This window comes from Aureimonas sp. AU12 (assembly GCF_001463705.1).
Taxonomy (GTDB): domain Bacteria; phylum Pseudomonadota; class Alphaproteobacteria; order Rhizobiales; family Rhizobiaceae; genus Aureimonas.
On the sequence record NZ_BBWH01000047.1, the window covers coordinates 1 to 55,257 of the forward strand.

Genomic DNA, 55,257 nt, shown 5'->3' on the forward strand with positions numbered 1-55,257 from the left:
TGACTACCAGGTCGGCACCCGCGTTCGCGCCCGCCTCAACTTCGACGCCCGCGAAGAGACCGAGCTCGGCACCCTGCGCGCCTTCGCCCGTCTGCAGGCCACCAACACCGCCGGTGCCAACAACGGCGTCGGCATCGACCAGGCCTACATCCAGCTCGGCGGCCTGCTCATGGGTTACCGCGACACGCTGTGGTCGTCGGGTATCGGCGGTCTGGAAGACGGCCTGCTCACCGACACGGACCTCGTGGTCGGCGACATCAACACCAACCAGGTCTCCTACACCTTCGCAGCCGGCGGCTTCTCGGCCACGATCGGCGCCGAAGATGACGGCACCGGCGACGTCGTTCCGGACGTCCACGCCAAGCTCGTCTATTCGGGCGCCTGGGGCGGTGCTTACATCTCCGGCGTCTACGACGAGACCTACAACCTGGAAGATCTCGACTCGGTCACGCTGAACGGCGTTGCGATCAACCTGGTCGGCCCGTACCCGACCCGTCTCCAGGACGGCAACAACGACGCCTTCGCTCTGAAGGGCGGCGTTCTCCTGAAGGACCTGATCGCTCCTGAGTCGCAGCTGAAGATCGAAGGTCACTACGCCTTCGACCCGACGATCTACGCCGGCATCACCGGTATCGACTCGGTTTCGTCGATCTCGGCTTCGCAGTTCACGACCGCTGGCGTTCCGATCACCCTCGAGTGGGCCGCTGGTGCGGGTTACGCTCAGGCGTTCGGCAAGCTCGGCCTCGCCATTGCCGGCCAGTACGGTGAGACCTTCGACGTCTCGCTGTTCAACACCCGCAACGGTCTGACGATCGTCGACAACGGCGAGTACTACGCCGGTGTCCTGAACGTCGGCTACCAGATCACGAACAACTTCGCCACGCTCGGCGAAGTCTCGTACAAGAACGTTGATTTCGGCGGCCCGGTCGGCGAGACCGATCAGGTCTCCGGCTTCCTGCGCTTCCAGCGCGACTTCTAATCGGATCTCCGATCGGAAACGGAAAGGGCCCGGCGCAAGCCGGGCCTTTTCTGCGTTTGAGCATCGGTTTTTAGCGCTTGGCGCTGAATGACGATCGCTCCCAGAAGTCGAAGTCGGGAGGCGAGAGGAAATCCGCGTCCGAGATCATCCGTCCCCTGGCCTCGCCGGGTCCAGCCATTCGAACCCGGGTCTCATTCCCGCAGCATTTCCGGTCGAAAGCGGATTCGCTTCGTCGTCGGACGATGCGGACAAGACTAAGATCGGAGCATGTCCTGCGAACCGATCGTCGCGGGGGGGCACCCCCCGTTGTGATTGTCTGCAGGCTCTCATAGCGCTCCCGGACCAATCCCGCTTCGGATGGTTCGGAGCCGTCAATGTCGGCCAGACGGCCGTGATCTCCGCTGATCCCCGGCCATGCTCACGCCGCCTGAAGGCGTCGGGGTTCCAATGCTCCAGCACGGATGTCGCCGCCTCTAAGCTGAATCGCATTCTTGGCTGGAACACGTCGACGCGATGCGACGTGCCACGCGCAAAACCTCGCTTGCCCGCAGCCCATCGTTTTCGCACGACTGGCTCAGGCTCTGAAGCGCAGACCTTTCCAGGCTTGGGCGGACGCCCGTTGGCGGACGGCCGCGACCGACAGCCTCTGCGACTCCGGCCGGCACTGCGGGCCTTGCCTCTCCCGACGCGCCGTCCAACGCGCCAGGGGCCATCCATCCTCGAAGATGGGTCGGCCGCGCGTTGGGCGATGATCGCCCCGCCATTTCGAAGCGCGCAAGCGATCGTCACCTGTGCGCGCAGGTCCGGATGCGGCGCCGTCGCGCGGTCGGTCCTTGCCCGATTTAAGTGAGCCGGGTTCTCCAGAAGAGCGCGTGCGGTTCGCTCGGCGACGTGCGCTGCGGCCCCGGCCGGTTTGGAAACGACGAAGGCGAGGAGCGCCTTTGCGTCCTCGCCTTCTCATTTCCAGTCTTGTCGTGCAGTCCGCGCTCGGCGTCGGCCCGTCGATGCCCGGCCCCGCGGCGGTGCGTCAGCCGCGACGGCCCTGCGTCACGTCGCGTTCGATGTCGAAGCCAGCGCCGAGGCGCATCTTGTAGACCTGATAATTCTCCATCACCCGCTGCACGTAGTTGCGCGTCTCGGTGAAGGGGATCATCTCGATCCAGTCGACGACCTCGTCCACGGACTTGCCGCGCGGGTCGCCGAAGCGCTGGATCCACTCGCGGGCGCGGCGCGGGCCGGCATTGTAAGCCGCGAAGGTGAGGACGTAGGAGCCGTTGAAGTTGTCGATCTGCTGGCCGAGATATTGCGAGCCGAGGAGCGCGTTGTACGAGACGTCGTTCAGGAGGCGCGTCTCGGAGTAGGCGAGGCCCGCGCTCTTGGCGAGACCCTTGGCCGTCGCCGGCATCACCTGCAGCAGGCCGAGCGCGCCGACCGGCGACTTGGCTTTCGGGTTGAAGGCGCTTTCCTGGCGCGCGATGGCGTAGGCCAGCGCCTTGCCGGAGGCCGAGATGTTGGCGTCTGCGGGAATGACGCCGACCGGGAAGGCGAGGGCGGGCGCATCGACGCCTCGCGAATAGGCGGTCTTGCCGACGGTCAGCGCGAGGCTGTGGTCACCGCGCTTTTCGGCCATCGATGAGAGAACCGCCAGCTCGCCCGGGCTGTCGACGTCCTCGGCCAGCGCCTTGTAGAGAAGGTCGGCGCGGAAGTTCGAGCCGATGTCTTCGAGGCGCCGGATGGCGCGCACGGCTTCGCGCCGCTCGAAGCGGTCGCGCTCGGCGGCCGAGGGCTTCGGGTAGGCGATCGCGCCGGGGGTGCGGCCGAGCTTGGCGTTGGCGAGCTGGCCGTAGAAGGTCGCAGAGTGCCGGGCGGCGCGGCCGTAATAGTCCTTGGCGCTGCCCGGGCCGCCGGCCTCGGCGGCGCGGCCGAGCCAGTAATAGGCGCGCGACTGCGACAGCGGCCGGTTCGAGATTTGCGCGATGCGGGCGAAGTGCTTCGAGGCGGTGCCAGCGTCTCCGAGATAGCGCAGCGCGTACCAGCCGGCATGGAACTCGGCCTCGACCGATTCGGTCACGCCCTCGGCCGAATGGTTGGCGACGAGGCGGTAGGCGTCCTTTCGGTCGCCCTGCTCGAGCAGCATGCGCGAGACGATGCGGCGCTCGTTCCACCACGCGTCGGGATCGACGAGCGAGGCGCGGTCGCGCGGCACGCGCTCGATCAGCGCGGCGGCTTCGCGCGCCTTCTCCTGCTTGCGCAGGGTCTCGACGACCGTGAAGACATAGCTCGGGTCGGTCTTGAAGGCAGCGGGAACCTGGTTGAGGATCTTGTCGGCATTGGGCGCGCCGGAGATCTGCGCGGCGCGCGCCTTGAACAGCGGTTCGGCGCCGGCCAGCTTGGCGACGCGCGAGGCGTCGTTCACGCGGTCGGCATAGAGCAGCATGTCCATGCGCGCCTTGTGGTCGGCGCGGGTCAGGAGTGTGCCGAACGAGGCGAGCATCTCGCTCTCGGTCGACTTGTCGAACTTGTCGTTACGCCAGGACTTGACGATGAGCGCCTTGGCCTTGCCGGCCTGCCCGAGTTCGAGGAAGGCGCGCGCCAGCGCCATCGAGCCTTCCGGCGTCTTCGGCGCGTCGGAGGCGAAGGCGCCGACGACGTCCGAGGCGCGCAGACGGTCGCGGTAGAGCGCACGTTCGAGATTGGCGCGTACCGTGCCCATGCCCGGCCAGTCACGCAGTTCCATCGCGGTGTGGGCGATCTCGGCGGCGGGCACATCGCTCGTGCCGCGCAGTGCGATGGCCCAGGAGAGGATGTGCCGGTCGAGCGAACCGGGCGTCATGCCCTCGCGGATCGCGAGCGCACGCGGCACGTCGCGATAGGTCGCGTCGAGCCCGTCCTTCAGCCCGCCGCGCACCGGCGAGACGTTGGAGACGCGCGCGCCCATCGCGGCGATCGACGAGGTGAAGGCCGCCGCATCCGGCGCCGGCGCTGCGCTGGATGCGGGCGCGGCGGGTGCCGGGCGCAGCAGCGGATTGGCGGATGGGGCCGGCGTGCCGAAGCGGTCGGTGTCGGGCTCGGCCTTCTGCCGACCGAGACCCAGCGTCGGCATCTTGAAGCTCGGCATGGGAATGCGGTCGAGGAAGGATTCGGCGCCGGCCGTGCTCGCAGCCAGGGCGGACAGGAGCGCCGGCACGATCAGGATCCGGGCGCGCGTCGACTGTCTCATGAAACCTCCTGCAGCATCGTCGTCACCGGCGCGTGGAAACGGCCGCGCATGGTCACCAAAGGTCTCACGAACACGATGAAGATCCGGTAAAGCCACCCGCCGTCAGCGGGATCACGGTCGCTTGTTTCGGCTTCTGCGCTTCATTATGGTGCGCCGTCCGCATGGGGGCAAAGCGGCTCTTCGCCGCCCTGCTTCCTTGGACGACACGGGGAATGCCACGCCAAGCCGCGCTTTTTGTGGCGCCGGCCGGCCGCCGCTGCCCCTCCATTTTCAGTCGCCGGGAGTGACGACATGCAGTTCAAGGGCTCGCTCACGGCTCTGATTACCCCCTTTGCGGCCGATGGCAGCCTGGACGAGGCCGCCTTCGGCGAATTCGTCGAGTGGCAGATCGGGGAGGGCACGCAAGGGCTGGTTCCCGTGGGCACCACGGGCGAGAGCCCGACGCTGACGCATGCCGAGCACAAGCGCGCGGTGGAGATCTGCATCGAGGTCGCGGCCGGGCGCGTGCCGGTCATGGCGGGTGCGGGCTCCAACAACACGGCCGAGGCGGTGGATCTCGCACGCTTCGCGCAGAGCGCCGGCGCAGACGGCGCGCTCGTCGTGACGCCCTACTACAACAAGCCGACGCAGCGCGGCCTTTACGAACACTATGCCGCCGTCGCACGCGCCACCACGATCCCGATCTTCATCTACAACATTCCGCCGCGCTCGGTGATCGACATGAGCGTCGAGACGATGGCGCGGCTGCATGCGGACTTCCCGACCATCGTCGGGGTGAAGGACGCGACCGCCAAGCTCGACCGCGTCTCCGACCAGCGCCATGCCTGCGGCCAGGACTTCATTCAGCTCTCGGGCGAGGACGCCACCGCGCTCGGCTTCAACGCCCAGGGCGGACACGGCTGCATCTCGGTCACCGCCAACGTCGCGCCGCGCCTCTGCGCCGAGTTTCAGGCCGCGAGCCTCGGCCACCAGATGCCCCTCGCGCTGGAGCTTCAGGACCGGCTTTTCCCGCTGCACAAGGCGATCTTCATCGAGCCGGGCCTTTGCGGCGTGAAGTATGCGCTGTCGCGCCTCGGCCGGGGCCACAACCGGATGCGCTCGCCGCTCGTGCCGATCGAGGCTTCCACCGAGCAGCAGATCGACGCCGCGCTGCGCCATGCCGGCCTCCTGAATTGATCCGGCGGGGCTTGCGCCCACATACAGACGATGAGTTTCGCGAGGGGGCGCCGGTCGGCGTCCCTTCGCATGAAGGGCGACCGCAATGACCAAAGCTCCGCACACGAAGTCGAACGTCGTCGCCGACAATCGCAAGGCGCGGTTCCACTACGAGATCATCGACACGCTGGAGACTGGGCTCGTGCTGACGGGCACCGAGGTCAAGGCGCTGCGGCTCGGCCGCGCGACGATCGCCGAATCCTACGCCACCGAGGAGGGCGGCGAGATCTGGCTGATCAATTCCTACGTGCCGGAATATCTGCAGGCCAACCGTTTCAACCACGAGCCCAAGCGCCGCCGCAAGCTGCTCGTCCATGCCGCGCAGCGCAACCGTCTGGCCGGCGCCGTCCAGCGCGACGGCATGACCCTCATTCCGCTGAAGATCTACTTCAACGAGCAGGGCCGCGCGAAGCTCGAACTGGCGGTCGCCAAGGGCAAGAACGCTCCGGACAAGCGCGAGACGCTGAAGGAGCGCGACTGGAACCGGCAGAAGCAGCGCGTCATGAAGGAGGGCGGGCGCGACTGACCCACCGCCGCTCTCGCAAGCTTGACCGACCGTAGCAGCACTCGCAGTCCGCAAGCCGTCGAGGATTTCGCGCCATCGACGATCGCTGCGTAGACGGGCGCGCGCCGGACTGCGATGGGTCCACCGGCCGCCTTCGGGCTCGACCCGTCGGGCGCCAACGGCTCCGATGGACTCTTGCGCTTTGATCGAAGCGGCGTGACGATGGCCCAAAAGCCGGGAGGACACGCCGTGACGGATCTGACCATCTTGCCCGAGGGTCTCGAAGCCCCCTTCGACGACGGGGCGGCGAGCCATCTTCTGGGCCGCACCCTGCCGAGGGTCGCGCTGCCGGCGACGAGCGGCCCGCCCGTGGATCTCGGTCAGCTGCGGGGAACGGTGGTCCTCTACGCCTATCCGATGACGGGGCGCCCCGGCGCGCCGCTGCCGGGCGGCTGGAACGAGATTCCCGGCGCTCGCGGCTGCACCCCGCAGGCCTGCGGCTTCCGCGATCAATTCGCCGAGTTGAAGGCGCTCGGCGTCGCCCATGTCTTCGGCCTCTCGACGCAGACCACCGGCTACCAGCGCGAAGCCGCCGAGCGGCTGCACCTGCCGTTCCCGCTTCTGTCGGATGCCGGGCTCGACGTGCAGGACATGCTAGACCTGCCGACCTTCGAGGTGGACGGCGATCTCCTTCTCAAGCGGCTCACGATGATCGTGCGGGACGGCGAGATCGTCGCGCTGTTCTATCCCGTGTTCCCGCCCGACCGGAATGCAGCCGACGTCGCCGACTGGCTGCGCCGGCACCCGGAGGACGGTGCCGCCCATCACTGAGAGGGAGCGGCGCGCGATCGATCCGTGCATCCACATGTCGCGCGTCACGGTATCATTGGCTCAAGGAGCCACGCCGCCGCTGATGCCATCGGCATCTCCGGCCGGACAAGAAGAGCGCCGGCGCGAGGGGGCTGCACGCCTGCCATTGCCCTTGTCATTCGCCCCGGATGGCGAACAAGAACTGCAGGCTATCCTCGATCTGTCGCCCTTCGAGGCGAATTCGGTCCCTTCAATCGAACGGCGACTGCCGTGCAGGACGTAGATCTCGTCACCATCCTGTAACGGATTTCTTCACCCGATCGAAGCGTTGGCGAACGGGCTGACCGGCTCCAGGCCGGCAAGCGAACGGTCCAGTCCCGCTACCAAGCGCTACCAAGCTCTACCGAGCGCGGATGGAAGCGGACGCTACGCGTTACGGCGTCTCGCGCGATCAGTTGTCCCAGCCGTCGTCGTCCCAGCGCCGGTCGTCGCGGCGATCGTATCGGTCATCACGGTCGTACCGACGGCGGTCGTCGCGCCGATCGTAGCTGCGGCGATCGTCGCGCCGGTTGTCGTATCCACGCCGATCGTCGCGTCGATACTCGTCGCCGCGGCGGCGATCGTCGCGGCGCGGCTGGGCGACCACACGGCCGCCATTGCGCTCGATCTGCTGGCACGTGCTGTTGCGCGGGTTCTGCAGGCAGAAGTGGAAGATTTCGGCCGCGCTTTGCGCACGGGCCGGCGCGGCGGGAAGGGCGGCACCCGTGCCGATGACGACGAGTGCCATGACGAACTGCGAGATGCGGCGCATGAGAAGGGATCTTTCGTTGTGGTTCGGCACGCGAGTCGAGCGGAAGAATGGACGAGGGAGCGCACATGTTCCCTTGCCGGCATGCTGCAGTGCGAGACTGGCGGGGCGTTTGTACCCTGCGTCTCACCGACTGAGCATCACCTCCGCAGGCTCATGAGCGTCACTCTGCCCCCCGGTGGCCTGAACCCGACATGAATGCCGGGTCGTCCTGCGTTCAGGCAGGCGGGACGCCGAGGAACTCCGCGACGCCTTCGAAGACGTCGGCGAACATCGCCTCCGTCAGGCGGCCGGTGTTCGTGTTGTAGCGCGAGCAATGGTAGCTCGAGGCGATGCGCAGGCCCGCCACATCATGCGCGCCGTTATGCGAGAAGGGGGCGTCCTTCAGCTTGGCGCCGAGCGCGCGCACGGTCGAGTCATGGGCGATGCGCCCGAGCGTGACGATGGCCGCGAGGTTCGGCAATTGGCGGATCGTCGGCGTCAGGAATTGCCGGCAGGCGTTGATTTCGGCCCCGATCGGCTTGTTTTCGGGCGGCACGCAGCGCACGGCGTTGGTGATCGCCGCCCTCGTCAATTCCAGGCTGTCGTCGGGCCGGGCCTCGAACGTGCCGCGCGCGAAGCCGAAGCGCTTCAGCGTCGCGTAGAGGAGATCGCCGGCATAGTCGCCGGTGAAGGGGCGGCCCGTGCGGTTGGCGCCGCGAACACCGGGCGCAAGGCCCACCACGAGCAGCCGGACCTCGGCCGGACCCGAGCGCGGCAGGAAGGTTTCGACCGGGGCATTGTGCCAACCAGGCTCCCTCTCTCGCCATTCCTCGCGGAAGGCGACGAGGCGCGGGCAGATCGGGCAGTCGCGCGAGGGCGAGGCGCCGGGCAGGGCGATGGGCACGTAAGGGGGCATGGGGGGTCTGCGATCCGGCGTCGGCGCTCAGTCGTCCTCGCTGGGCTCGGGCGTCTCGGCCTCGGCGCGCCGGGCGAGGCGGGCTTCGCGCTCGGCCGGGCTGCGGCCGACTTCGGTCTGCAGCGAGCGCAGGTCGATGAAATGGTCGGCCTGCCGGCGCAGGTCGTCGGCGATCATCGGCGGTTGGGTCGACAGGGTGGAGACGACCGAGACCTTGCGGCCCTTGCGCTGCAGAGCCTCGACGAGCGAGCGGAAGTCGCCGTCGCCGGAGAAGAGCACGAAATGATCCACCGTCTCGGCCAGTTCCATGGCGTCGATGGCGAGCTCGATGTCCATGTTGCCCTTGATCTTGCGGCGGCCCATCGAGTCCGTGAACTCCTTGGCCGCCTTCGTCACGACGCTGTAGCCGTTGTAGTCCAGCCAGTCGATCAGCGGCCGGATCGAGGAGTATTCCTGGTCCTCGACCATCGCCGTGTAATAATAGGCGCGCAGCAGGTAGCCGCGCTTCTGGAAGGCGGTGAGCAGCTTCTTGTAGTCGATGTCGAAGCCGAGCGCCCGCGACGTCGCATAGAGGTTGGCGCCGTCGATGAAGAGGGCGATCTTTTCTCTGGAATCGAACATCGAACGCTTTCGCTGCTGAAATCGGATTGCGCCGCAAACGGGGCCGGCGCGCGCAGAATGGCCGAGGCCCATCGGACTGGCGCGAAGGATAGCGGCCGACCCGCTCGATGCCAACGAAAAGGCACAAGCCCGGCCACCGTTCACACTTAAACGGGCGCTTGCCCCTTGTGCGGAAATTGTCAAGGGGTTAGACGGGCGGTTCAGCTCTTTGAATCATATCCCGAGGAGACAGGCATGGCCCGCGTCACCGTAGAAGATTGCGTCGACAAGGTCGAGAACCGCTTCGAGCTGGTGCTGCTCGCCAGCCACCGCGCTCGGCAGATCGCGCAGGGCCAGCAGATCACCGTGGATCGCGACAACGACAAGAACCCCGTCGTGGCTCTGCGCGAGATCGCCGACGAGACGCTTTCGCCCGACGACCTGAAGGAAGACCTCATCCACTCGCTGCAGAAGCATGTCGAGGTGGACGAGCCCGAGCCGCAGGCCCCCGCGTCCGGCACGCTCTCCGATGCGCCGGCGCCCGGTTCGGTGATCGTGGCCTCCGAGGACGGCGACGACAACATCGCCTTCGACCGCATGTCGGAAGACGAGCTGCTCTCGGGCATCGAGGGCCTGATCCCGCCGGAGAAGAACGACGATTTCTGACCGATCGGGTCGTTTAGACCCTTTCTCGTCTGCCGCATCGCAACCTATATTGAAGGGGCGTCCCGCCGAGCCGGGGCGCCCCTTTTCACATGTCCGATCCCGGCACCCTGGAGAGCATGACAGGCCATGATGCGGCAGTATGAACTCGTCGAGCGCGTGGCGGCCTACAAGCCGAACCTCGATGAAGCGCTGCTCAATCGCGCCTATGTCTATGCCATGCAGAAGCATGGCTCGCAGAAGCGGGTGAACGGCGATCCCTACTTCTCGCATCCGCTCGAAGTCGCGGCCATCCTGACGAACCTGCATCTCGACGAGGCGACGATCGCCGTCGCGCTGCTGCACGACACGATCGAGGACACCGACGCCACCCGCAAGGAGATCGATCAGGTCTTCGGCCACAAGATCGGCACGCTCGTCGAGGGCCTGACGAAGCTGAAGCGCCTCGACCTCGTATCGAAGAAGGCCGAGCAGGCCGAGAACCTGCGCAAGCTGCTGCTCGCCATCGCCGACGATATCCGCGTGCTTCTCGTCAAGCTTGCCGACCGCCTCCACAACATGCGCACGCTTCATCACATGAAGCCCGAGAAGCGCTCGCGCATCGCGCAGGAGACGATGGACATCTATGCCCCGCTCGCCGGGCGCATGGGCATGCAGGACATGCGCGAGGAACTCGAGAACCTCGCCTTCAAGCACATCAACCCGGAGGCGCACGAGACCGTCACCGCGCGCCTCGCCGAACTCCTCGAAAAGCACGCCGACACGATCGCCAAGATCGAGGAGACGCTGGCCGAGCGGCTGAAGGAACAGGGCATCGTCGCCGTCGTCTCCGGCCGCCAGAAGAAGCCCTATTCGGTGTTCTCGAAGATGCAGCGCAAGGCGCTGTCGCTGGAACAGCTCTCCGACATCTTCGGCTTCCGCGTCATCGTCGACGACGAGGAGGATTGCTACCGCACGCTCGGCATCGTCCACCGCACCTGGCCGCTCGTGCCCGGCCGGTTCAAGGATTACATCTCGATCCCCAAGCAGAACGACTACCGCTCGATCCACACCACGATCGTCGGTCCCTCGCGCCAGCGCGTCGAGCTGCAGATCCGAACCCATGCGATGCATCACATCGCCGAATACGGCATCGCCGCGCACGAACTCTACAAGGACGGCGAGCACGCGCTCTCCACCGAAAGCTCGGCCTATGCCTGGCTGCGCCGCACCATCGAGATGCTGGCCGAGGGCGATCAGCCCGAGGAGTTCCTCGAGAACACCAAGCTGGAGCTTTTCCAGGACCAGGTCTTCTGCTTCACGCCGAAGGGCCGGTTGATCGCCATGCCGCGCGGCGCGACGCCGATCGACTTCGCCTATGCCGTCCACACCGATGTCGGCGACACCTGCGTCGGCTGCAAGATCGACGGGCGGATCATGCCGGTGGTCACAGAGCTGACGAACGGCGACGAGGTCGAGATCATCCGCTCGAAGGCCGCGACGCCCCCGCCGGCCTGGGAGGGCGTCGTCGTCACCGGCAAGGCACGCTCGGCCATTCGCCGCGCCGCGCGCCTCGCCATCCGCAAGCAATATTGCGGGCTCGGCCAGCAGATCCTGGAGCGCACCTTCACCCGCGCCGGCAAGACCTTCGCTCGCGAGGGACTGAAGCCCTACCTCTCGAAGGTCGGCTTCCGCGACGTCGAGGACGCGCTGGCGGCCGTGGGGCGCGGCGAGCTGCCGTCGTCCGACGTGTTCCGCGCCGTGCATCCCGACTACCAGGATACGCGAGCCTCCAAGCCGACGATGAAGCCGGAGGAAGAGGGCTGGTTCAACCTGCGCACCGCAGCCGGGCTGATCTTCAAGATGCCGGGCCTCGGCAAGCTGCGCGGCGGCGAAGCGCCGACGCCGATCCCCATTCGCGGCGCGGGCGACGACACCGCCGTCCAGTTCGGGCCGGACGGCGCGGTGCCGGGAGACCGGATCGTCGGTATCCTCGAGCCGGGCAAGGGCATCACCATCTACCCGATCCAGTCGCCGGCGCTCACCGCCTTCGACGACGAGCCGGACCGCTGGATCGACGTGCGATGGGATCTCGACGCCGAGCTGACGACGCGCTTTCCGGCGCGAATCCGCATCTCCGCCCTCAACGAGCCCGGCACGCTCGCCGAGATCGCCGAGACGATCGCGCTCAACGACGCCAATATCCACAACCTTTCGATGGTCGCCACCGCCCCGGACGTCACGGTGATGATGGTGGATCTGGAGGTCTGGGATCTCCAGCACCTCACGCGCACCCTCAATCAGTTGCGCGGCAAGGCTTGCGTCACCGACGTCGTTCGTGTGAACGGCTGAGCCCCGAAGCCCACCCTTGCGCGAAAGGCCGCCGGGACATGAACACGGACGACGTCATCGAGATCTTCCGCAAGGCCGGGGCCTATCTCGAGGGGCACTTCATCCTGACCTCCGGCCTGCGCAGCCCGATCTTCCTGCAGAAGGCCCGCGTCTTCATGCATCCGGGTTATACCGAGGAACTCTGCAAGGCGCTGGCCGAGCGCCTTCGCGCCGCGGTGGACGGACCGATCGACTACATCGTCGGCCCCGCGGTCGGTGGCCTGATCCCGGCCTACGAGACCTCGCGCCATCTCGGCGCCCCGTCGATCTATGTCGAGCGCGAGAACGGCGTCTTTCGCCTGCGCCGCTTCGAGATACCCAAGGGTGCCCGCGTCGTCATCGTCGAGGACATCGTGACCACCGGCCTGTCGATCCGCGAGACGATCGTCTGTTTGAAGGAGCTGGGGGCCGAGGTCGTCGCCGCCGGCTGCATCGTCGATCGCTCGGCGGGCAAGGTGGATGTCGGCGTGCCGCTGGTGGCGCTCGCCTCCTACGAGGTGCCGACCTACTCGCCGGACGATCTGCCGCCCGAACTCGCCGCAATTGCGCCCATCAAGCCCGGTAGCCGGTCGCTCTAGGGCACGCCGTCTACTTTTCCCGGCGATGCCCGATGAACGTTGCGGATGCATCGCCCGGTGCTCCGCGCCGCCTCTCGGCGGGTTCGTCTCGAAGTCTTGCCCACCGGCCCCGCCCAGAGGATCACGGACGCTCATGCTCTTCCGGCGTCGCCAGCCCGAGACCCGCCTCCAGCGCCTGCGCGCGACGCTCTGGCCGCGCCGCTCCTGGCGCCGTTCGCTGCGTTACATGCAGAAGCGCGTCCTGCGGCTGCGGGCGACGCCGCATGCCATCGCGGCGGGTGTCGCGGCCGGTGTCTTCGCCACGTTCACGCCCTTTCTCGGCTTCCACTTCCTGCTCGCCTTCGCGCTGGCCTATGTCATGTCCGGCAATCTCGCTGCGGCGGCGCTCGGCTGCCTCCTCGGCAACCCGCTGACCTATCCGCTGATCTGGGCCTCGACCTACGAGACCGGCCGCTACCTCACGGCGGCCGAACTCCCCGACGGGCACGCGCCCGAGGGCCTGGGGCAGGCGTTGTCGCACATGAACATCGCCGCGATCTGGAAGCCCTATCTGGAGCCGATGCTGGTCGGCTCGCTGCCGCTCGGGCTCGGCTTCGCGGCTCTCGCCTATGTCGCCGTGTTCTTCGCCGCGCGTTCGTTCCAGGCCGCCAAGCATCGCCGCACCGAGGCGGGTCGCCAGCTTCGCAGCGAGCGCATGGCGCTCGGCTCCACCCTCAACGGTGCGCCATGATCGTCGGCATCGGCAGCGACCTCATCGACATCCGCCGCATCGAGAAGACGCTCGAACGCCACGGCAGCCGCTTCACGACGCGCGTCTTCACCGATATCGAGCAGGCGAAGTCCGACCGGCGGGCGCAGCGCGCCGCCTCCTACGCCAAGCGCTTCGCGGCCAAGGAAGCCTGCGCCAAGGCGCTCGGTACCGGCCTGTCGCAAGGGGTCTTCTGGCGCGACATGGGCGTCGTCAACCTGCCCGGCGGCAAGCCCACGATGCGGCTGACCAACGGCGCGGCCGCGCGCCTCGCCGCGCTGCTGCCGGCTGGGCATCGCGGCGTCGTTCACCTGACGATCACCGACGATTTCCCGCTGGCGCAGGCCTTCGTCATCATCGAGGCGCTGCCGGAGAGTTAGCCCCTTAAAGATTCCCTGACGATTGCCGAACCGCGCGGCAGACAGTACACAGCCGGCTGCGGCGTGCCGCGTCGGGAATGGAAGGATTTCGCATGGTCGATCGGACCGTTGGCAAGAAGAAGGAAGGCTGGGGCGAGACCGTCAAGGTCGTCGTTCAGGCGCTTCTTCTGGCGCTCGTCATCCGCACCGTCCTGTTCCAGCCCTTCTCGATCCCGTCGGGCTCGATGATGCCGACGCTGCTGATCGGCGACTATCTCTTCGTGTCGAAGTGGTCCTACGGTTTCTCGAAATACTCGCTGCCCTTCTCGCCCGACCTGTTCGAGGGCCGCATTCTCGGCTCCGATCCCGAGCGCGGCGACGTGGTGGTGTTCCGCAAGCCGAATGAGACGCAGACCGACTACATCAAGCGCCTCATCGGCCTGCCGGGCGATCGCATCCAGATGCAGGGCGGTGTGCTCTTCATCAACGGGCAGGCGGTTCCGAAGGTGGCGGACGGCAGCTTCGTCACCGAGGGCGGCGCCGAAATCCCGCAGTTCCGCGAGACCCTGCCGAACGGCGTCACCTACGACACGCTTGACGCCGATCCCGAGTCGGTGGGCGACAACACCCGCGAGTTCGTCGTGCCGCCCGGCCACTATTTCATGATGGGCGACAATCGCGACAACTCGCTCGATAGCCGCTTCGACGTCGGCTACGTGCCGTTCGAGAACTTCGTCGGCAAGGCGCAGGTCATCTTCTTCTCCATGGAGAACGACGCCTCGCCGCTGGAAGTCTGGCAGTGGCCGTCGAGCCTGCGCCCCGGTCGCATCCTGACATGGCTCGGGTGAGGGGATCGGGCGCAGCGCTCGATCGTCTCGAAGCCCGAATCGGCATCCGCTTCGCCGACCGCTCGCGGCTCGAACGCGCGATGACACATTCGAGCCTCAAGAATTCCGGCTCGAAATCCTCTTACGAGCGGCTCGAGTTCCTCGGCGACCGGGTGCTCGGGCTCGCCATCGCGCAGAAGCTCTTCGAGCTCTACCCGACCGCCGACGAGGGCGACCTGTCGCTGCGGCTGAATTCGCTCGTCAGCGCTGAGGCCTGCGCCGAGATTGCCGACGAGATCGGCCTCACCGAATTCATCCGCCACGGCGCCGACCTGCAGCGCTCGGTGGCGGGGCGCAACCGCAACATCCGCGCTGACGTCGTGGAAGCGCTGATCGCCGCCATCTATCTCGATCACGGATTCGAGCCCGCCCGCGCCTTCATCCTGAAGCACTGGGGTGCCCGGCTCGATGGCGCCGTCCATGCCCGGCGCGATCCCAAGACCGAGCTGCAGGAATGGTCGCACAAGCGCACCGGAATGCCGCCCGTCTACGAACTGGTGGAGCGCTCCGGCCCGGACCACGAGCCGGTCTTCACCGTGCGCGCCACCGTGCGCGAGGTGGAGCCCGCGACCGGGCGAGGACGCTCCAAGCGCATCGCCGAGCAGGATGCCGCGGAGACGATCCTTCTGCGCGAAGGCGTGTGGGACGGCGTGCCCACCGGTTGAGCCTGGACGCCGGCCGATACGCCCCCCGCGCAAACCATTGGCCTTCGCAAACCATTCGCCTTCTTTGGGGTTTGGCCGCATAATCCGATTTTCCCCATCATCGTCCGGCGCTCCCGCCGGCGCCCGAGCGAGACCCGATTTGACCGACGACACCACCATCGACACCGGACCCGAGACCGCGACCGAGACCCCCGAACTCGCCCCCACGCGCTCGGGCTTCGTGGCGATGCTCGGCGCGCCCAACGCCGGCAAGTCGACGCTCGTCAACCAGCTCGTCGGCACCAAGGTCTCGATCGTCACCCATAAGGTCCAGACGACGCGCGCGCTCGTGCGCGGCATCGCCATCAAGGACCGCACGCAGATCGTCTTCGTCGACACGCCCGGCGTCTTCAACCCCAAGCGCCGGCTCGACCGCGCCATGGTCAAGACCGCCTGGGGCGGCGCCAAGGATGCCGACATCATCCTGCCCATCGTCGATGCCGACCGCGGCATCAACGACGAGGTGCTGGCGATCATGGAGCGCTTGAAGGACGTCAAGCATCCTAAGGTGCTGCTTCTCAACAAGGTCGACCAGATGCGGCGCGACCGCCTCCTGGCGATGACGCAGGAGATCTCGACGAAGGGCGACTTCGAGCGGATCTTCATGATCTCGGCGCTGAAGGGCTCGGGCTGCGACGACCTGATGGCCTTCCTCGCCCAGCGCCTGCCGGAAGGGCCCTGGTACTATCCGGAGGACCAGATCTCCGACCTGCCGCTGCGCCAGCTCGCGGCCGAGATCACCCGCGAGAAGCTGTTCCTGCGCCTCCACCAGGAGATCCCCTACGCCTCGACGGTCGAGACCGAGCGCTGGGAAAACCGGCCGGACGGCTCCGTGCGCATCGAGCAGACCATCTATGTCGAGCGCGACTCGCAGAAGGCCATCGTGCTCGGCCACAAGGGCGAGACGGTGAAGGCAATCGGGCAGGCCGCGCGCAAGGAGATCACCGAAGCCGCCGAGCAGACCGTGCATCTCTTCCTCTTCGTGAAGGTGCGCGAGAACTGGGGCAACGACCCCGAGCGCTACCGCGAGATGGGCCTCGACTTCACGGCCTGATCGCTCGCGACACGACGTTCGGCCACGGGCATCGAGAGCCGTGCCGCCCTATCTGTTGAAAACCGGCGGCGGCATGGCGAGACGATATGGAATGGCGGGAAGAGGGCATCGTCCTCGGCGTGAGGCGCCAGGGCGAGACGAGCGCGGTGGTGGAGATCATGACGCGCGAGCGCGGTCGCCATCTCGGCCTCGTGCGCGGCGGACGCTCGCGCAAGCTCCAGCCGGTGCTGCAGCCCGGCAATCAGGTCGAGGCCAACTGGCGTGCGCGGCTCGACGAGCACTTAGGCTTCATGACGGTCGAGCCGCTGGAACTGCGCGCCGCCCGATTGATGGAATCGGCCATCGGCCTGCACGGCATCCAGCTTCTCGCCGCCCATATCCGCCTGCTTCCCGAGCGCGATGCCCATCCCCGCCTCTACGACGCCATCCAGACCATCGTTGACCATCTCGCCGATCCGATCGCGGCCGGCGTGATGATCCTGCGCTTCGAGGTGGCGCTGCTGGAGGAACTCGGCTTCGGGCTCGATCTGGAGACTTGCGCGGCGACCGGCACGCGCGACGACCTCGTCTACGTCTCCCCGAAATCAGGCCGCGCCGTCAGCCGCGCGGCCGGCGAGCCGTGGAAGGACCGGCTCCTGCCCCTGCCGGGCTTCCTCTCGCAGGACGCCACGCGCCCCGACGCCGCCCATCTCGAAGCGGGCTTCCGCATGACCGGCTTCTTCCTCGCCCGCCACGTCTGGGAACCCCGCGCCATCGAGGCCCCGGCCTCGCGCAGCGGCGCGCTGGGGATCATCGCGCGGTCGGTGCGGGAGTGACTGTGGAGGAGTAGGGCGTTTTGGCGATCCGACGCCTGCCCGCCGTCATTTCACCCAACCCGGCCAGCCCTCACAGCGTCAATGGCAGCACGAAGGGCGTGCCCGAAAACGCATCGGCGCCGCGGCCGATCGAGCGGATGGCGACGACCATGCGTCCGCCGCGTCCGAGCTTTTCGTCGGCCAGTTCCACGAGGAGTGCGTTCGGCGTCGCGGAAGGCGCGCGGCGGCGGAGCTCTTCGGCCAGTGCCTGTTCGTCCAGATCGGGATTGATGGCGATGGCGAGGATGTAGGCGGCGGCGGTGGAGCGGCTGATCCCGGCCCAGCAATGGACGGCGAGCGGCGCCGCGCGGTCCCAGCGGTGGCCGAATTCCAGCAGGCGGTCGAGGTGCACGAGGCCGGGATGGGTCAGGCCCTCCACCGGCACGGTGATGTCGTTCATGCCGAGGAAGAGGTGGCGATCGGGGGCGATCGAGGCCGGACGCTCAACGAGCGTGTCGGCGTTGATCAGCGTCACGACGCCCGCCGCCCCGTGTTCGAGGACGGTGGCGGGCATGTCGGCAAGGGACGAGACGACGATGTAGCTCATGGCTGCGGCTTTCCGGGCGCGGGATGGGACGGGTGGACGAGGCGGTCGAGCGCGTGGAAGCGATCGAGATAGGCGGCGCCGACGCTGGATGCCGGCTGCGGCGCGAAGCGGCTGTCGTCGACGGCCGTGGTGCCCGGCTTGCCGAAGAGGCTGGCGGCTTCGGCAGCGGTGAACCCGGCGAGGAGCTTGGCCTCGAAATAGGCGGAGACGCGGTCGGCGGACTTGATCAGCTTGGCGACCGCCGCCGGCAACTCGGCAGGCAGGCCGAATCGGCTGTGGATCGCGCTTTGAAGGCGCTTCTCGATGCTCTTGTAGTCGCCGCCGAGAACGCTCTTGAACGGCGAGATCATGTCGCCGATCACGTATTCCGGCCCGTCATGCAGCAGCGCGGCGAGGCGCCAGCGCGGATCGGGTTCGCTCGCGGCGACGATCTCCTCGACGATCAGCGAATGCTGCGCGACGGAGAAGGCATGGTCGCCGAGCGTCTGCCCGTTCCAGCGCGCGACGCGCGCAAGGCCATGCGCGATGTCGGCGATCTCGACGTCGAAGGGCGAGGGATCGAGAAGATCGAGCCTGCGGCCCGACAGCATGCGCTGCCAGACGCGGGGGCTCTTGGCCGCGCGAGAGACGGAGGAGGGGGCGGCGGCTCGGCTCATGCGTCGTCCGCAGCGCCCGCTGGCACGGCTTCGGGCAGCGTGTAACCCGCCCAGGACGGCACTTCCGCCTCGACCGCGACCCCGTCGACACTGAGGGCGAGGTCGGCACGCAGGGCGTCGGCCAGCTTGTCGATCCGAACCATCCCCATGCCGAGCGCGCCGGCGGCCGAGAGTACGGTGCCGATCGTCCGGCCGCCGGCCTCCAGATTGGCGCCGGGCGTCAGGTGGCCCTCGGCGCGCAGCACCATCAGGCGCCGGCGTGCGGTGCCGCGATGCTGCATGCGCGAGACCACCTCCTGCCCGACATAGCAGCCTTTCCGGAAGGACACGCCGCCGTTCTGGTCGAGGAGGACATCGTGCGGAAACACGTCGGAGGCCGGAAAGTCGCGCTCCGCCTCGGCGACGGCATGAGCAAGGCGCAGCGCCTCGAAGCCGGCGACATCGTCGCCTGCGCTGTCCGCTGCCGCGCCGTAGAGCCGCCAGACCGGCACGGGAAAGCGCTTGTCGACCAGAGAGTCGTCCGGCGCCTCGGTCACGTCCCAGACGGCGGCGACGGCTTCATCGGACGGCGTCAGCGTCACCTTGGCGCGGAGCCGATAGAGGGTCAGGCGCTTCGTCAGATCGCCGCGCGCCCCGGCGGCGACGTCGAGGCGAAGCCCTTCGGGCGTCCGGCTGACGAGGAAGTCGAAGAGGATCTTGCCCTGCGGCGTCAGCAGCGCCGCCGGGCGCACCTCGCCTGTCGCCAGCGTGTCGAGATCGGCGGTGACGAGGTTCTGCAGGAACGGTTCGGCGTCCGGGCCGGCGACGAGAAGCACGGCACGGTCGCAAAGGCGGGCGGAGGACATCGGCGGATCATCCCATCCGTGGCCGCTCGTCTCGAAACGGGGTTCGAAACCGTCGGCCACTCGTCTAGAAGCTGGGTCCGTATCTGCGGATTTCAGCCACGAGAAGCAAGGACAAGGCGATGACGGGCGGTTTCGAGACGGTGCTTCGCGGCGGGACGGTGGTGAACCAGGACGGCGAGGGCGTCCGCGACATCGGCCTTCGCGAAGGGCGTATCGCCGCAATCGGCACGATTGCCGCCGGTGCCGGCGGCGAGGAGATCGACTGCACGGGGCTGTACATCCTGCCGGGCGTCATCGACAGCCAGGTGCATTTTCGCGAGCCCGGGCCGACGCACAAGGAAGACCTCGAATCGGGTTCCCGCGCGGCGGTGCTCGGCGGCGTCACCTGCGTCTTCGAAATGCCCAACACCGACCCGCTGACCACCGACGAGGCGGCGCTCGCCGACAAGGTGCGGCGCGGCCACCACCGGATGCATTGCGACTTCGCCTTCTGGGTCGGCGGCACCCGCGAGAACGCCGCCGACGTCGCCGAGTTGGAGCGCCTGCCGGGCGCGGCCGGCATCAAGGTCTTCATGGGGTCTTCCACCGGATCGCTGCTCGTCGAGGACGACGACGGCGTGCGCGAGATCCTGAAGCGTACCCGCCGGCGCGCGGCCTTCCACTCGGAGGATGAGTTCCGCCTGCGCGAGCGCATGGGGCTGCGGGTCGAGGGCGACCCCGCCTCGCATCCCGTATGGCGCGACGAGATCGCGGCGCTGCAATGCACGCAGCGGCTGGTCGGCATCGCCGAGGACACGGGCGCGCGGATCCACGTGCTGCATATCTCGACGGCCGAGGAGATCCTGTTCCTCGCCGGGCACAAGGCCAACGCCACCTGCGAGGCGACGCCGCACCACCTGACGCTTTCGGCCGACGATTACGCTCGCCTCGGCACCAAGCTGCAGATGAACCCGCCGGTGCGCGACGGCCGCCACCGCGACGGCATCTGGCACGGAATCGCGCAGGGGATCGTCGACGTGCTCGGCTCCGATCACGCGCCCCATACGCTGGAGGAAAAGGCCAGGCCCTATCCGGCCTCGCCCTCGGGCATGACCGGCGTGCAGACGCTGGTGCCTGTCATGCTCGACCACGTGGCGAAGGGGCGCCTGTCGCTGCAGCGCTTCGTCGATCTCACCTCCGCCGGTCCGCAGCGCATCTTCGGCCTGTCGCAGAAGGGGCGAATCGCAGTCGGCTACGACGCGGACTTCACGGTGGTGGATCTCAAGCGCCGCGAGACGATCCGCGACGCCTGGATCGGCTCGAAGTCGCAGTGGACCCCGCATGACGGGCGCGAGGTCACGGGCTGGCCGGTCGGCACGATCGTGCGCGGGCGGCGCGCGATGTGGGAGGGCGAGATCGTCGCGGCGGCGACCGGCGAGGCGGCCCGCTTCGTGGAAACGCTGGCGCCCCGCGGGTGAGGCTTGGCTGAATGGGAACGGCGCGCGCTTGAGGCGTCTCGCGACAGCGCCGCCGCTTCTTTGGCACTCCAGCCAAGTTGGTCGGAGCATGAGGAGCGCGTCACGCCGGTGGCGAGTGCCCTCGTTCTTCGATCCGCTTGAGGATCGGGGCTTCTGCAAACCTCGCGATCGGCTCGCCGAAGATGCCACCCTGCGATGCACGATCTTGGTGTCGATGCGGATGCGGTTGATGCTTCGGGGGCGGAGATTGCACGCGAGCGCCCTGCCGGGGCCGGCATGCAGCATCTCGATGTGCCGATACCATGCGCCTGGCCGAGCGTTGCCGCTCAGTCGCCGGCGACGAAGAACTCGAAGCGGCCCTCAGGTGAGATGCCGACGCGGTAGAAGTCGTAGGAGCCGTTGCCGAGCATGCGCTGGTAGTCGCCGGCGGTCACGAGCTCGAACAGCTCGACGAGCTGCGGCTTGGTCAGCTTCTCGAGGTTGACCTGCGTGAAGTAGGGCCAGACGAAGATCTCGTTGTCGCCACTCTGATCGAGATGGACGTGGCCGGCTTCGAGCGTCTCGAGAAGGATCGCCAGGATCTCGACGCCGTCGCCATCGCCCGAGGCGCCCTTCAGCGTCTCGATCGGGTCCTCGTCAGTCTGGATGAGCGACAATGCCGTGGCGTTCGCGCCGGTCTCGATATAGGGGCGCAGCTTCTCGACATCGCCGCTCTTGGCGATCTCGATTAGCTTGCGGCGCAGATCCCGCACCGGCTGCGGTAGCTTGTCCTCGCCATAGGCGATGTCGGCGGGGGCGACGTCGGGCGCGGGCGCCTCGCCGGTCACCGCCGGCGCATCCGGGTCGGGCACGATCTCGACACCCTCGGAATCGGCGTCGGGATCGAGCGGTGCCACCGGCGCAACCGGCGGCGCCGGGGTGGTAGGGGCCTGCGTCCCCGTAACCGGGGCGGGCGCGGCCGGAACGGTTGCCGCCGGTGCGGTCGGAGCTGCGGGCGGCGGCGTCATGGGAGGCTGCGGCGGTGTGGGCTGGCCCGGCACGGGCGGCAGCGGCACCGAGACGATCCCGTCGCGCACCGGTCCCGCCTCGCCGTTCTCTCCGGTGATCTGCGAGAAAGCGAAGGCCGGCGCCGTCGTCGCGGAGACGAGAAGAAGCGCAGCGAGGGCAGCGAGGGGAGCGGGGAGGCGGTGGGGCCGTCCGGATGTCATCGGGATCCTTGGCGTCGCGGCGACGCGTGTCGTCTACTGAAGGGCGCGGTCGGCCCGGAACTCGCCGTACTCGACGCGCTTGCGCAGCTGGTCGAGGAGATCGAGCACCTCGGTCTCGCCGTAGCGGCGCACCAGCTCGGTGACGGCGGTGCTGATTGCGGTCTCGGCGAGGATCTCGGTCTCGATCCCGTCGGAGATCCCGTCGGCCCAAGCCTCGTTGTGATACTCGATCGCCACCTGCTTCTTCTCGGCGACGATCAGGTCATCGAGGTCTGAGCTCTGCAGATCGATCATGCCGGGACACTCCAATTCATGTTTCCGCGACCGCGCCAGAGCGGTCTCGAAGGCATCGCGCCGGGCCGGTCGGCCACCGCGCATCCTTAACCAATCGTTAATTGCCGTACCTTGCGCTGATCTCCCGTGAAAGAGACGCGCCTTCCCGAAGGTATCTTTCGGCGGCGACCGTCGCAGCCGGGGTACACTTCCTGTAGGTGGATTCGAACGAGCGATAGCCTTGGTTGAAGCTCGCCACGAGAATGCGCCGGTCGGCTTCGCCCGGCGCCTGCGCCTCGAGGATCTCGCCCATCTTCTGGCGCCAGACGTCGCCGTTCGCATCGCCGCAGAGCGTGCGCAGGAAATGGATGGAGCCCAGCACCGTCGCGAGCCGGCCCAGCGGCTTCATATAGGGGGCGTTCGAAGGCACCGGCGCCTCAACCGAGGCGGGCTGTGCGGGCTCCTCCCCCTTGGTCTTGCCGCGTCCCTGCGCACCCGCCGGCGCGATCGCCAGAAGCGAGGCGACCAAGGCCAAGATGGCGAGACTTTGAGGCAAATTGCGGTGAAAACCCATGTCCGAGATTTGCAGTCCGATTAAGGAGATTGCAAGACGATACCGGGAGTTAGGGGGTCTCCTCGCCCGTTAAGGTTAGCGGCGGAAGGGCCGCGTCGGCCTGCGCGGCGGCCCTGTCGCGGCGATCGCGCGCGCTACGCGCGGCGCTGGACGCTAGCGGCCGAGATCGCGTCGGCCAGACCCGTCGTGGTGCGCCCGTCCCGGTCCATCTCCGCAACCTCCGAGACGGGGAAGAATCGTGCGTCGGCCGCGTCGTCGGCTGCGGCGAACGCGGCATCTGCGCCGTGTTCGGCCAGAGCGGCATAGACCGCGATCACGGCATGGGCGCCGGCCGGCGCGTCGATCGCCTCGTGCAGGCGGGCGAATACGAGCGTCTCGGCCTCGACGCCGGTTTCCTCCCGCAGCTCGCGGCGCGCGGCGTCCTCCAGCCTCTCGCCGAACTCGACCCGTCCGCCCGGCAGGCTCCAGAGGTCGGCGAAGGGCGGCTTGCCGCGCAGGACGAGAAGCACCTCGTCGCCCCGGAAGAGGGCGACGGAGACGGCGAGGACGGGGCGGGGCGTGGTCATGGCACGACATCTAAGCGCGTGCCCCCTGCCGGCCAAGGCTTGTGCCTGCCGGCGGTCACGCCCATTCTCACGCCATGTGCGGACGCTTCACCCTCATCGCCACGCCCGAATCCGTCGCCGAGCGCTTTTCGCTGACCGAGATCGATCCGTTTCCGCCGCGCTACAACATCGCGCCGACGCAGCCGATCCTGATCATTCGCAAAGCTGAGCCGGACATGCGCCCGCGCAACGCCTCCGGGCGCTACGGGCAGCTGGCACGCTGGGGCCTCATTCCCGGCTGGGCCAAGGATCCCGCGACGCTGCCGCTGCTCTTCAACGCGCGCTCCGAAACGGCGAACGAGCGCAACTCCTTCAAGGGCGCGATGCGCCATCGCCGCTGCCTCGTGCCGGCGAGTGGCTTCTACGAATGGCGGCGCAACGGAAAGGAGCGCTCCACCCCCTTCTTCCTCAAGCCGCGCGGCGAGGAACCGATCGCCTTCGCCGCCCTTGCCGAGACGTTCCTCGCGCCCGACGGCAGCGAGATCGACACCGCCGCGATCCTGACCACGAGTGCCAATGCGGCGCTCTCGACGATCCACGAGCGCATGCCCGTGGTGGTCGAGCCCCATGATTTCGAGCGCTGGCTCGACAACCGCGAGGTCTCGCCGGCCGAGGTCGCCGACATCCTGCGCCCGGTGTCCGACGCGTTCTTCGAGATCGTTCCGGTTTCGGAGCGCGTCAATGCGGTTGCGAACATGGGGCCGGATGTGCAGAAACCCTTGAACCCCGACGATCCGCCGACGAGCCCGCCGGCCGGGCAGGGGCGCCTCTTCTGACGATTATGAGCGGACCTGCGAGCCCCATGAACATCGACCTTCTCAAGCGCCTCTGCGAGACCCCCGGCGTTCCCGGCCACGAACACCGGGTGCGCGACCTCATTGCCGCCGAGGCGGCGAGCCTCTTTGACCGGGTCGAAACCGACGCGATGGGTTCGCTCGTCTGCACGCGCGATGGCGAGGGCGAGGATCCCGAGCGCATCATGCTCGCCTGCCACATGGACGAGATCGGCTTTCTCGTCAGCCACGTCACCGACAAGGGCTTCATCCACGTCTCGCCCGTCGGCGGCTTCGACCCGCGCAATCTCTTCTCGCGCCGCGTCCTCGTCTGCACCCCGAACGGCGATCTCAAGGGGATCATGAACGCCGAGGGCAAGCCGGTCCACATCGCGTCAGTGGAAGACCGCAAGAAGGTGCCGGAGCCGACCGAGTTCTTCATCGATCTCGGCCTCGGCGCGGCCGCCAAGGAGAAGGTGCGCGTCGGCGACTTCGTGGTCATGGACGAGCCGCTGGTGGAGATGGGCGAGCGCATCGTCTCGAAGGCGCTCGACAACCGCATCGCCTGCTGGCTCGGCCTGGAAGCCGTGCGCAAGCTCGTCGACGACGGGGTGTCGCACAAGTGCCAGCTGACGGTGGCCTTCACGGTGCAGGAGGAGGTCGGCCTTCGCGGCGCCAAGACGGTGGCCTACGCGGTGAAGCCGCATATCGGCATCGGCGTCGATACGACGCTCGCCTGCGACACGCCCGGCGTGCCGGAAAAGGACCGCACCACAGAGCTCGGAGCCGGCGTCGGCCTGCACCTCAAGGACGGCTCCTTTATCGCCGACCGCGACCTGACCGACGAGTTCGAGGCGGTGGCCAAGGCCAACGGCATCCCGTTCCAGCGCACGATCCTGGCGGGCGGCGGGATGGACAGCGCCTCGCTGCAACAGGCGGCGACCGGCGCCAAGGCGATCGGCATCGTGGTGGGCACGCGCTACATTCACACGGTCTGCGAGATGATCGACCGGCGCGATCTGCTGGCGGCGCGCGATCTCCTCGCCGCCTTCGTCGCCGCGCACTGACCCCCCCGGCTGCGCGGACGCGACCATCATGCTCATGGAACCGGCGCTGCGCGGCTTTGCCATCGGCGCCAGCCTCATCGTCGCGATCGGCGCGCAGAACGCGTTCATCCTCGAACGCGGGCTGGTGCGCAGCCACGTCTTTGCGTTGTGCCTCATCTGCGCGGTGTCGGATGCGCTGCTGATCGCCGCCGGCGTCGCGGGGCTCGGCACGATCATCGCCTCCCGCCCGGCGCTCATCCTCGCGGTGACGCTCGGCGGCGCGCTGTTCCTCTACGCCTATGCGGCGATCGCGGCACGCCGCGCGCTGCGGCCGGCCGCGATGGACGTGCGCCACGGCGACCGGGCCATGAGCCTGAAGGCCGCGGCAGCGACCTGCCTCGGCCTCACCTTCCTGAACCCGCATGTCTATCTGGATACGGTTGTGCTGATCGGCAGCCTGTCGGCGCGCTACGGCTTCACCGAGCAACGCATCGCCTACGCGGCGGGCGCAATGACGGCGTCGTTCGCCTGGTTCTTCGCGCTCGGCTACGGCGCGCGGCTGCTGGCGCCGCTCTTCGCCAGACCGGGCGCCTGGCGGATTCTCGACGGGCTGATCGCCTTCGTCATGGCATCTCTGGCGACGAGCCTTCTCGTCACCCTTCTTTGATCGACTTCGCCCGCTCGGGCGAAGCCCTTCCGATGACCCGCGGTCGATAAGGCCGCGCGGGGTCGCTCAGTCGTGGCAGTTGCGGTTGGCCACGGCGATCTGCGGCGCCTTGGCACTGGCCTTGTCCTTGCGGCAGGCCTGGCTGGCGGCGGCGATCGCGGCGATGCCGATCTCGCGGTAGTTGCTGAGGAGATTGCTCTCCCGCTCGCGCTCGCTCTTGGAGCGGAAGGCGACATGGGGCTGGTTCATGATGGCAGGCTCTCTTGGGTCCGGATGACAACAGATGGGCTTCGGATTGCGTCGGATTAGCGGCATCTTGGCCTAAAAGCACGAAATCTATACTTAACAAAACGTTGCAGCCGCCATATGTGACGTGAACGCTACATGCTGCGCTGCCGCAAAGATGAACGAAATATGAACGGCACCCGACTCTCTACTTCCCGGCGGATCCATGGCGAAAGGCGACGCTGACGCCGATGTGACCGGGGTTTGTGAAATCGGTGGTTTGCCTGTAGCAAAACGGCCGCCCGGCCTGTCGGTCGCGGCATCGCTCGAACGTCAAGAGGCTTCGGCCGGAGAATGCGCGTGGACGACGGCTTCCGGGGGCTTTCCCTCACCAACACCCTGACCCGCAGCAAGGCCGAGTTCCGGCCGCGCGACTGGCGCATCGGTGGGGTCGCCGAGGCCGACCGGCGCGTGCGCATGTATGTCTGCGGGCCGACGGTCTACGACTTCGCCCATATCGGCAACGCCCGCCCGGTGATCGTCTTCGACGTCCTGTTCCGGCTGCTGCGCCATCTCTACGGCGAGGCAGTGGTCGTCTATGCCCGCAACATCACCGACGTCGACGACAAGATCAATGCGCGCGCCGTGCGCGACCATCCCGCGCTGCCGCTGAACGAGGCGATCGCCCGCGTCACGCAAGGCACCACCGCGCAGTTCCACAAGGACGTCGCCGCGCTCGGCTGCCTGCCCCCGACGCACGAGCCCCGCGCCACCGCCTTCGTGACGCCGCGTGCCGACGGGCTGCCCGACATGGTGACGATGATCGAGACGCTGATCGCGCGCGGCCACGCCTACCCGGCCGGGGGTGAGGTGCTGTTCGACGTCCATTCCATGCCGGCCTACGGCGCGCTGTCGCATCGCAAGCTCGACGAGCAGCAGGCGGGCGCCCGCGTCGCCGTGGAAGCGCACAAGCGCAACGCCGCCGACTTCGTGCTCTGGAAGCTCTCCTCCGACGAGGAGCCGGGCTGGGACAGCCCCTGGGGCCGGGGACGTCCGGGCTGGCACATCGAGTGCTCCGTCATGTCGGCGGCCTATCTCGGCGAGGTCTTCGACATCCATGGCGGCGGTCTCGACCTGATCTTTCCCCATCACGAGAACGAGATCGCCCAGTCGTGCTGTGCCCATGGCACCGAAGAGATGGCCGAGGTGTGGATGCACAACGGCTTCCTCCAGGTGGAGGGACGCAAGATGTCGAAGTCGGAGGGCAACTTCGTCACCATCGCCGACGTGCTGGAGACCGAGAAGGTCGGCGGCCGCCGCTGGCCGGGCGAGGCCGTGCGCCTGCTGATGATGAAGACGCACTATCGCGAGCCGATCGACTTCACGCTGGCCAAGCTCGAAGAGGCCGTGCGCGAGCTCGACCGATGGGAGCGGCTGGCCCGCGCCGCCGGCACTGTGGAACCGGGCGTGGCGGACGAGGCCTTCCTCGCCGCCCTGTCGGACGATCTCGCCATCTCGGCGGCGATCGCGCGCATTCACCAGCTTTTCGACGCGGGCGACGTGCCGGGCGCGCTGGCAAGCCTTTCGCTTCTCGGCATCCACCCGATCCGCGAGGCCGTGCTCGACGCCGGGCTGGAGGCGCGCATCGCGGAACGGCTTGAGAGGCTGAAGGCCAAGGATTTCGCGGCGGCCGACGCGATCCGCGCGGAGCTGACCGAGCAGGGCATCATGCTCAAGGACGGCAAGGATCCCATCAGCGGCGAGCGCGTGACCACTTGGGAACTGAAGCGTTGAGCGAGGCCCGCCGCACGCCCTATCCGCCGATCCAGCCCTACGAGACCGGCATGCTGGCGGTGGGCGACGGGCACGTCCTCTACTACGAGAGCTGCGGCAACCCGGAGGGCAAGCCCGTCATGTTCCTGCACGGCGGGCCCGGCAGCGGCTGCTCGCCCTCGCATCGGCGGCTGTTCGATCCCGCGCGCTACCGGATCGTGCTCTTCGACCAGCGCGCCTGCGGGCGCTCGACGCCGCTCGGCAGTCTCGACGCCAACACGACGCCCGATCTCGTCGAGGACATGGAGCGCCTGCGCACCCATCTCGGCTTGGGGCCCGTCATGCTGTTCGGCGGCTCCTGGGGCTCGACGCTGGCGCTGGCCTATGCCGAGCGGTTCCCCGAGCATGTCACCGAAATGGTGCTGCGCGGCGTCTTCACCGGGCGGCGGGCCGAACTCGACTGGTACTATCGTGAGGGCGCCAGCCGCCTGTTTCCCGACGAGTGGGAGCGCTTTCTCGCGCCCTTGAGCGAGGCCGAGCGGGCCGATCCGGTGGCGAGCTTCCGGGTGCGCCTGCTCGATCCCGATCGCAGCGTGCGGGCCACGGCCGCGCGTGCCTGGACCGACTGGGAGGCTCGAACCGTCTCGATGCGCACGCTGCACGACGCCGTCGGCGGCTTCGGCGCCAGCGACGCGGCCATCGCCTTCGCGCGGATCGAGAACCACTATTTCGTCCATGATCTCTGGCTCGAGGAAGGCCAGCTCATCCGCGACGCCGGCCGGCTCGCCGGCATTCCCGGCGTCATCGTGCAGGGGCGCTACGACGTCGTGACGCCGCCCGTCACCGCCTGGGATCTGCACAAGGCCTGGCCCGGCTCCGAGCTGCAGATCGTCGAGGATGCCGGCCACGCCTTCTCCGAGCCCGGCACGCTCGACCGGCTCCTGGTGGCGACGGACCGGTTCGCGGGCTAGTCTCCCCACAAGCCTTCGCAGGGGAGATCATCGCCATGAGCCTCGACAATCGACCCGTCTTCACCGGCGGCTGCCAATGCGGCGCCGTCCGGTTTCGCATCGAGGGTGCGCTCGGCCGCGCCTCGATCTGCCATTGCCGCATGTGTCAGAAGGCGTTCGGCGCCTTCTACGCACCGCTCGTCTCGGTGGAGGTGGACCGGCTGCGATGGACCCGGCGAGAGCCCCGCCGCTTCCGCTCCTCGAACCATGTGCTGCGCGGCTTCTGCGAGACCTGCGGCACGCCGCTGACCTACGAGGCCCCGGACGGGCTGGCGCTGGCCATCGGCGCTTTCGACGACCCGAGCACCATCGCGCCGGAGGTTCAGTTCGGCGGTGAGGCGAAGCTCGCCTATGCCGATCATCTCGCCGACCTGCCGATGCGGGAGACGATCGAGGATGGCGCTGAGATCTCCTACCTCGCCGACATCCGCTCCCTCCAGCATCCCGACCACGACACCGATCCGAAAGACCCGACATGACGCTGCGCATCCTTTATCCCCCCATCGAACCCTACGCGTCCGGTCACCTGAGCGTCGGTGGGGGACACGAGGTCTATTGGGAGCGCTGCGGCACGCCGGGCGCCAAGCCGGTGGTGTTCCTCCACGGCGGGCCCGGCGGCGGATGCTCGGCCAAGCACCGCCGGCTGTTCGATCCCGCGCGATACGACATCCTGCTCTTCGACCAGCGCGGCTGCGGACGCTCCACGCCGCATGCCGAACTGAACGACAACACGACGTGGGATCTCGTCGACGACATCGAGCGCCTGCGGGCGATGATCGGCGTCGAACGCTGGCAGGTCTTCGGCGGATCGTGGGGCTCGACGCTGGCGCTGGCCTATGCAGAGGCGCATCCAAGCCGCGTCACCGAACTCGTGCTGCGCGGCATCTTCCTGCTGCGGCGCTTCGAAATCCAGTGGTATTACCAGCACGGCGCCTCGCTGATCTTCGCCGACAAGTGGAAGCGTTTCCTCGCGCCGATCCCCGAAGCCGAGCGCGGCGATCTCGTCGCCGCCTACCGCCGCCGCCTGACCTCTGGCGACCGAGCGGTCCAGATCGAGGCGGCGCGCGCCTGGAGCCAGTGGGAGGGCGAGACGCTGACCCTCTTGCCCGATCCCGATGTGTTCGCGCAGTTCCACAAGGATGAGTTCGCCATCGCCTTCGCGCGCATCGAGAACCATTACTTCGTGCATCACGGCTGGCTGGAAGACGGGCAGCTGTTGCGCGACGCCGACCGGCTGAAGGGTATTCCCGGCGTGATCGTTCAGGGGCGCTACGACATGGCGACGCCGCCGGTCTCGGCCTTCGACCTGCACGAGGCCTGGCCCGAAGCGGAGTTCCACCTGATCGAGGATGCCGGCCATGCCGTCTCCGAGCCCGGTATCCTCGACCGGCTCATCCGCGCCACGGACGCCTTCGCCGATCGGTGATATCTGGACGGGCAGCGGGAGCCATCAACGCCGCTGATGTCTCCCATCAACGAAACTCGGGTGCCGGCGGGAAATCGGGCTGATAGGAACGGATGGCACCCTTAAGAGTGCGGTCTTGCGTCTCTGTCTGGTGAGCGTTCCCATGCCGGCATCCCCCGCCGAACCCCCTCGCGGCTTCGCCTTCGCGATCACGGCCTACCTGATCTGGGGCCTCGTGCTGCCGATCTACATGAAGCTCCTGTCGCCCGTCTCGCCATTGGAGATCGTCGCGCATCGCATCGTCTGGGCGCTGCCGCTGGCGATCGGCGTCCTCGCCGTCGCGGGCTCGCTGCGCGGCATCGGCCAGTATCTGACGCCGCGCATCCTCGGCCTGATGACCCTGTCGGCGGCGCTGATCTCGATCAACTGGGGCACCTATGTCGTCGCCATCATCAGCGGGCACGGGGTGGAGGCGGCGCTCGGCTACTACATCAATCCGCTGGTGAACGTGGCGCTGGCGGCGATCTTCCTTGGCGAGCGCCCGAACCGCCCGCAAGCCGCGGCGATCGCGCTCGCGGCTTGCGGCGTCCTGATCCTCACGGTCAAGACCGGCGGCATCCCGTGGGTCTCGCTGACGCTCGCCTTCTCGTTCGGCACCTACGGGCTCATCCGCAAGACCGTGCCGGTCGGCGCGAGCGAGGGGTTCTTCCTCGAAATCCTCATCCTGTTCCTGCCGGCGCTCGGTCTGGCGCTCTGGGTCGCGGGTCGCGGCGAAAACCATTTCGGCGTCGACCTGCCCGAAACCCTGCTCCTGGTCGGCGCGGGCGTCGTCACGGCGGTGCCGCTGATCCTTTACGCGGCCGGCGCGCGGCTCCTGCGCTACACGACGATGGGTCTTCTCCAGTACATCGCGCCGACCCTGATCGCGCTGACAGCGGTCTTCGTGTTCGGCGAGCCGTTCGGCCTCTGGCAAGGCGTCGCCTTCGCCTTCATCTGGGCCGCGCTCGCCCTCTACACCGGCTCGCTTCTGGCCGCACGCCGGGGTGCGGCGACGGCGTCATGAAAAAGGGCGGCTCGCGCCGCCCTTCTGAATTCTTGCATTCAAAGCGACGAGCCTAAAGCCGCTCGATCAACTCGGCGACGCCCTCGCGCGGCGGGGGCGGGGCGGCGGCCTCGATCGCCGGCAGGATCTCCTCGATCCGGTCCACCACGATCGGGCGCACCTGATGCGCCGTGTGGATGAAACCGGCGTCGCGCATATGGTCGAGCAGGCTGGAGAACGGGTCCCAGAAGCCGCCGATATTGGCGATGGCGATCGGCTTGCGATGCCGGCCGAGCTGGCTCCAGGTCATGATCTCGACCAACTCCTCCAGCGTTCCGATGCCGCCCGGCAGGGCAACGAAGGCGTCGGAGCGCTCGAACATCATGTGCTTGCGCTGGTGCATGTCGTCGGTGACGACGAGCTCGTCGAGCCGCTTCAGCTCGCTCTCGGTGGCCTCCATGTCGATGAGGAAACGCGGGATGATGCCGGTCACCTGACCGCCCGCGGAAATCACGGCGTCGGACACGGCGCCCATGATGCCGCGGGTGCCGCCGCCATAGACGAGGCGGATGCCGGCCCGGCCCATGGCGGTGCCGAGGGTCTCGGCCGCTTGGATGAAGGAGGGATCGCGGCCCGGGGAGGAGCCGCAGTACACGCAAAGGGATCGAATCGAGGTCATGCGTCCAAAGTCGGACGCCGGGCCGCTTCGGTCAAGAAGGCGCGCGCCCTTTATGCTGCAGCGCGTCAGCTTCGCGCATCGATGGCGTCGGCGATCTCGTCGGCCATCTTGAGGGTGCGCACGATGAGCGGCACGCCGAGCGTCAGCAACCCGCGTTCCAGCCCGCGCGCGCGCTGCGCCTCGCGAACCTCGTGCGCCACCGTGCCGAGCGCGGGAATGAAGCGGATCGCCAGCGAGATCGCCAGCCCCACCTTCGCCGGATCGGCCCCGAGCGGCCGCAGCCAGCCAAGGCCGCGCTCCAGCGTCTCGACCAGCGCGCCCGTGCGCGTCGTCGCCGTCAGAAGCGAGGCGAGAAGGATGAGGGCCGCAAAGCGCAGGGTCACGGCGAGCGCGGCAGCCGCGCCGGCGGTCCAAAGCTGGACGAGTGCCAGGATCGCCAGCATCGCCAGAGCCGGGCGCAGCTGGCGCCAGGCCAGCGCGATCGGCAGGCGCGCCAGCGGATAGAGCGCCAGAACCGCACCGAGCGCCGCCAGAAGGGGCAGAGGGCCGCGCACGAAGAAGAGGCCGGTGCCCGCCAGCGCCAGCACCGCCAGCTTGAGGCCGGGCGCGGCGGCGTGAACGCGGCTGTCGCGCGCCACGTAGAGACCGCCGATCATGACGCGAGGGCGCGGTAGTGCGCGATCACCTCGGGCGGAGAGCCGTCGGCGACGACGCGCCCGCCATCGAAGCAGAGCACCCGCTCGAAGCCCGCGAGAAGATCGAGATCGTGGGTCACGAGCACCACCGCGCGGTCGGCCGCCTCTACCGCCTGGATGATGCGGCGGGTGTTGCGAAGGTCGAGAAGCGTCGTCGGCTCGTCGAGCACGAGAAGGTCGGGCTCCGTGACGAGCACACCGGCCAGCGCCACCATCTGCCGCTCGCCGCCGGACAGCTCGTGGACGAGCCGGTCCTCGAACCCGCCGAGCCCATGCCGGTCGAGGATCGCGGCGACGCGCGCGGCGATCTCGGCCTTCGGCACCTTGCGCGCCTTGAGGCCGAAGGCGACGTCCTCACCGACGGTCGGGTAGACGATCTGGTTGTCGGGGTTCTGGAACACGAAGCCGATGCGCCGGCGCACCGCCTTGCCGTCCGCGCTCGTGTCGAGACCTGCGACCCGCACATGGCCCTCGCTCGGCAGCAGCAGGCCGTTGAGGAGCCGTGCAAAGCTCGACTTGCCCGACCCGTTGGCGCCGATCACGCCGATGCGTCGCTCCGGCAGGGCGAGATCGAGGCGATCGAGCACGAGCGCCTCGCCGCGCCGCAGCGAGACGGCTTCGAGTTCGATCATCGCCGGCAGGGCGGTCAGCGGCGCGCGGTGGCCGCGCGGCCGGCGCCGATGAGCGGATAGGCGCGCTTCACCGCGACGATGACGGCGGCGGCAACGCCCGCCTTGATCAGGTCGCCGGGCACGAAGGCCAAGGCCGAGGCTGCGAAGGCCGGCAGGAGCGGAGTGCCCGACATCGCGGCATACCAGGGCACGCCGATGAGATAGATGATGCCGATGCCGCCGAACACGGTGATTGCGAAGGCTGAGACGAAGTTGAGGCGCGTCCAGAAGCGCTCCGTCAGCCAGCCGATCACGACGGCGGCGGCGACCCAGCCATAGATGAAGCCCGACCACGGTCCGACGAAGGGCGCGAGACCACCGCGCCCGCCGGAGAGAAGCGGCAGGCCGATGGCGACGAGCACGAGAAAAAGCAGCATCGCCAGTCCGCCGCGCCGCGCGCCGAGAACGCCGCCCATCAGCATGGGGCCGAGCGACTGCGCGGTGATGGGAATGGCGATCGCCGGGATCATCAGCGGCGGGAAGGCGCCGAGCACCGCCATGAGGGCGGCGAAGAGGGCGATGAGGACGATGTCGCGGGTGCTCATGGGATCTCCGGCGTCGGCGCGGCGCTTTGCGGCTGCGGCATCTCGGCTCATAGTCTGTTCGACCCGGCCGGTCGAGACGTCAGATCGCGGTGCGGATGGCTTCCTCGAGGTAATGGGCGCGCATGCGCTTCGTTAGCTCGCCCGGGCGCCCCGTCCCGATACCCGTCCCGTCGATCGCGACGACCGGCGTCACGAAGGCCCCGGCCGAGGTGATGAAGGCCTCGCGCGCGGTCTTCGCCTCGTCCACGGTGAAGGCGCGCTCCTCGACCCGCAGGCCCGCCTCCGCCGCCGTGCGCAGGACGGCCGCGCGGGTGATGCCGTGCAGGATCGCGTTCGACAGGGAGCGCGTGACGATCGCGTCGTCCTGCGTGACGATATAGGCGTTGTTCGAGGTGCCTTCGGTGACGAAGCCGTCCTCCACCATCCAGGCATCGTCCATGCCCTGGCGCCGCGCCTCCATCTTCGCCATCGACGGATAGAGCAGCTGGATCGTCTTGATGTCGCGGCGTGCCCAGCGCAGGTCCGGCACCGTTGCCACCTTGAGGCCGCGTTCGACCTCGGGCGTCTCGATCGACTTGCGGCTCTGTGTGAAGAGGACGAAGGACGGCGCGGTGTCCTCGGGAGGAAAGGCGAAGTCCCGGTCGGCCTCGCCGCGCGTCACCATCATGTAGACATGGCCGAGATCGATGGCGTTGCGGGCGACGAGTTCGCGATGCAGGTCGAGGATGGCCCCGTCCTCCATCGGCGAGGCCAGACGAAGCTCGGCGAGCGAGCGGCGAAGGCGCGTCAGGTGCGCCGCGAAATCGAGCAGCTTGCCGCCGATCACCGCCGTCACCTCGTAGACCCCGTCGGCGAAGAGGAAGCCCCGGTCGAAGACGGAGACCTTGGCCTCGGCCTCGGGAACGAAGGCGCCGTTGACGTAGACGATGCGGCTCATGGGGGCTCCGACGGGCAGGCAGGTGGTGAGAGGACGGAGGCCGGCGACCTCGCGTGGCCCGCTTCTAGCGGGTTGCGGCGTCGGCCGAAAGCCGCCGCCCGCTCCGCCACGGGCCCCGAAGGAAGGCGCGTTTGCGCGGCAGGGCTGCGGTTCGCGGTTGCCGAGGCCCCGTTTCTCCCGCTAGGTCTGATCCGTCAAAATTTGCCGCGCCCGCCGGGCGGGTCCTGCGGCCGTTGGGGAGGACGTGCGTTCGCATGGGTCATTATCTCGGGCTCGATCTCGGAACCTCGTCGCTCAAGGCGCTGGTGATCGACGAGAACCAGACGCCGCTCGCGACGGCGACGGTTCCCCTGACGGTCGAGCGGCCGCATTTCGGATGGTCCGAGCAGGATCCGGCGTCCTGGCTCACGGCCTGCGATGACGTCGTCGCCAAGCTGCGCGCCGAGCATCCCGGCGTCGTCGAGGCGGTGGTCGGCATCGGCCTTTCCGGCCATATGCACGGCGCGACGATCCTCGGCGCCGACGACGCGGTGCTGCGGCCTTGCATCCTCTGGAACGACACGCGCTCGCACGAGGAGGCCGCCGAACTCGACGACGACGAGGCGCGCGCCATCACCGGCAACATCGTCTTCCCCGGCTTCACGGCGCCCAAGCTCCTCTGGGTCGCCCGTAACGAACCGCAGATCTTCGAAAAGGTGCGCCGCGTCCTCCTGCCGAAGGACTATCTGCGGCTCTGGCTCACCGGCGAATCCGTCTCCGAGATGTCGGATGCGGCCGGCACGTCCTGGCTCGACACCGGCGCGCGCGACTGGTCCGACACGATGCTGGAGCGCACCGGCCTGAGCGTCGAACAGATGCCGCGCCTCGTGGAAGGCACCGAGGTCAGCGGCACGCTGCGGTCCGAGATCGCCGCGCGCTGGGGCTTGGCAGCCGGCGTCGTGGTGGCGGGCGGCGGCGGCGACAACGCGGCCTCGGCCTGCGGCGTCGGCGTGACGCGGCCCGGCACCGGCTTCCTGTCGCTCGGCACGTCCGGCGTGCTCTTCACTGCCAGCGCCGGCTACGATCCGGTGCCCGAGACGGCGCTGCATACGTTCTGCCATGCGATTCCCGGCCTGTGGCACCAGATGGGCGTGACGCTTTCGGCCGCCGGCTCGATCGAATGGCTGTCGCAGGTGCTGAAGGAAAAGCCGGGCGAGCTGACCGCCGCCGCCGGCACGCAGCTGCGCCGTCCCGGCCGCCTCCTGTTCCTGCCCTACCTCTCGGGCGAACGCACCCCGCACAACGATTCGGCGGTGCGCGGCGCCTTCGTCGGACTGGAGGCGGATACGACGCGCGAGGACATGACGCGCGCAGTGATGGAGGGCGTTGCCTTCTCGATCCGCGACTGCCTCGACGCCGCGCCGAACGCCTCCTGGGTGCGCCAGCTCATCGCGGTCGGCGCGGGCTCGCGCTCCGAGCTCTGGCTGAAGATGATGGCGAGCGTGTTGGAGACGCCGGTGGCTTTGCCGGCGGCCGGCGATTTCGGTGCCGCCTTCGGTGCCGCGCGCCTCGGTCTTTGCGCGGCCACCGGTGCCGATCCCGCCAGCGTGATGACCGACCCGCCGGTCTCGGCGCGCTACGAGCCGGAAACCGCGATGCTCGAAGCTTATGCGGAAGCGCACCAGCGCTATCAGGCGCTCTATCCCGCGCTGAAGGAAGCCGCGCGCCGCAAGTAGCGGTCTGCAGCGAGGCGCGACATCGGCGGTGCGGCTGGCGCGTTGCCGATGTCGCTGCAGGGGAACGGGGCACCGGTCTGCCTCGCTCCGAAGCCCATCAGCCAATACGAACACATGGAAAAGCCCCGGTCGATCGCTCGGCCGGGGCTTTTCCATGAGACGTGCCGCGCGACCCGGAGGGCGCGCGGCGAAGAGGATCGAACCTTACTTGGCTTCGGCGGTCAGGTAGTCGTACTTACCGTTCTTCCATTCGTAGATCACGTAGCCCGGCAGGGTCACGTCGCCCTTGGCGTCAAACTTCAGGTCGCCGATCACGGTCGGGATCGACTCGCTGTCGAGTGTCTTGACGACGGCGTCGTACTCGGTCGAGCCGGCCTTCTTGACGGCTTCCGCCCAGGTCTGGATCGCGGCGTACGTGTAGAGGACGTAGCCCTCGGCCGTCTTGCCCTGCTTTTCGAGCTCGGCGACGATCGGCGCGGCCTGCGGGTTCTTGCGCGGGTCCGGCGAGAAGGTCATGAGCGTGCCTTCGCCAGCATCGCCGGTAATTGCCCAGTATTCGTCGGTGACGATCGCGTCGCCCGACATGACCACGGCCGCGAGGCCCTGTTCCTTAGCCTGACGGGCGATGAGGCCGGCTTCCGTCTGGTAGCCGCCGATGTAGATCAGCTTGATGTCGGCCTGCTTCATCTTGGTGATGAGCGAGGAGAAGTCCTTTTCGCCGACCGTATAGGACTCGGCGAGAGCGGGCTTCTTGCCGGCCGCTTCCATGAACTTCACGGTCTGGTCTGCGAGGCCCTTGCCGTAGGCCGACTTGTCATCGAGCACGGCGACGGCGCCGTCCTTGAACTTCTCGGCGATGTAGTTGCCGGCGACTTCGCCCTGCTGGTCGTCACGGCCGCAGACGCGGTAGATGCCGGGGCCGGGGCGCTTGTCGGTGAAGTCCGGGTTCGTCGAGGCCGGGGAGATCTCGATGATGCCTTCTTCCGAGTAGACCTGGCTGGCCGGGATCGAGGAGCCCGAGCAGAAGTGGCCGGCCACGAAGGAGACGCCCTGCGAGGCGAACTGGTTGGCCACGGCCACCGCCTGCTTGGGGTCGCAGGCATCGTCGCCGATGGAAAGCTTGAGCATCTCGCCGTTGACGCCGCCGGCCTTGTTGATGTCGGCCACGGCCTGCTCGGCGCCGATGCGCAGCTGCTCGCCGAAGGAGGCGTTCTGCCCCGTCATCGGGCCGGCGACGCCGATCGTGATGTCGGCGAAGGCCGCGCCCGAGAGCAGGAGATTGAAGGCCACACCGGCCAGAAGCGCTTTTTTCATCTTGGACTTTCCCATTGAACCGAAGCGACGAAGCGACCATCCCGCCTTGACGGGATTCTCTGCTACTTCGAGGCGATTAAAGACAGCTTCCGGCCTCGTGGGAAGGGTGTTCCCCATCAAAGCGCATGTTTTTGCCTGATATTTTCGACATCAGGCTTTGTGCCCAGCATTTGGGCGCAGGAACCCGTATTGCCGGGAGACCTGCTGCGAGCGCGTCGCGAGACGGCCCACCACCGCCACCCCGAACAGGATGACGAAATCGACGAGCCCGTAGTGCAGGGCGGTCGGGAGCGTCGACACCGGCAGGAAGAACGAGCCGTTGAAGAGCGAGAAGTGCAGGAAGCGGATCGCGACGGTGAGGAGCAGGGTGTAGAGCACCATCAGCCCCCAGCCGCTCCAGCCGAGCGCGGTGGCGCGGCCGACGGCATAGGCGAGCGCCCCGCCGATCACCAGCGTGACCACGAGGAACTCGACCCACGAGACTTCCCAGAGAAGGGCCATATCGGGCGTCATCAGTGGTGCCCTCCTTCGAGATAGGCGCTGCGCACTTCCTCGCGCGACAGGAGATCGCGCCCCGTGCCGCTCATCGTGATGCGACCGTTGACCATGACGTAGCCGCGATGGGCGAGACGCAGTGCGTGGAAGGCGTTCTGCTCGACGAGGAAGACCGTCAGGCCCTCCGTGCGGTTGAGCTCGCGGATCACCTCGAAGATCTGCTTCACGATGATCGGCGCGAGGCCGAGCGAGGGCTCGTCGAGGAGCAGAAGCTTCGGCCGGCCCATCAGGGCGCGGGCGATCGCCAGCATCTGCTGCTCGCCGCCCGACAGCGTGCCGCCGCGCTGCGAGGCGCGCTCCTTGAGGCGCGGAAAGAGATCGAAGACGCGGCGAAGATCCTGGTCGAAGTGCTCCTGCCCGACGAGCGTCGTGCCCATCTGCAGGTTTTCGAGGACCGTCATCCGACCGAAGATGCGCCGGCCCTCGGGTGACTGCGCGATCTGGCGCGTCATGATCGAGTGGGTCGGCAGCTGCGCGATGTCCTCGCCGCGGAAGAGGATCTGCCCGGCGCGGGCGCGCGGGTTGCCGCAGATCGTCATCATCAGCGTCGACTTGCCGGCGCCGTTGGCGCCGATCAGCGTGACGATTTCGCCCTCATAGACGTCCATGTCGACGCCCTTGAGCGCCTGGATCTTGCCGTAGAAGGTCTCGACGCCGCGGATCTGGAGCAGCGGCTGGGCGGCGGTGGTGCCGGCGGCCACCGGCGGGTGCGCGGTGACGGTGCTCATGCGGGCGTTCCCCCGTTGGTGGTTGCGGGATCGACATGGGCCTGCGCGATCGCGCCGTCGACGTCGCCTTGATCGAGCTTGGCTTCGACGGCTTCGACCTCCTCGTCGTCGACACCGAGATAGGCGGCGATGACGCGAGGGTCGGACTTCACCTGCGCGGCGTTGCCGTCCGAGATCTTCTTGCCGTAGTCGAGCACGACGATGTGGTCGGAAATCTCCATGACGACGCCCATGTCGTGCTCGATGAGCAGGATCGAGGTGTCGAACTCATCGCGCACCGAGCGCAGCAGCTCGTTCAATTCGGACGATTCACGCGGGTTGAGGCCGGCCGCCGGCTCGTCGAGACAGAGGAGCACGGGGTCGGTGCACATGGCGCGGGCGATCTCCAGACGGCGCTGGTCGCCGTAGGAGAGATCGGCCGCCGGGTCGTCGGCGCGGTCGAGAAGCGCGGTGCGGCGCAGCCAGTCCACCGCGCGGTCCTGCGCGGCTTCCTTGGCGCGGCGATAGCCTGGCAGGCCCAGGAGCCCGCCGATGGTGAAGCCGGACGCCGCCATCAGCTTGTTGTGCTGCGCGACGAGAAGGTTCTCGAACACCGTCATGCCGCCGAAGAGGCGGATGTTCTGGAAGGTGCGCGCGACGCCCGCGACTTCGGTGATCTTGAAGTCGCTCATGCGCTCGAGCAGGAACAGCTCGCCGCCATCGGCCTTGAGGCTCTGGCCGCCGGACTTCGTCAGCGCGTCGACGGTGGCGTCGCCGATGCCGCGCCCGCGGCGCAGCGAGATGCGCCCTTCGGTCGGCTTGTAGAAGCCGGTGACGCAGTTGAAGACCGTGGTCTTGCCGGCGCCGTTCGGCCCGATGAGCGCGGTGATGTCGCCGCGCCCGACCGAGAAGGACAGGTCGTTGATCGCGGTCAGCCCGCCGAAGCGCATCGTCAGATGCTCGACGGTGAGAACGGGATCCTGCATCCAGCGACCGGGCAGGGGGGAGGCGATGGGCGTCGGGGGGAGGGAGGTGGCGGCCATGATCAGTGTCCCTCGCCCTGCGCGACCATGTCGGCGCCGATGGACTTGCGCTCCTTGTAGACGGCGGATGGCTGGCGCGACGACACGAGGCCGCGCGGCTTCCACACCATGATCGCCACCATCGCTACGCCGAAGAACACCATGCGGTAGCGGCTCGGGTCGAACTCGGCGCCGAAGATGTCCTGGATGAAGGTCAGGTTTCGCATCAGCTCGATACCGCCGATCATCACCAGCGAAGCGAAGACGACGCCGAGCTGCGAGCCGAGGCCGCCGAGAACCACGATGGCGAGGATGATCGCCGATTCGAGGAAGGTGAAGCTTTCCGGCGAGATGAAGCCCTGGCGGGTGGCGAAGAACGACCCGGCGAACCCGCCGAACATGGCACCGGTGGCAAACGCCGTCAGCTTGACGTTGGTCGTGTTGATGCCGAGCGCACGGCAGGCGATCTCGTCCTCGCGCAAGGCCTCCCAGGCGCGGCCGACCGGCATGCGGCGCATGCGGATGGTCACGAAGTTGGTCAACAGAGCGAGCGCCAGGATGATGTAGTAGAGGAAGATGAAGCGGTGAATACCGTCGTAGGGAATGTTGAAGTAGGCCGAGAACGAGCCTTCGCCGCGACCGAAGTCGAGGCCGAACAGCGTCGGGCGGGGAATGCCGAGAAGGCCGTTCGGGCCGCCGGTGAACTCCGACCAGTTGAGGAGGACGACGCGGATGATCTCGCCGAAGGCGAGCGTCACGATGGCAAGATAGTCACCGCGCAGGCGCAGCACCGGAAAACCGAGGATGACGCCCCAGGCGGCGGCGAAGAGGCCGGCCATCGGCAGGCAGACCCAGAAGCCGAGCTCGAAGTTGATCGCGAGCAGCGCGAAGGAATACGCGCCGACCGCGTAGAAGGCGACGTAGCCGAGATCGAGGAGGCCGGCGAGGCCGACCACGATGTTGAGACCCCAGCCGAGCATCACGTAGGTTAGGATCAGGATCGATAGATCGATCAGGTAGCGGTCGCTCGACGGAAACAGCGCGCGGATGAGGAAGGGCAGGGTCAGCGCCACGAGCATCATGGCGATGCCGAGGATGCGACCTGCCGAGAACCGGCCGGGTGCCTTCACCGACTTTACGGTCTTCGATCGCGACGACGACGCGCCCTTTCGCTGGAACAGCGCGAGGCTGAGCACGAACCGAACCGCGAAGGCGATCGCGATCAGGGTGAACCACAGTTCCCAGCGAGCATAGATGATGAGGCCGCCGGGCGCGATGTCGGAGCGAACGGCGACGAAGAAGAGGGTCAGCGCCGCGACGATGCCCGCCGTGATCCCTGCTTCGCGGAAGGCCTTGGCGACGCTGATCGTCGTCTCGGGCTCGGGCGTGAAAGGGGGCTCGCCCCGAGCGGCATCGCGCTGGCGCTCGGCTTCGATCTCGGCGTTTTCCGGCGAGGCGGAGGAGGATGAAAGGTTCGACATGGGGCTCAGACCTTCTCGACTTCCGGCCGGCCGAGAAGGCCGGAGGGCAGGAAGATCAACGTGATCGCGAGGATCGAGAACGCCGCGACGTCCTTGTACTCGACGGAGAAGTAGCCCGACCAGAAGGTCTCGATGAGGCCGATCGTCAGGCCGCCGAGCATCGCACCGGGCAGCGACCCGATACCGCCGAGAACGGCGGCGGTGAAGGCTTTCACGCCGGCGAGGAAGCCGATGTAGAAGTCGATCACGCCGTAATAGAGAAGGTACATCGTGCCAGCGACGGCGGCGAGCGAAGCGCCCATGACGAAGGTCAGCGAGATCGTGCGATCGACGTTGACGCCGAGCAGCGAAGCCATCTTGGCGTCCTGCTCGCAGGCGCGCTGCTGACGTCCGAGCGGGGTCTTCGAAATCAGCGCCGAGAAGGCGAACATCAGGACGAAGGTCGTTACGATGATGGTGATCTGCATGTAGGAGATCTGCACGTTGCTGTTGATCGCGATCGAGCCCTGGATCTGCGAGGCCAGCGGCTTGACGCGAGCACCCTGCGCGACCTGCACGAAGTTCTGCAGGAAGATCGACATGCCGATGGCGGTGATCAACGGCGCCAGCCGGAACGAACCGCGCAGCGGACGATAGGCGATGCGCTCGATCGACCAGCCCCAGAGGGCGGTGAACAGCATGGCGATCACGACCATCAGCAGCAGCACGATCGGCAGGAAGGTGATGCCCGCGGCGGCAAGGATGAGGAAGACGGTGAGGGCGATGAAGGAACCCAGCATGAACACCTCGCCATGGGCGAAGTTGATCATGCCGATGATGCCGTAGACCATCGTATAGCCGATCGCGATCAGGCCGTAGATCGAGCCCAAAGTGATGCCGTTGATCAGCTGCTGCAGGAAATAATCCATGAAACGCCTTTGTTTCGAAAGGACCCTGACGGACGGCGGAGGCGGCACGAGGCACGGTCTTTCGCATCGCGAACAGGCATGCGGAATTTCTTAGCAACCGCTTCACGCTTCGCCAATGCCCGTCGAAGGTGCAAAGCGTGGATAAGCCGTGTCGCTGCCACCCTTTCGACGCGAACCGGGTGCAGCTGCGACCATCCGCGCCCCAAAGCGGAGCGCGTTCGTCCGCTTTCCTTTGTGCTGGAATCGTTCTAAACAGGGTGAACGAGCGACGGCCGAGCCCTTGAGCGGCAGGCCTCGTGGAGGAGATCGACCGCGATGCGCCTGACCCGCCAGACCAACTACGCCATCCGCATCCTGATGTACTGCACGGCCAATCCGGACCGGCTGAGCCGCGTCGGCGACATCGCCGCGGCCAACAATGTCTCCGAGCTTTTCCTGTTCAAGATCCTGCAGCCGCTCGTCGAGGCCGGGATGGTGCAGACGGTGCGGGGTCGCAACGGCGGAGTGCGGCTCGGCAAGCCCGCCGACACGATCACGCTACGCGCCGTGGTCGAGGTGACCGAAGAGAGCTTCGCGATGGCCGAATGCTTTGAGACGGGTGCGGTCGATTGCCCGCTCATCGACAGCTGCGCCCTGAACGCCGCCTTGCACGCCGCGCTCGACGCCTTCCTGACGACGCTCGGCGGCTACACGATCGAGAGCCTCGTGAACTCCAGCGGCTCGATCCATGCCAAGCTGGGGTTGGGAACCCCGCTTGCCGCCGTGGCCGTGCCCGCCGCGGCGCTGGCCGCCGTCAACTGATCAGCCGAGCATGCGTTCGATGAGCTGGATCTGCCGGGGCAGGCAGACCCGCTTGAGATCGTAGCCCTCCACGACGGTTCGCCGCGCCGCGCGGCGCATCTCGCGGTATAGCTCGGGACGGCGCAACGCTTCGGTGACGGTCTCGGCGATCTCCCTGGGATCGAAGAAGTCCACGAGCAGCCCGTTCTCGCCATGGCGCACGACCTCTTCGACCGGCGGCGTGCGCGAGCCGATGAGCAGGCACTCGCTCGCCATCGACTCCAGCATCGACCAGGACAGAACGAACGGATAGGTCAGGTAGACATGCGCGTCTGACACCTGCAGCAGCTGCTTGAAGACATCGTAGTCCAGCTTGCCCACGAAATGGACGCGAGATTCGTCGACCGGGTTTTCCTTCAACGCGCGGGCCTTATAGCTCTCGCCCTCCGGCAGCCGCGAGCCGTAGCTGACGCCGTCGCCGCCGACGATCACGATATGCGCGGTCGGGTTGGCCTCGAGGATACGCCCCACCGCTCGCATGAAGACGTGGAAGCCGCGATAGGGCTCCAGGTTGCGCGCGACATAGGTGACGAGCGGCACGGACCCGTCGAAGGTCAGCCCGTGACCGAGCGTGACGCGCGGGTTGTTCGCGGGGGTGACCAGATCGGTGTCGACGCCGTCGTGGATGATCTCGACCTTCGGCTGGAAGATCGCGGGAATGCGGCTGTGCTGCCAGGCGGTCGGCGATAGGCCGACATCCGTCGCCTCGAGGCAGGAGAGGATCATCTGGTTGCGGATGCGCAGCTGGAAGCGCAGTTCGGGATTGCTCGGAAATTCCGGGTCGAAGCCGACATCGGCGCCCACCGCGCTGTAGAAGAACTCGATGTAGCTCAGCAGCGGAACGTCGGGGAAGACGTCCTTGACGAACTGCGTCTCGCCCCAGCCGCTATGGCCGATGATCACGTCCGGCCGGATGTTCTCCTTCTGCATCTGCAGCAGAAGGCGGGCGACGCCTTGGCCGTGCAGCACCGCGTCTTCGAGTGTGCGCAGATAGAGATGGGTTTCCGGGTTGGGCTTGCGATGCGGCGTGTATTCCACCAGCCGCACGTTCGACAGGCGGTTCTGGGTCGGCTTGGTGATGAAGAAGATGCGGTTTTCGGCCGAGAGCGCCCGGCACAGATGCAGGAACTGGCCGGGGAAATTCTGGTGGACGAAAAGAAGCGTCTTGTTCCGGATCATACGAAAGCCTGTCTCCAGCGCGGGGAGGGGCGCCGGCGACGAACAGGGCTGCGCCGACATGAAAGGGGCGCCGCTCGCCTGACGGTGAGCCGCGCCCTGGGTCGAATCATCGATGCCTCGAAGATTACTCTTCGCGGAAGGCACGGTCCATCGAACTGCTGATCGGCGACAGGATGTAGTCCAGCGCCGTGCGGGTACCCGTCGGCACGATCACCTCGGCGGGCATGCCGGGATAGAGCCTGACGTCGCCGGCCATGTGCGCCAGCGACTTCGGGTCGACCTCGACATCCGCGGTGAAATACGCGGTGCCGTTTTCCATCGTCAGCCGGTCCGGCGAAACGCGCAGGATCTTGCCCTCGGCCGACGGCGTCGTGTGCTGGTTGTAGGCGGTGAGCTTCACCTGCGCGGCCATGTTCGGCTTGATCTTGGCGATGTCCTGCGGGTTGATCATCGCCTCGATGATGAGGTGCGTGTCGTCCGGCACGATGTCGAGGATGCGCTCGCCGGCGCCCACGACGCCGCCATCGGTGAACTGCGTCAGGCCGATCACGGTGCCGGTGGCCGGCGCGTGGACGTCGGTCAGCGCCAGGGTCGCGCGGGCCGACTGCAACCGCGGAACGATGTTGGCCATCTCGGACTGGACGGTGCCGATGCCCTCGTTCGCCTCGGTCAGGCGATCCTGCCGTAGCCGGTTGATCTGCATCTGTGCCTCGCCCTGCGTCTCGCGGGCCTCGGCGATCTGCGACTTGAGGCTGCCGGTCTGCCCGCCGAGATCGACGGAGGCACGCTCGAGCGCCAGGACCTGCGTCTTCGGCGCCAGTCCCTTCTTCAGGAGCGAGGCGACACCGGCCTTCTCCTCCTCGATCAGCTCCTGCTGGCGATTGATCGAGGCGATCTGCACCTCGTAGCCGCCGATGCGGGTGTTGAGCTGCTGGACGCGCTGCTCGAGAATGCCGACCTGCGTCGTCAGCGACTGGCGACGCGTGTCGAAGAGCGTCGTCTGGTCGGCGATGAGCTGGGCGATTCCCGGATCGTCGCGGCGCTCCAGCACCTCGGGCGGGAAGGTGATCGCCGGCTCGTCCTTCGCTTCCGCCGTGAAGCGGGCGCGCCGGGCGAGGAGGTTCATCAGCTGGTTGTCGTAGACCTCGTAGGCCGAGCGCGCCTGCACGTCGTCCATGCGCATGAGCACGTCGCCGGCCTCGACGCGCTGCCCGTCGCGCACCAGCACCTGCTTGACGATGCCGCCGTCGCGGTTCTTCACGACCTTGCGGCTGTCCTCGACCTTCACGACGCCGGTCGCCAGAACGGCGCCGCTCAGCGGCGCGAAGGCCGCCCAGGTGCCGAGGCCGACGATGAAGACGCCGACGATCACCGAGCCCGCGATGATCGGCTTGCGAAGACCAAACTCGAAATCGCCGTCCGCGTCGCGGGCGGTCGGTGGCTTGGCCTTGACGAGCGCGGTCTCCGGCGCGCCCTCGGAGGGTTCGGCAGGTTCGGGCTTCTTGCGGAAGGCGATCACGGACATGTCGGGTCTCTTTCTCGGCGAGGTCAGGACGAGGCCGGGAGCGCCTTGGCCTCGGCGCGGGCTTCGACGGCGGCCTGCGGCTGAGGCGCGGGGTTGGGCGCGGGGGCCACGACCTTCGCCAGCACCTCGTCGCGCGGGCCGAAGCGCTCCACCATCCCGTCGCGCAGCAGCAGGATCTTGTTCGAATAGTTGAGGGCCGACATGCGGTGCGAGATCACCACCACGGTCGAGCCCATGCGCCGCAGGTTGACGATCGCCGCCAGCAGCGCCTGCTCGCCTTCCGAGTCCAGCGATGCGTTCGGCTCGTCGAGCACCACGAAGGACGGCTTGCCGTAGACGGCGCGCGCGAGCGCCACGCGCTGGCGCTGGCCGACCGACAGCATGGCGCCGCCCTCGCCGAGTTCGGTGTCATAGCCGTCGGGCAGGCGCAGGATGAGGTCGTGGACGCCCGTCATCTTCGTGGCTTCCAGCACGGCGGCATCGTCGGGCTCGGGCGCGAAGCGGGCGATGTTCTCGCGCACGGTGCCGGAGAACAGCTCCACGTCCTGCGGCAGATAGCCGAGATGGCGGCCGATATGATCGCGGCCCCAGGAGTGCATCTCCGCGCCGTCGAGGCGCACGGAGCCGGAGGAAGGCCGCTGCACGCCGATCAGCAGCCGCGCCAGCGACGACTTGCCGGCGCCGCTCGGCCCGATCAGGCCGAGACAGTCGCCCGGCTCCAGCGCAAAGGCGACGTTCTTGAGCAGGGCCTTGTTGGTGCCGGGGAAGGCGTAGAAGCAGCCCTCGACCAGGAGCCTGCCGGCGGGGCGGGGCAGTTCCATGCCGCGCTCGGCGGCGGGAAATTCGAGCAGCAGGGCGTTGAGCCGTTCGAAGCTCTGGCGCGTGCCGACGATGGTGCTCCAGGAGCCGACGGCGCGCTGGACCGGGGCCAGAGCCTTCGACACCAGCATGACGGCGGCGAACATGATGCCGGGGCCGGCGAGGCCCTCGATCACGAGGAGGGCGCCGCCCGCGAGCATGGCGACCTGGAGGAAATTGTTGAGGAAGCGGATCGCCGCCTGAACGGTGCCGCCGCGCTCGGAGGCCTGTTCCTGCGCGCCCAGCATGGCGAGGCGGTCGCGGTTCCAGCGGTTGGTCAGGCCGGGCAGCATGCCCATGGCGTAGATGACCTCGGCGTTGCGCAGGCCCGAATCGGTGGCGGCGTAGGAGCGCTGGCCGGCGATGTTGGCCTCCTTCAGCGCCGGCTTGGTCACGTATTCGTTGAGGAGGGCGAGGCCGAACAGGAGGATCGCGCCGACCGTCGCGGCGAGGCCGAGCCGCCAGTCGATCATGCTGATGACGATGAGGAAGATCGGAGCCCAGGGGGCGTCGAGGATGGTGTTGGTGACGTTGCCGGCAAGGCCCTGGCGGAACGTGTCGAGATCGCGCAGCGCGGAGGCGCGGGCGGGGCGCCCGGCGCGCAGGCCCGCATTGACCACGGCGTCGAGGAGACGGGGCGCCATCTTGCGGTCCAGCATCGTGCCGATGCGGATCAGGATGCGGCCGCGCAGCTCTTCGAGGGCGATCATGACCAGGAAGGCCATGATGACGGCGATGGAGAGAAAGAGGAGGGTCGCCTCGGACTGCGAGGTGATGACGCGGCTGTAGACCTGCGTCATGTAGAGGGGCATCGCGAGGAAGAGGAGGTTCGATCCGAAGGAGAACAGCGCGGCGAAGGCCATGGGCTTGGCGCCAGCGCGGATCGCATCGCGCATTTCCGGCGCGAGGGTAACGTTCATCTGCATGGATCGCCTTTGCGAACGGACGCTGCGGAACATGACGGCGCCCGCACGCTCGAACCGCTCACACCAGCCAAACACGGCTTCTTGAGGGCAAATGCGGCTGAGACGGGGGCTGCCAGGGCCCGACCATACAGGCAAAGCCGGGCTTTTCCTATGTCCCGGCCCGCGTCAATCGCGTTTCCACCGGGCAAAAGCGGCATGCGCGAGAGCGCCGGCCCGGCGGAACGCGCGGCGAAGGCGGCGGATGGGGACGCTTCTCCTGCCGCGCCCGTGTCGGACTGGACTGGGCGGGGCGGGGCCGAGGGGCGGGCGCGGGGGAGACGGCGCCCGGGCGCCGCGTCAGGCGGCCTTGTCGGCGCGAGCCCAGAGGTCGAACTGCTCGCCCTTCGACACCGTGACCTTGGCGAAGCCGGCGCGATGGAGGCGCTGGCCGAGGGTCGTGCCGGTGTAGCCCGTGCGATGGGCCATGAAATGGTTGCCGCGTGCGATGGACGGGCGGTAGCCGTAGAGAATGTCGAGCGGGGTGATGGGGCCGGCGGGCGCGGTATAGGCGGCCTCCTCCAGCTTGCCATCGGCCAGAAGCTGCCCGATCGACTGGAGATCGGGACAGGTGATCACGGCGAAGCCGCCGGGCTTCAGCACGCGCAGGAACTCGGCGAAGGCGAGGGGCACCTCGTGGTCGTAGAGATGCTCGACATTGTGCGAGGAATAGAGCGCATCCATCGACCCGCTCTCGACGGCGCTCATGTCCGTCATGGTGCCGATGATGTCGGGCTGCACGCTCGGATCGATGTCGAACCGGATTTCACGCCAGTCGGACTGACGGAAGAAGTCGGGGAGCTTTTTGGGGTTCGGCGCGCCGCAACCGACGTGAAGGCAGGCTTTCTCGACTGTCGACACATTTGTCAAAAGGGCATTCCTCGCAACAACCTCATTCAACAAGGAAAAGAAAAAGGGCGGCTTGCGCCGCCCTTTCCCATCTTAGTGGCCAGCCTGATTAGGCAATCGTCAGATCGCCGGCAGTGATAGTGCCCGCGGCGCCCGAGAAGCCTGTGAGCTTGACCAGCACGTCGTTGGCAGTGATGCCATCAGTGCCATCGGAGATGAACACGTAGGTGTCACCGGCGTTCACGAAGAACGCAGCTTCACCAGCCGTGTTGCCACCGATGGTGATCGCAGCGGAAACGGCGCTCAGCTGTTGAGCAACGGTGGTATCCGCAGCGTTGAACGTGGCCAGACCATTGGCCGCGATCGAAGCCGTCCCAGCCGCAGCGGTAGAGCCACCTGCCTGGAAGGTAATAGCCGTGGCAAAGTCAATCACATCGCTTGTCGCAGCGGTGTTGAAGTCGGTGATCGTGTCGAAGTTTGTTGCCGACGGCGTACCCGTATCGCCAGCCGCGAACCGGAACACGTCCGCACCTGCACCACCGGTGAGGATATCAGCGCCGGTACCGCCAACGATCGTGTCCACGCCAGTCCCACCGACGATGCTGTCGTTACCAGCGCCACCCGTCAGAAGGTTAGCACCGTTTCCACCAATGATGGTGTCAGCCAGCGAACCACCAGTAATCGTATCGGCGCCAGCGCCACCAGTGACGCTGAAGCGACCGTCGGTCTCAGCAGCACCGTTGAAGTTCAGCGTCGTCGCGAGCGCGCCGTCAACCGTCAACGTCGTACCACTCGCCACGAGGCTATTAAGCGTCGTGATCGTCGTGGTGGCGGCACCGAGCGTGATGGTCTCGATACCCGAAACGTTGTTCAGGTCATCGCCAGCAGCCGTTGCGTCCGTGAACGTCAGCGTGTCGGTGCCTGCACCGCCGACGACCGTATCGGCCGAGGTGAGGGAGCCGGCAAACGTGAACGTGTCGTTACCAGCACCGCCGTCAAGCGACACGTTACCAGCTGCGACGGTGATACCGTCGTTGCCTTCGCCGCCGAAGATGGTGTCGTTGCCGCCGGTACCACCGCTCAGAACGTCATCACCCGCGTTGCCGAAGATAAGGTCGTTGCCAGCGCCACCGGTGATCTGGTCGATGCTGCCATCAACCGTATCAACGCCGCCGTTGCCACCATAGATGGTCGAGTTGCCGAGGAAACCAGCCAAGCTGATCGTGTCCGCACCTTCACCACCGTAGACGACCGCGCGGGCGTCTGCCGAGAACGCGAGACCAGCGTTGCCGAACGTGATGTTGTCGCCGCCCTGACCACCGTAAACAGTGTTCAGACCAGTGCCGTTGATCGTGATGACGTCAGCGCCACCGTTGCCGAACACGAGGTTGTTGCCAGCGCCGGTCACAGTGATGTTGTCGAGCAGATCTGTCGCGTCGACCGGACCCGTACCACCGTAGATCGTGTTGTTACCATTGCTGGTAACGTTGATCGCATCAGTCTCGGAGCCACCAAACACGAGGTTTGCAGCCGTACCGGCAGTCGCCGCAACCGTGATCGTGTCCGCGCCCACGCCACCGTAAACGGTGTTGCGGCCGTTGCCGTTGATCGTGATGCCGTCAGCGCCACCGTTGCCGAACACGAGGTTCGCGCCATCGCCGTTGACCGTGATCGTGTCAGCGCCATCAACGCTGTCGGTGCCGCTGATGCCGCCGTAAACGGTGTTGTTGCCAGAAGACGTAACGGCGATCACGTCGTTGCCGGTGACGTTCTCGCCACCGTAGACGAGGTTGCTACCAACCGCGCCTGCCGAGCCGACGGTGATGTTGTCAGCGCCCTGACCGCCGTAGACGGTGTTGTTGCCGTTGGTGTTGACGACGAGCACGTCGTTGCCGCCGTTGCCGGTTACAAGCGCGGTGCCGCCCGAGAGGCCGCCGCCGGCAGCGCCGGTCGAGTTGATCGTGATGTTGTCGTTGAGGTCGTTCGGATCAATAGCCGTACCGCCACCGAACACCGTGACCGTCTGACCCGTTACAGGGGCAAGGAAGATGTTGTCCGAACCAGCGCCACCGATGACCGAGTCGGAGCCACCGAGCGACGTGATGATGTCGTTACCGCCGTTGCCGAAAATCGTGTCGTTGCCGGTACCAGCAGTGATGACATCCGCGCCATCCACCGAGTCGGCATTCGAACGACCACCGAAGACGAGGTTGTTGCCGTTGCCAGCAGCGAGCGTGTCGCCGTCGACCGAACCAACGAGAATGTCGTTGAAGTTCGTGCCGTTGGTGGCGGCGCCCGAGGTGGCGAACAGGAACGAACCGCCGTCAGCGCCGACGATCGCGGCCGGACGAGCGGCGAGCGTCGCGTAGGTGGCGCCGGTCAGCGTGAGCGAGGCGCCCGAAGCGAGGGTGACGACGACGCCAGCGGCGGTGTCCTGGACGTTGCGGACCTGGGCGGGCGCAACGTTGAAGTTCAGCACGTCGACGGCCGGGTTGAAGGCGATCGTCTGCGACGCAGATCCGTCAAATGTAAAGGTAGCCATGTGTTCTCCTAGGAGCCCGAAAAGGACAGGATGCGAGCGTGCACACTGCGCACCCTCCTTGCGTCGATGCCATTACGCAAAGGCAATGAAATCTGCGTTGGAGGTATGCATACCGGTTGAGGAGGATGCAATATGGAAAATGTCCTTCACAACCCCCGGGAATCCGAGTGATGCGGCCCCGCCACAGCAGGACAGAAACGGTGGCGTCCCCTGCAGCGTGGGCGTAAGCGCCTGAAAATTGGGCGAATCTTCATCGTTGTCTTGGCGATGGCGAGCACCGAACAGGGCTCGTCGGCGGCAAACCCTGCAGGTTGCGGACATCTCGTAGTCGGACAACCCCTGAACGAATGGGTGCTGCCGGGATGCACCCGGAGAGGCAGGATGATGGGTTCCCATGCTGCGGGTGAGCGCATCGAAGGGCGGTGGCCCTGATTCCTGTGCTGCGCACACGGAGCCGCTGTCGCCGGTTCGGCATCCGCGACGGACGCTTGAGCGTCGTGTTCCCACGCGGATGGACGGTTCTTTTCGCTGTCGGCTTTCAGCCAACCGGACCGAGGGGGGTGAACGGTTCGTGCTCCGTCGTCGCCTCGAACCGTGACGATTTTCATCCTCCGCTTGCCGGCGGGCGCTCCGCCGGCAGATCTTTTCCTGCGGATCGATGGCCTCACACCCGTTCGAAGCGGCAGGCGGCAAGGAGGGCAATGCTCTAACGTTGGGGGTGGTCCCGGCGAAGCCGACGCTCAGGCGGACTTGAGCAGCGTCCGCCGCAAGGCGTCGTCGAAGTTGACCTTCGGGTTCCAGTCGAGCGTCGATCGCGCCAGGGCGATGTCGAGGATGTTGGCGTCGACATCGGACGTGCGTCCGTCCACCAGCTCACGCTCGAACCGCACGCCGAGCATGCTTTCGACCCTGTCGATGACGTCGATGATCCGGCGCCCTTCGCCGCTGCCGATGTTCAGCGTCCGGTTCGCCGCCTCCGCCCGGTGCATGGCGCGCTCGATGGCGTCCATCAGGTCGTCGATGTAGATGAAGTCGCGCACCGCCGCGCCGCCGCCGATGATGCGGATCGGCAGGCCCTGTTCGTGCCGCGAGACGAGGGCCGGGATCAGGCCCTGGCCCTTGCGGAACGTCTGGCCGGGCCCGAACGGGTTGGCGACGCGCAGGATCACATGCTCCATGCCGCTGAGGCGACCGTACATGGCGATGTATTGCTCGACCACGAGCTTGGTCATGCCGTGCGAGCTCAGCGGACGGGTCGGATGCGTCTCCGGGATCGGCAGCTGTTCGGGCTGTCCGTAGACCGTACCGCCGGACGACAGGAAGACGAGCCGCTCGACGCCGGCCGTGATGCAGCCCTGGACGAACTGCACCTGCGGGATGACGTTCTCGCGGATGTCGCTCAACGCATAGCGGTTCTCGAGGCCCGGGCTGGAGGTGCTGACGAGCTGCACGACGACGCGCAGGTCCTGCAGGCAGGACGCCATGGAGATGTCGTCGCCGAGATCGGCCTGAACGAGATCGACGCGCTCGCCCATCTCCTGCGCAAAGGCCGGATCGAAATGGCGCGACACCGCGCGGACCTTTTCCGCTCCTGCCGCCAACCGGCGCACGAGATGGCGGCCGATGAAGCCGTTGGCTCCGAAGATGCCGATCATCTGAAGCTAGGCCATCTGCCTGTCATCGGACGACACCAGGAATGTGCGTGGCTGCGATCCGCAAGCCCGCATGCTCGACAGCGAACGGGATCAGCCGCTCCAGAGCATGAAGAAGCGTCCCGTCGATGGGAAGAGGCTCGTCGGGATACTCGTTCCAATCGATGTCGAGGTCCCACAAGGGACGGAGTGCATCCGTTCTAGCCCAGAACATCGTTCCGATCGGGAAGGTGAAGTCGTCTACCAGCGGTGTGGCGATGCCCATGCGCGACGCGATATCCTCGGCAAAGGGTCTGTTCTGATCCCAGCCGACAAGGTGCGGATCTTCCGGAAAGACTAGGCCGATGCTTCGATCCTCGACCATTCGCCCAAGGACGGTGTCCATCATCGGATGGGTGGGCCCCAAAAGATGCTGCCAAAGGAAGTCACGCCACCGATCGCCGTATCCACCCTTGCCGCCGGCAATGTGCGTGCTGCGTTTACCGTGGACATGTCCGACGATATCGTAGTCTCGCGAGACCTGCGCGAACTCGGTGAGGAGGGGGCCGATGTCGCGGCCCTTGTTCGGTACGCACCTCACGTCCACCTCACCAAGCCGGTAGAGCTTCGTCGCCCGACGGATGAGTTCGACGCCCTCGTCATCGTTGGTCGTCAGGAAGAGATCGCATTTCGAGCGGTTGGGCACGAGACACTCAAGGAGTTCCAGCACCAGATCTGGATAGTGGAAGTGTCCGTGCAGGACCGTTCGCAAATCGTTCGGCGCTGCCGCCGGACGATCTTCTGGCGCGATGACGGCATGAGCCCACGCACCCGTCGGCCTGCCGCTTCGCAGGAATTCGACGAACGGATCCGCGTGGGCGTGCTCGGGATTACTGTGACGATAAAGGAGCGGATGAAAACCGGGTGCCGGCCTGCGCGGATGAACGCGCGATCTGCTCGTTCGATAGGCACCGGCGTTCTCCGCAAATGCCAGGTAATGAGCGAGGGCCTGAGCATCGGTCAGGTGAGCGAACGCTTCGCCCTTGTAGAACGCGGCGTCGAAGGCGCCTTGAGCGGACAAGTAATCAGCATCGTCCTTGCGGGCTCGTACGCGTTCGGCTGCCGCATGCCCCAGTTGGGCCAGGTTGGATACATAGGCGTCCATGTCGAACACCTGTTCGCCAAGCCGGCGGAGCGCCGTTCCTAGTTGCTGCCGTCTCTCCTCGTCGGTCGCAAGTTCCGCGACAAGCCGGCCGGCCGCGCTCGCATCCTGATGCGGCACGACCAATGTCGCCGTTGCCGGCTCCCGTTCGAGCAGGTCGGCGAAACCGCTTGCGCTCGCAAAGCAGACGACCGGCAGCCCTGCCAGCGACGCATCGATGGCGACGTTCGGCAGCGGATCGAGGCGTGACGTCAGAGTGAAGATGTCGGCCTGCGCGTAGACGGCGCCTAGGTCGGGCGTGGACGGGAAGATGTCCAGCACGTCGGTGAGTCCGGAAATCTCGATCTGCGCCTTCAGATAGGCCGAGTACTGGACGTCGACCTCCGGATCGTAGCCATGTCCGAACCAGACGAACCGAAACCCGCGATCCGGGGCAGCGCGCATTGCAGCCTCAGCCATGGAGATGAAGAGGTCGACCCCCTTTCGATGCTGAACGGTTCCCATTCCGACGACGAGACAGTGTGCTTCTTCGCCGGCCCGGCGCAGTGACACCGCTACGCCAGGGCCGGCCGCTTTGCGTCGTGACTGCGGATTGGCAGGAACCGTCGACTGGCCTTGTGGAATGATATGCAGCAGGCGTTGTCCAAGGACCGGATACTCGACTTCTGACAGCCGCCTGACGAGATCGGCGGAAAAGACAATTTCATCCGACAGTGTGAAAAGCTCTTCCAGCACGCCCGCAGGCTTCGTGTAGGAAGCAAATTCATGAACCAGAGATACGACCGGCAGCATCTGCCGCGTGCATTCGACAGCGTAGGCACGCGTTTCGACGCTGTTGGCGATCACGTAGTCGATATCGTAGCGCTCGCAGATCTGGCGGATGATGTAGCGCGCCTCCGCGGCGCTGCGTCCGGCCGACGTCTCTAGTGGCCCTATGAGACCGTCTACATCTCTTGCGAAATGTTCGGTCAGTTCTCCTTTGCCGAGCAGGAGCGCCAGGACACGGTGTGTCGGCTTCAGCTTCCGGGCGATGTTCCAGGCAAGGATCGGCGCGCCGGTGCGCGACGCCTCGTGCACCAGAATGAGAACGGTCGGTCGACCATCTGCAGGCTCGATCTCGGG

54 protein-coding genes (1 of these 54 only partly in view) are annotated in these 55,257 nt (G+C 67.2%); 24 read left to right on the top strand and 30 right to left on the bottom strand.

What is annotated here, in order from left to right:
- A partial coding sequence (locus AUL33_RS18630; RefSeq protein ID WP_062211892.1) for a porin occupies positions 1-979 on the top strand: 979 nt, incomplete at its 5' end.
- A gap of 1,027 nt (positions 980-2,006) precedes the next feature.
- Here the strand turns inward: AUL33_RS18630 and AUL33_RS18635 are convergent.
- Positions 2,007-4,199 (bottom strand): lytic transglycosylase domain-containing protein, encoded by a 2,193-nt coding sequence (locus AUL33_RS18635; protein ID WP_062211896.1) that lies wholly within the window; start codon positions 4,197-4,199, stop codon positions 2,007-2,009.
- 291 nt (positions 4,200-4,490) lie between these two features.
- Between AUL33_RS18635 and dapA the strand changes: the two genes are divergently transcribed.
- The 3 genes from dapA to AUL33_RS18650 all read left to right on the top strand — a co-directional run bounded on the left by dapA (position 4,491) and on the right by AUL33_RS18650 (position 6,750).
- Complete coding sequence (gene dapA / locus AUL33_RS18640) at positions 4,491-5,375, top strand: 4-hydroxy-tetrahydrodipicolinate synthase (protein ID WP_062211900.1); 885 nt, start codon at positions 4,491-4,493, stop codon at positions 5,373-5,375.
- 85 nt (positions 5,376-5,460) lie between these two features.
- Complete coding sequence (gene smpB / locus AUL33_RS18645) at positions 5,461-5,940, top strand: SsrA-binding protein SmpB (RefSeq protein WP_062211903.1); 480 nt, start codon at positions 5,461-5,463, stop codon at positions 5,938-5,940.
- A gap of 201 nt (positions 5,941-6,141) precedes the next feature.
- Positions 6,142-6,750, top strand: a complete 609-nt coding sequence (locus tag AUL33_RS18650; RefSeq protein ID WP_062212066.1) for a peroxiredoxin — start codon at positions 6,142-6,144, stop codon at positions 6,748-6,750.
- A 430-nt stretch (positions 6,751-7,180) separates the two neighbouring features.
- Here AUL33_RS18650 and AUL33_RS22560 read toward each other — a convergent pair whose 3' ends face one another.
- From AUL33_RS22560 to AUL33_RS18665, 3 genes are all read right to left on the bottom strand, one after another.
- On the bottom strand, positions 7,181-7,516 hold the full coding sequence (locus tag AUL33_RS22560) for a hypothetical protein (protein ID WP_192843221.1): 336 nt from the start codon (positions 7,514-7,516) through the stop codon (positions 7,181-7,183).
- A gap of 238 nt (positions 7,517-7,754) precedes the next feature.
- The gene (locus tag AUL33_RS18660; protein WP_062211909.1) at positions 7,755-8,435 is read right to left on the bottom strand and encodes a uracil-DNA glycosylase; all 681 of its coding nucleotides are present in this window, start codon (positions 8,433-8,435) and stop codon (positions 7,755-7,757) included.
- A 27-nt stretch (positions 8,436-8,462) separates the two neighbouring features.
- Entirely contained in the window at positions 8,463-9,056 is a 594-nt protein-coding gene (locus tag AUL33_RS18665; RefSeq protein WP_062211913.1) for an NYN domain-containing protein, read from the bottom strand.
- A gap of 234 nt (positions 9,057-9,290) precedes the next feature.
- Between AUL33_RS18665 and rpoZ the strand changes: the two genes are divergently transcribed.
- The 9 genes from rpoZ (at position 9,291) to recO (ending at position 17,213) form a co-directional block, all read left to right on the top strand.
- The gene (gene rpoZ / locus AUL33_RS18670) at positions 9,291-9,701 is read left to right on the top strand and encodes a DNA-directed RNA polymerase subunit omega (RefSeq protein ID WP_062211916.1); all 411 of its coding nucleotides are present in this window, start codon (positions 9,291-9,293) and stop codon (positions 9,699-9,701) included.
- A 126-nt stretch (positions 9,702-9,827) separates the two neighbouring features.
- Positions 9,828-12,029 carry a bifunctional (p)ppGpp synthetase/guanosine-3',5'-bis(diphosphate) 3'-pyrophosphohydrolase gene (locus tag AUL33_RS18675; protein ID WP_062211919.1) on the top strand — a complete coding sequence of 734 codons (2,202 nt, stop codon included), beginning with the start codon at positions 9,828-9,830 and terminating at the stop codon, positions 12,027-12,029.
- A gap of 38 nt (positions 12,030-12,067) precedes the next feature.
- Entirely contained in the window at positions 12,068-12,646 is a 579-nt protein-coding gene (gene pyrE, locus AUL33_RS18680; protein ID WP_062211921.1) for an orotate phosphoribosyltransferase, read from the top strand.
- 133 nt (positions 12,647-12,779) lie between these two features.
- Complete coding sequence (locus AUL33_RS18685; protein ID WP_062211924.1) at positions 12,780-13,376, top strand: DUF2062 domain-containing protein; 597 nt, start codon at positions 12,780-12,782, stop codon at positions 13,374-13,376.
- Entirely contained in the window at positions 13,373-13,774 is a 402-nt protein-coding gene (acpS, locus tag AUL33_RS18690) for a holo-ACP synthase (RefSeq protein ID WP_062211927.1), read from the top strand. The genes AUL33_RS18685 and acpS overlap by 4 nt, the downstream gene beginning before the upstream one ends.
- 92 nt (positions 13,775-13,866) lie before the next feature.
- Positions 13,867-14,601 (top strand): signal peptidase I, encoded by a 735-nt coding sequence (gene lepB, locus AUL33_RS18695; protein WP_062211929.1) that lies wholly within the window; start codon positions 13,867-13,869, stop codon positions 14,599-14,601.
- Complete coding sequence (rnc, locus tag AUL33_RS18700) at positions 14,589-15,305, top strand: ribonuclease III (protein ID WP_062211932.1); 717 nt, start codon at positions 14,589-14,591, stop codon at positions 15,303-15,305. The genes lepB and rnc overlap by 13 nt, the downstream gene beginning before the upstream one ends.
- A 157-nt stretch (positions 15,306-15,462) precedes the next feature.
- Positions 15,463-16,398, top strand: coding sequence for a GTPase Era (era, locus tag AUL33_RS18705; protein WP_062212068.1), 936 nt, complete (start codon positions 15,463-15,465; stop codon positions 16,396-16,398).
- An 86-nt stretch (positions 16,399-16,484) separates the two neighbouring features.
- Positions 16,485-17,213: a DNA repair protein RecO gene (recO, locus tag AUL33_RS18710; RefSeq protein WP_062211934.1), complete on the top strand. Its 729-nt coding sequence runs from the start codon at positions 16,485-16,487 to the stop codon at positions 17,211-17,213.
- A gap of 70 nt (positions 17,214-17,283) precedes the next feature.
- Here the strand turns inward: recO and AUL33_RS18715 are convergent, their stop codons facing one another.
- Genes AUL33_RS18715 through AUL33_RS18725 form a run of 3 tightly spaced genes read right to left on the bottom strand, consistent with a single transcriptional unit; the run spans position 17,284 to position 19,300 of the window.
- The gene (locus tag AUL33_RS18715; protein WP_062211936.1) at positions 17,284-17,799 is read right to left on the bottom strand and encodes a tyrosine phosphatase family protein; all 516 of its coding nucleotides are present in this window, start codon (positions 17,797-17,799) and stop codon (positions 17,284-17,286) included.
- Positions 17,796-18,455, bottom strand: coding sequence for an HD family hydrolase (locus AUL33_RS18720; RefSeq protein WP_062211939.1), 660 nt, complete (start codon positions 18,453-18,455; stop codon positions 17,796-17,798). Before AUL33_RS18720 ends, AUL33_RS18715 begins: the two co-directional genes overlap by 4 nt.
- The gene (locus tag AUL33_RS18725; RefSeq protein WP_062212070.1) at positions 18,452-19,300 is read right to left on the bottom strand and encodes a folate-binding protein YgfZ; all 849 of its coding nucleotides are present in this window, start codon (positions 19,298-19,300) and stop codon (positions 18,452-18,454) included. The genes AUL33_RS18720 and AUL33_RS18725 overlap by 4 nt, the downstream gene beginning before the upstream one ends.
- Positions 19,301-19,419: 119 nt before the next feature.
- Between AUL33_RS18725 and AUL33_RS18730 the strand changes: the two genes are divergently transcribed.
- Positions 19,420-20,757, top strand: a complete 1,338-nt coding sequence (locus AUL33_RS18730; protein ID WP_062211942.1) for a dihydroorotase — start codon at positions 19,420-19,422, stop codon at positions 20,755-20,757.
- A gap of 326 nt (positions 20,758-21,083) precedes the next feature.
- Here AUL33_RS18730 and AUL33_RS18735 read toward each other — a convergent pair whose 3' ends face one another.
- The 4 genes from AUL33_RS18735 to AUL33_RS18750 all read right to left on the bottom strand — a co-directional run bounded on the left by AUL33_RS18735 (position 21,084) and on the right by AUL33_RS18750 (position 23,378).
- Positions 21,084-21,965 (bottom strand): hypothetical protein, encoded by an 882-nt coding sequence (locus tag AUL33_RS18735; protein WP_062211945.1) that lies wholly within the window; start codon positions 21,963-21,965, stop codon positions 21,084-21,086.
- Positions 21,966-21,998: 33 nt separating this feature from the next.
- On the bottom strand, positions 21,999-22,259 hold the full coding sequence (locus tag AUL33_RS18740) for a hypothetical protein (RefSeq protein ID WP_062211949.1): 261 nt from the start codon (positions 22,257-22,259) through the stop codon (positions 21,999-22,001).
- A gap of 97 nt (positions 22,260-22,356) precedes the next feature.
- On the bottom strand, positions 22,357-22,773 hold the full coding sequence (locus AUL33_RS18745; RefSeq protein WP_244492347.1) for a TIGR02301 family protein: 417 nt from the start codon (positions 22,771-22,773) through the stop codon (positions 22,357-22,359).
- A gap of 173 nt (positions 22,774-22,946) precedes the next feature.
- Positions 22,947-23,378 (bottom strand): NUDIX domain-containing protein, encoded by a 432-nt coding sequence (locus AUL33_RS18750; RefSeq protein ID WP_062211952.1) that lies wholly within the window; start codon positions 23,376-23,378, stop codon positions 22,947-22,949.
- A gap of 74 nt (positions 23,379-23,452) precedes the next feature.
- On the opposite strand from AUL33_RS18750, the gene AUL33_RS18755 reads away from it, so the two are divergent.
- The 3 genes from AUL33_RS18755 to AUL33_RS18765 are packed head-to-tail and all read left to right on the top strand — an operon-like array spanning position 23,453 to position 25,903.
- Positions 23,453-24,193, top strand: a complete 741-nt coding sequence (locus AUL33_RS18755) for an SOS response-associated peptidase (RefSeq protein WP_062211955.1) — start codon at positions 23,453-23,455, stop codon at positions 24,191-24,193.
- A gap of 26 nt (positions 24,194-24,219) precedes the next feature.
- Positions 24,220-25,257, top strand: a complete 1,038-nt coding sequence (locus tag AUL33_RS18760) for a M42 family metallopeptidase (RefSeq protein WP_062211958.1) — start codon at positions 24,220-24,222, stop codon at positions 25,255-25,257.
- A gap of 34 nt (positions 25,258-25,291) precedes the next feature.
- Positions 25,292-25,903, top strand: coding sequence for a LysE/ArgO family amino acid transporter (locus AUL33_RS18765; protein WP_374754449.1), 612 nt, complete (start codon positions 25,292-25,294; stop codon positions 25,901-25,903).
- Positions 25,904-25,969: 66 nt separating this feature from the next.
- Here AUL33_RS18765 and AUL33_RS18770 read toward each other — a convergent pair whose 3' ends face one another.
- Positions 25,970-26,152 carry a hypothetical protein gene (locus tag AUL33_RS18770; protein ID WP_062211964.1) on the bottom strand — a complete coding sequence of 61 codons (183 nt, stop codon included), beginning with the start codon at positions 26,150-26,152 and terminating at the stop codon, positions 25,970-25,972.
- A 336-nt stretch (positions 26,153-26,488) separates the two neighbouring features.
- Between AUL33_RS18770 and cysS the strand changes: the two genes are divergently transcribed.
- The 5 genes from cysS (at position 26,489) to rarD (ending at position 31,379) form a co-directional block, all read left to right on the top strand.
- Positions 26,489-27,922 carry a cysteine--tRNA ligase gene (cysS, locus tag AUL33_RS18775; RefSeq protein ID WP_062212075.1) on the top strand — a complete coding sequence of 478 codons (1,434 nt, stop codon included), beginning with the start codon at positions 26,489-26,491 and terminating at the stop codon, positions 27,920-27,922.
- Positions 27,919-28,872: a prolyl aminopeptidase gene (pip, locus tag AUL33_RS18780; RefSeq protein WP_202815313.1), complete on the top strand. Its 954-nt coding sequence runs from the start codon at positions 27,919-27,921 to the stop codon at positions 28,870-28,872. Before cysS ends, pip (AUL33_RS18780) begins: the two co-directional genes overlap by 4 nt.
- Before the next feature lie 35 nt (positions 28,873-28,907).
- On the top strand, positions 28,908-29,390 hold the full coding sequence (locus AUL33_RS18785) for a GFA family protein (protein WP_062211972.1): 483 nt from the start codon (positions 28,908-28,910) through the stop codon (positions 29,388-29,390).
- Complete coding sequence (pip, locus tag AUL33_RS18790; protein WP_202815314.1) at positions 29,387-30,337, top strand: prolyl aminopeptidase; 951 nt, start codon at positions 29,387-29,389, stop codon at positions 30,335-30,337. Before AUL33_RS18785 ends, pip (AUL33_RS18790) begins: the two co-directional genes overlap by 4 nt.
- Before the next feature lie 142 nt (positions 30,338-30,479).
- Positions 30,480-31,379, top strand: a complete 900-nt coding sequence (rarD, locus tag AUL33_RS18795; RefSeq protein ID WP_062211975.1) for an EamA family transporter RarD — start codon at positions 30,480-30,482, stop codon at positions 31,377-31,379.
- A gap of 52 nt (positions 31,380-31,431) precedes the next feature.
- Here the strand turns inward: rarD and AUL33_RS18800 are convergent, their stop codons facing one another.
- The 5 genes from AUL33_RS18800 to AUL33_RS18820 all read right to left on the bottom strand — a co-directional run bounded on the left by AUL33_RS18800 (position 31,432) and on the right by AUL33_RS18820 (position 34,885).
- Positions 31,432-32,037 carry a TIGR00730 family Rossman fold protein gene (locus tag AUL33_RS18800; protein WP_062211978.1) on the bottom strand — a complete coding sequence of 202 codons (606 nt, stop codon included), beginning with the start codon at positions 32,035-32,037 and terminating at the stop codon, positions 31,432-31,434.
- Between the two features lie 65 nt (positions 32,038-32,102).
- Positions 32,103-32,693: an energy-coupling factor transporter transmembrane protein EcfT gene (locus AUL33_RS18805; RefSeq protein WP_062211981.1), complete on the bottom strand. Its 591-nt coding sequence runs from the start codon at positions 32,691-32,693 to the stop codon at positions 32,103-32,105.
- A complete protein-coding gene (locus tag AUL33_RS18810) occupies positions 32,690-33,364 on the bottom strand; it encodes an energy-coupling factor ABC transporter ATP-binding protein (protein WP_062211984.1) in 675 nt (224 codons plus the stop codon). The genes AUL33_RS18805 and AUL33_RS18810 overlap by 4 nt, the downstream gene beginning before the upstream one ends.
- Positions 33,365-33,378: 14 nt before the next feature.
- Positions 33,379-33,948 carry a biotin transporter BioY gene (locus AUL33_RS18815; RefSeq protein ID WP_062212079.1) on the bottom strand — a complete coding sequence of 190 codons (570 nt, stop codon included), beginning with the start codon at positions 33,946-33,948 and terminating at the stop codon, positions 33,379-33,381.
- Positions 33,949-34,027: 79 nt separating this feature from the next.
- Positions 34,028-34,885, bottom strand: coding sequence for a D-amino-acid transaminase (locus tag AUL33_RS18820; RefSeq protein ID WP_062211986.1), 858 nt, complete (start codon positions 34,883-34,885; stop codon positions 34,028-34,030).
- Between the two features lie 254 nt (positions 34,886-35,139).
- Here AUL33_RS18820 and xylB point away from each other — a divergent pair, with 254 nt between their 5' ends.
- On the top strand, positions 35,140-36,600 hold the full coding sequence (xylB, locus tag AUL33_RS18825; protein WP_062211990.1) for a xylulokinase: 1,461 nt from the start codon (positions 35,140-35,142) through the stop codon (positions 36,598-36,600).
- Between the two features lie 204 nt (positions 36,601-36,804).
- On the opposite strand, the gene AUL33_RS18830 is transcribed toward xylB, so the two are convergent.
- The 6 genes from AUL33_RS18830 to AUL33_RS18855 form a co-directional block, all read right to left on the bottom strand.
- Positions 36,805-37,914, bottom strand: coding sequence for a branched-chain amino acid ABC transporter substrate-binding protein (locus tag AUL33_RS18830; protein WP_062211994.1), 1,110 nt, complete (start codon positions 37,912-37,914; stop codon positions 36,805-36,807).
- A gap of 150 nt (positions 37,915-38,064) precedes the next feature.
- Positions 38,065-38,427, bottom strand: a complete 363-nt coding sequence (locus tag AUL33_RS18835; RefSeq protein WP_062211997.1) for a DUF6867 family protein — start codon at positions 38,425-38,427, stop codon at positions 38,065-38,067.
- Positions 38,427-39,197 (bottom strand): ABC transporter ATP-binding protein, encoded by a 771-nt coding sequence (locus AUL33_RS18840; protein WP_062212000.1) that lies wholly within the window; start codon positions 39,195-39,197, stop codon positions 38,427-38,429. Before AUL33_RS18840 ends, AUL33_RS18835 begins: the two co-directional genes overlap by 1 nt.
- Positions 39,194-40,219 (bottom strand): ABC transporter ATP-binding protein, encoded by a 1,026-nt coding sequence (locus tag AUL33_RS18845; RefSeq protein ID WP_062212003.1) that lies wholly within the window; start codon positions 40,217-40,219, stop codon positions 39,194-39,196. The genes AUL33_RS18840 and AUL33_RS18845 overlap by 4 nt, the downstream gene beginning before the upstream one ends.
- Before the next feature lie 2 nt (positions 40,220-40,221).
- The gene (gene livM / locus AUL33_RS18850) at positions 40,222-41,679 is read right to left on the bottom strand and encodes a high-affinity branched-chain amino acid ABC transporter permease LivM (protein WP_082652734.1); all 1,458 of its coding nucleotides are present in this window, start codon (positions 41,677-41,679) and stop codon (positions 40,222-40,224) included.
- A gap of 5 nt (positions 41,680-41,684) precedes the next feature.
- Entirely contained in the window at positions 41,685-42,587 is a 903-nt protein-coding gene (locus tag AUL33_RS18855) for a branched-chain amino acid ABC transporter permease (RefSeq protein ID WP_062212006.1), read from the bottom strand.
- 315 nt (positions 42,588-42,902) lie between these two features.
- On the opposite strand from AUL33_RS18855, the gene rirA reads away from it, so the two are divergent.
- The gene (gene rirA / locus AUL33_RS18860) at positions 42,903-43,388 is read left to right on the top strand and encodes an iron-responsive transcriptional regulator RirA (RefSeq protein ID WP_062212008.1); all 486 of its coding nucleotides are present in this window, start codon (positions 42,903-42,905) and stop codon (positions 43,386-43,388) included.
- On the opposite strand, the gene AUL33_RS18865 is transcribed toward rirA, so the two are convergent.
- From AUL33_RS18865 to AUL33_RS21760, 7 genes are all read right to left on the bottom strand, one after another.
- A complete protein-coding gene (locus AUL33_RS18865) occupies positions 43,389-44,606 on the bottom strand; it encodes a glycosyltransferase family 4 protein (protein WP_062212011.1) in 1,218 nt (405 codons plus the stop codon).
- A 124-nt stretch (positions 44,607-44,730) separates the two neighbouring features.
- Positions 44,731-46,131 (bottom strand): HlyD family type I secretion periplasmic adaptor subunit, encoded by a 1,401-nt coding sequence (locus AUL33_RS18870; RefSeq protein WP_062212015.1) that lies wholly within the window; start codon positions 46,129-46,131, stop codon positions 44,731-44,733.
- A 23-nt stretch (positions 46,132-46,154) separates the two neighbouring features.
- Positions 46,155-47,909 carry a type I secretion system permease/ATPase gene (locus AUL33_RS18875; RefSeq protein WP_244492348.1) on the bottom strand — a complete coding sequence of 585 codons (1,755 nt, stop codon included), beginning with the start codon at positions 47,907-47,909 and terminating at the stop codon, positions 46,155-46,157.
- 342 nt (positions 47,910-48,251) lie between these two features.
- The gene (locus AUL33_RS18880; RefSeq protein ID WP_244492350.1) at positions 48,252-48,812 is read right to left on the bottom strand and encodes a methyltransferase domain-containing protein; all 561 of its coding nucleotides are present in this window, start codon (positions 48,810-48,812) and stop codon (positions 48,252-48,254) included.
- A 97-nt stretch (positions 48,813-48,909) separates the two neighbouring features.
- Positions 48,910-51,342, bottom strand: coding sequence for a calcium-binding protein (locus AUL33_RS18885; RefSeq protein ID WP_062212020.1), 2,433 nt, complete (start codon positions 51,340-51,342; stop codon positions 48,910-48,912).
- 740 nt (positions 51,343-52,082) lie between these two features.
- The gene (locus AUL33_RS18890; RefSeq protein WP_062212022.1) at positions 52,083-52,997 is read right to left on the bottom strand and encodes an NAD-dependent epimerase/dehydratase family protein; all 915 of its coding nucleotides are present in this window, start codon (positions 52,995-52,997) and stop codon (positions 52,083-52,085) included.
- 22 nt (positions 52,998-53,019) lie between these two features.
- On the bottom strand, positions 53,020-55,257 hold the 3' portion of the coding sequence (locus AUL33_RS21760) for a rhamnan synthesis F family protein (RefSeq protein WP_192843222.1). The gene runs 1,722 nt beyond the window's last position; only the last 2,238 of its 3,960 coding nucleotides appear in the window; its start codon lies beyond the right edge, outside the window — the gene reads right to left on this strand; it ends in the stop codon at positions 53,020-53,022.

What these genes read in the sequence shown, in the direction of transcription:
- AUL33_RS18715 (WP_062211936.1), bottom strand. Translation starts at nt 17,799, where the DNA reads ATGAGCTACATCGTCGTCTCGTCCCTTGCCGACATGCCCGCCACCGTC.
- AUL33_RS18765 (WP_374754449.1), top strand. Translation starts at nt 25,292, where the DNA reads ATGGAACCGGCGCTGCGCGGCTTTGCCATCGGCGCCAGCCTCATCGTC.
- AUL33_RS18840 (WP_062212000.1), bottom strand. Translation starts at nt 39,197, where the DNA reads ATGAGCACCGTCACCGCGCACCCGCCGGTGGCCGCCGGCACCACCGCC.
- AUL33_RS18820 (WP_062211986.1), bottom strand. Translation starts at nt 34,885, where the DNA reads ATGAGCCGCATCGTCTACGTCAACGGCGCCTTCGTTCCCGAGGCCGAG.
- pip (WP_202815314.1), top strand. Translation starts at nt 29,387, where the DNA reads ATGACGCTGCGCATCCTTTATCCCCCCATCGAACCCTACGCGTCCGGT.
- AUL33_RS18845 (WP_062212003.1), bottom strand. Translation starts at nt 40,219, where the DNA reads ATGGCCGCCACCTCCCTCCCCCCGACGCCCATCGCCTCCCCCCTGCCC.
- pyrE (WP_062211921.1), top strand. Translation starts at nt 12,068, where the DNA reads ATGAACACGGACGACGTCATCGAGATCTTCCGCAAGGCCGGGGCCTAT.
- rirA (WP_062212008.1), top strand. Translation starts at nt 42,903, where the DNA reads ATGCGCCTGACCCGCCAGACCAACTACGCCATCCGCATCCTGATGTAC.
- dapA (WP_062211900.1), top strand. Translation starts at nt 4,491, where the DNA reads ATGCAGTTCAAGGGCTCGCTCACGGCTCTGATTACCCCCTTTGCGGCC.
- smpB (WP_062211903.1), top strand. Translation starts at nt 5,461, where the DNA reads ATGACCAAAGCTCCGCACACGAAGTCGAACGTCGTCGCCGACAATCGC.
- AUL33_RS18785 (WP_062211972.1), top strand. Translation starts at nt 28,908, where the DNA reads ATGAGCCTCGACAATCGACCCGTCTTCACCGGCGGCTGCCAATGCGGC.
- AUL33_RS18865 (WP_062212011.1), bottom strand. Translation starts at nt 44,606, where the DNA reads ATGATCCGGAACAAGACGCTTCTTTTCGTCCACCAGAATTTCCCCGGC.
- rarD (WP_062211975.1), top strand. Translation starts at nt 30,480, where the DNA reads ATGCCGGCATCCCCCGCCGAACCCCCTCGCGGCTTCGCCTTCGCGATC.
- AUL33_RS18875 (WP_244492348.1), bottom strand. Translation starts at nt 47,909, where the DNA reads ATGAACGTTACCCTCGCGCCGGAAATGCGCGATGCGATCCGCGCTGGC.
- lepB (WP_062211929.1), top strand. Translation starts at nt 13,867, where the DNA reads ATGGTCGATCGGACCGTTGGCAAGAAGAAGGAAGGCTGGGGCGAGACC.
- AUL33_RS18870 (WP_062212015.1), bottom strand. Translation starts at nt 46,131, where the DNA reads ATGTCCGTGATCGCCTTCCGCAAGAAGCCCGAACCTGCCGAACCCTCC.
- AUL33_RS18635 (WP_062211896.1), bottom strand. Translation starts at nt 4,199, where the DNA reads ATGAGACAGTCGACGCGCGCCCGGATCCTGATCGTGCCGGCGCTCCTG.
- AUL33_RS18835 (WP_062211997.1), bottom strand. Translation starts at nt 38,427, where the DNA reads ATGACGCCCGATATGGCCCTTCTCTGGGAAGTCTCGTGGGTCGAGTTC.
- xylB (WP_062211990.1), top strand. Translation starts at nt 35,140, where the DNA reads ATGGGTCATTATCTCGGGCTCGATCTCGGAACCTCGTCGCTCAAGGCG.
- livM (WP_082652734.1), bottom strand. Translation starts at nt 41,679, where the DNA reads ATGTCGAACCTTTCATCCTCCTCCGCCTCGCCGGAAAACGCCGAGATC.
- AUL33_RS18755 (WP_062211955.1), top strand. Translation starts at nt 23,453, where the DNA reads ATGTGCGGACGCTTCACCCTCATCGCCACGCCCGAATCCGTCGCCGAG.
- AUL33_RS18885 (WP_062212020.1), bottom strand. Translation starts at nt 51,342, where the DNA reads ATGGCTACCTTTACATTTGACGGATCTGCGTCGCAGACGATCGCCTTC.
- AUL33_RS18800 (WP_062211978.1), bottom strand. Translation starts at nt 32,037, where the DNA reads ATGACCTCGATTCGATCCCTTTGCGTGTACTGCGGCTCCTCCCCGGGC.
- AUL33_RS18650 (WP_062212066.1), top strand. Translation starts at nt 6,142, where the DNA reads ATGGCCCAAAAGCCGGGAGGACACGCCGTGACGGATCTGACCATCTTG.
- AUL33_RS18760 (WP_062211958.1), top strand. Translation starts at nt 24,220, where the DNA reads ATGAACATCGACCTTCTCAAGCGCCTCTGCGAGACCCCCGGCGTTCCC.
- AUL33_RS18770 (WP_062211964.1), bottom strand. Translation starts at nt 26,152, where the DNA reads ATGAACCAGCCCCATGTCGCCTTCCGCTCCAAGAGCGAGCGCGAGCGG.
- AUL33_RS18735 (WP_062211945.1), bottom strand. Translation starts at nt 21,965, where the DNA reads ATGACATCCGGACGGCCCCACCGCCTCCCCGCTCCCCTCGCTGCCCTC.
- AUL33_RS18750 (WP_062211952.1), bottom strand. Translation starts at nt 23,378, where the DNA reads ATGACCACGCCCCGCCCCGTCCTCGCCGTCTCCGTCGCCCTCTTCCGG.
- AUL33_RS18810 (WP_062211984.1), bottom strand. Translation starts at nt 33,364, where the DNA reads ATGATCGAACTCGAAGCCGTCTCGCTGCGGCGCGGCGAGGCGCTCGTG.
- AUL33_RS18740 (WP_062211949.1), bottom strand. Translation starts at nt 22,259, where the DNA reads ATGATCGATCTGCAGAGCTCAGACCTCGATGACCTGATCGTCGCCGAG.
- AUL33_RS18685 (WP_062211924.1), top strand. Translation starts at nt 12,780, where the DNA reads ATGCTCTTCCGGCGTCGCCAGCCCGAGACCCGCCTCCAGCGCCTGCGC.
- AUL33_RS18725 (WP_062212070.1), bottom strand. Translation starts at nt 19,300, where the DNA reads ATGTCCTCCGCCCGCCTTTGCGACCGTGCCGTGCTTCTCGTCGCCGGC.
- AUL33_RS18805 (WP_062211981.1), bottom strand. Translation starts at nt 32,693, where the DNA reads ATGATCGGCGGTCTCTACGTGGCGCGCGACAGCCGCGTTCACGCCGCC.
- rpoZ (WP_062211916.1), top strand. Translation starts at nt 9,291, where the DNA reads ATGGCCCGCGTCACCGTAGAAGATTGCGTCGACAAGGTCGAGAACCGC.
- AUL33_RS18665 (WP_062211913.1), bottom strand. Translation starts at nt 9,056, where the DNA reads ATGTTCGATTCCAGAGAAAAGATCGCCCTCTTCATCGACGGCGCCAAC.
- AUL33_RS18720 (WP_062211939.1), bottom strand. Translation starts at nt 18,455, where the DNA reads ATGAGCCGAGCCGCCGCCCCCTCCTCCGTCTCTCGCGCGGCCAAGAGC.
- rnc (WP_062211932.1), top strand. Translation starts at nt 14,589, where the DNA reads ATGGCTCGGGTGAGGGGATCGGGCGCAGCGCTCGATCGTCTCGAAGCC.
- recO (WP_062211934.1), top strand. Translation starts at nt 16,485, where the DNA reads ATGGAATGGCGGGAAGAGGGCATCGTCCTCGGCGTGAGGCGCCAGGGC.
- AUL33_RS18730 (WP_062211942.1), top strand. Translation starts at nt 19,420, where the DNA reads ATGACGGGCGGTTTCGAGACGGTGCTTCGCGGCGGGACGGTGGTGAAC.
- AUL33_RS18675 (WP_062211919.1), top strand. Translation starts at nt 9,828, where the DNA reads ATGATGCGGCAGTATGAACTCGTCGAGCGCGTGGCGGCCTACAAGCCG.
- AUL33_RS18855 (WP_062212006.1), bottom strand. Translation starts at nt 42,587, where the DNA reads ATGGATTATTTCCTGCAGCAGCTGATCAACGGCATCACTTTGGGCTCG.
- acpS (WP_062211927.1), top strand. Translation starts at nt 13,373, where the DNA reads ATGATCGTCGGCATCGGCAGCGACCTCATCGACATCCGCCGCATCGAG.
- AUL33_RS18830 (WP_062211994.1), bottom strand. Translation starts at nt 37,914, where the DNA reads ATGAAAAAAGCGCTTCTGGCCGGTGTGGCCTTCAATCTCCTGCTCTCG.
- AUL33_RS22560 (WP_192843221.1), bottom strand. Translation starts at nt 7,516, where the DNA reads ATGGCACTCGTCGTCATCGGCACGGGTGCCGCCCTTCCCGCCGCGCCG.
- AUL33_RS18660 (WP_062211909.1), bottom strand. Translation starts at nt 8,435, where the DNA reads ATGCCCCCTTACGTGCCCATCGCCCTGCCCGGCGCCTCGCCCTCGCGC.
- AUL33_RS18890 (WP_062212022.1), bottom strand. Translation starts at nt 52,997, where the DNA reads ATGATCGGCATCTTCGGAGCCAACGGCTTCATCGGCCGCCATCTCGTG.
- AUL33_RS18815 (WP_062212079.1), bottom strand. Translation starts at nt 33,948, where the DNA reads ATGAGCACCCGCGACATCGTCCTCATCGCCCTCTTCGCCGCCCTCATG.